This is a genomic window from Comamonas sp. CMM03, from assembly GCF_019218715.1.
Lineage (GTDB): Bacteria > Pseudomonadota > Gammaproteobacteria > Burkholderiales > Burkholderiaceae_C > Comamonas > Comamonas terrigena.
Map to the genome: position 1 here is coordinate 169,808 of NZ_JAHUXB010000005.1, position 55,063 is coordinate 224,870.

Annotated in this window: 54 protein-coding genes and 2 tRNA genes (2 of these 56 cut by a window edge); 28 read left to right on the forward strand and 28 right to left on the reverse strand. The window is 64.8% G+C overall.

From position 1 onward, the window contains the following. On the reverse strand, positions 1-409 hold the start of the coding sequence (locus KW830_RS17560; RefSeq protein WP_218333883.1) for an efflux RND transporter periplasmic adaptor subunit. It extends 1,088 nt beyond the left edge of the window; only the first 409 of its 1,497 coding nucleotides appear in the window; the start codon lies at positions 407-409; its stop codon lies beyond the left edge, outside the window. Positions 410-1,025: 616 nt separating this feature from the next. Here KW830_RS17560 and KW830_RS17565 point away from each other — a divergent pair. Next, positions 1,026-2,057, forward strand: coding sequence for a Bug family tripartite tricarboxylate transporter substrate binding protein (locus tag KW830_RS17565; protein ID WP_370626152.1), 1,032 nt, complete (start codon positions 1,026-1,028; stop codon positions 2,055-2,057). 150 nt (positions 2,058-2,207) lie between these two features. Here the strand turns inward: KW830_RS17565 and bfr are convergent, their stop codons facing one another. The 3 genes from bfr to KW830_RS17580 form a co-directional block, all read right to left on the reverse strand. Then, positions 2,208-2,684 (reverse strand): bacterioferritin, encoded by a 477-nt coding sequence (gene bfr, locus KW830_RS17570; RefSeq protein ID WP_218333884.1) that lies wholly within the window; start codon positions 2,682-2,684, stop codon positions 2,208-2,210. Positions 2,685-2,849: 165 nt separating this feature from the next. Further along, complete coding sequence (locus KW830_RS17575) at positions 2,850-4,094, reverse strand: MFS transporter (protein ID WP_218333885.1); 1,245 nt, start codon at positions 4,092-4,094, stop codon at positions 2,850-2,852. A gap of 101 nt (positions 4,095-4,195) precedes the next feature. Continuing rightward, complete coding sequence (locus tag KW830_RS17580; protein WP_218333886.1) at positions 4,196-5,227, reverse strand: GlxA family transcriptional regulator; 1,032 nt, start codon at positions 5,225-5,227, stop codon at positions 4,196-4,198. Between the two features lie 153 nt (positions 5,228-5,380). Between KW830_RS17580 and lgt the strand changes: the two genes are divergently transcribed. The 4 genes from lgt to KW830_RS17600 all read left to right on the forward strand — a co-directional run bounded on the left by lgt (position 5,381) and on the right by KW830_RS17600 (position 9,702). Next, a complete protein-coding gene (lgt, locus tag KW830_RS17585; protein ID WP_218333887.1) occupies positions 5,381-6,214 on the forward strand; it encodes a prolipoprotein diacylglyceryl transferase in 834 nt (277 codons plus the stop codon). A gap of 221 nt (positions 6,215-6,435) precedes the next feature. Beyond that, positions 6,436-7,869, forward strand: a complete 1,434-nt coding sequence (locus KW830_RS17590) for a malonyl-CoA decarboxylase (RefSeq protein ID WP_218333888.1) — start codon at positions 6,436-6,438, stop codon at positions 7,867-7,869. 15 nt (positions 7,870-7,884) lie between these two features. Then, positions 7,885-8,904 (forward strand): tripartite tricarboxylate transporter substrate binding protein, encoded by a 1,020-nt coding sequence (locus tag KW830_RS17595; protein ID WP_066535488.1) that lies wholly within the window; start codon positions 7,885-7,887, stop codon positions 8,902-8,904. 18 nt (positions 8,905-8,922) lie between these two features. Next, positions 8,923-9,702 (forward strand): enoyl-CoA hydratase/isomerase family protein, encoded by a 780-nt coding sequence (locus tag KW830_RS17600; RefSeq protein WP_218333889.1) that lies wholly within the window; start codon positions 8,923-8,925, stop codon positions 9,700-9,702. Positions 9,703-9,878: 176 nt separating this feature from the next. Here the strand turns inward: KW830_RS17600 and KW830_RS17605 are convergent, their stop codons facing one another. Next, positions 9,879-10,322, reverse strand: a complete 444-nt coding sequence (locus tag KW830_RS17605; protein WP_066535476.1) for a universal stress protein — start codon at positions 10,320-10,322, stop codon at positions 9,879-9,881. Positions 10,323-10,430: 108 nt separating this feature from the next. Here KW830_RS17605 and KW830_RS17610 point away from each other — a divergent pair, with 108 nt between their 5' ends. The 8 genes from KW830_RS17610 to KW830_RS17645 all read left to right on the forward strand — a co-directional run bounded on the left by KW830_RS17610 (position 10,431) and on the right by KW830_RS17645 (position 18,123). Continuing rightward, positions 10,431-12,875 carry a heavy metal translocating P-type ATPase gene (locus KW830_RS17610; RefSeq protein ID WP_370626153.1) on the forward strand — a complete coding sequence of 815 codons (2,445 nt, stop codon included), beginning with the start codon at positions 10,431-10,433 and terminating at the stop codon, positions 12,873-12,875. Continuing rightward, positions 12,875-13,012 carry a cbb3-type cytochrome oxidase assembly protein CcoS gene (gene ccoS / locus KW830_RS17615; protein WP_066535475.1) on the forward strand — a complete coding sequence of 46 codons (138 nt, stop codon included), beginning with the start codon at positions 12,875-12,877 and terminating at the stop codon, positions 13,010-13,012. Before KW830_RS17610 ends, ccoS begins: the two co-directional genes overlap by 1 nt. A 63-nt stretch (positions 13,013-13,075) precedes the next feature. Then, a complete protein-coding gene (ccoN, locus tag KW830_RS17620; protein ID WP_066535472.1) occupies positions 13,076-14,515 on the forward strand; it encodes a cytochrome-c oxidase, cbb3-type subunit I in 1,440 nt (479 codons plus the stop codon). Between the two features lie 15 nt (positions 14,516-14,530). After that, entirely contained in the window at positions 14,531-15,154 is a 624-nt protein-coding gene (ccoO, locus tag KW830_RS17625; protein ID WP_218333890.1) for a cytochrome-c oxidase, cbb3-type subunit II, read from the forward strand. Between the two features lie 12 nt (positions 15,155-15,166). Then, complete coding sequence (locus KW830_RS17630; RefSeq protein WP_066535464.1) at positions 15,167-15,304, forward strand: cbb3-type cytochrome c oxidase subunit 3; 138 nt, start codon at positions 15,167-15,169, stop codon at positions 15,302-15,304. Between the two features lie 26 nt (positions 15,305-15,330). Then, positions 15,331-16,245: a cytochrome-c oxidase, cbb3-type subunit III gene (gene ccoP / locus KW830_RS17635; RefSeq protein ID WP_066535461.1), complete on the forward strand. Its 915-nt coding sequence runs from the start codon at positions 15,331-15,333 to the stop codon at positions 16,243-16,245. Between the two features lie 70 nt (positions 16,246-16,315). Beyond that, complete coding sequence (gene ccoG / locus KW830_RS17640; RefSeq protein ID WP_066535458.1) at positions 16,316-17,746, forward strand: cytochrome c oxidase accessory protein CcoG; 1,431 nt, start codon at positions 16,316-16,318, stop codon at positions 17,744-17,746. Between the two features lie 83 nt (positions 17,747-17,829). Beyond that, entirely contained in the window at positions 17,830-18,123 is a 294-nt protein-coding gene (locus KW830_RS17645) for a FixH family protein (protein ID WP_066535456.1), read from the forward strand. A 236-nt stretch (positions 18,124-18,359) separates the two neighbouring features. Here KW830_RS17645 and KW830_RS17650 read toward each other — a convergent pair whose 3' ends face one another. The 3 genes from KW830_RS17650 to KW830_RS17660 all read right to left on the reverse strand — a co-directional run bounded on the left by KW830_RS17650 (position 18,360) and on the right by KW830_RS17660 (position 21,142). Then, positions 18,360-19,118, reverse strand: a complete 759-nt coding sequence (locus tag KW830_RS17650; RefSeq protein WP_066535453.1) for a 3-hydroxyacyl-CoA dehydrogenase — start codon at positions 19,116-19,118, stop codon at positions 18,360-18,362. Between the two features lie 122 nt (positions 19,119-19,240). Further along, on the reverse strand, positions 19,241-20,290 hold the full coding sequence (locus KW830_RS17655; RefSeq protein WP_066535446.1) for an extracellular solute-binding protein: 1,050 nt from the start codon (positions 20,288-20,290) through the stop codon (positions 19,241-19,243). A gap of 306 nt (positions 20,291-20,596) precedes the next feature. Next, entirely contained in the window at positions 20,597-21,142 is a 546-nt protein-coding gene (locus KW830_RS17660) for a phasin family protein (RefSeq protein WP_066535441.1), read from the reverse strand. 271 nt (positions 21,143-21,413) lie between these two features. Between KW830_RS17660 and KW830_RS17665 the strand changes: the two genes are divergently transcribed. The 7 genes from KW830_RS17665 (at position 21,414) to KW830_RS17695 (ending at position 30,331) form a co-directional block, all read left to right on the forward strand. After that, on the forward strand, positions 21,414-21,932 hold the full coding sequence (locus KW830_RS17665; RefSeq protein ID WP_066536181.1) for a thioesterase family protein: 519 nt from the start codon (positions 21,414-21,416) through the stop codon (positions 21,930-21,932). A 227-nt stretch (positions 21,933-22,159) separates the two neighbouring features. Continuing rightward, entirely contained in the window at positions 22,160-23,368 is a 1,209-nt protein-coding gene (gene pncB, locus KW830_RS17670; RefSeq protein ID WP_218333891.1) for a nicotinate phosphoribosyltransferase, read from the forward strand. 81 nt (positions 23,369-23,449) lie between these two features. Further along, on the forward strand, positions 23,450-24,877 hold the full coding sequence (locus KW830_RS17675; RefSeq protein WP_218333892.1) for a sodium:proton antiporter: 1,428 nt from the start codon (positions 23,450-23,452) through the stop codon (positions 24,875-24,877). Between the two features lie 97 nt (positions 24,878-24,974). Then, positions 24,975-26,339 (forward strand): HD-GYP domain-containing protein, encoded by a 1,365-nt coding sequence (locus tag KW830_RS17680; RefSeq protein ID WP_218333893.1) that lies wholly within the window; start codon positions 24,975-24,977, stop codon positions 26,337-26,339. 57 nt (positions 26,340-26,396) lie between these two features. Next, positions 26,397-27,398, forward strand: coding sequence for a D-glycerate dehydrogenase (locus KW830_RS17685; protein WP_218333894.1), 1,002 nt, complete (start codon positions 26,397-26,399; stop codon positions 27,396-27,398). Between the two features lie 279 nt (positions 27,399-27,677). Further along, positions 27,678-29,129, forward strand: coding sequence for a DNA recombination protein RmuC (locus tag KW830_RS17690; protein ID WP_083520390.1), 1,452 nt, complete (start codon positions 27,678-27,680; stop codon positions 29,127-29,129). Further along, complete coding sequence (locus KW830_RS17695) at positions 29,126-30,331, forward strand: MFS transporter (protein ID WP_218333895.1); 1,206 nt, start codon at positions 29,126-29,128, stop codon at positions 30,329-30,331. The genes KW830_RS17690 and KW830_RS17695 overlap by 4 nt, the downstream gene beginning before the upstream one ends. Positions 30,332-30,414: 83 nt before the next feature. Here KW830_RS17695 and KW830_RS17700 read toward each other — a convergent pair whose 3' ends face one another. The 10 genes from KW830_RS17700 to KW830_RS17745 all read right to left on the reverse strand — a co-directional run bounded on the left by KW830_RS17700 (position 30,415) and on the right by KW830_RS17745 (position 39,720). Next, complete coding sequence (locus KW830_RS17700) at positions 30,415-31,293, reverse strand: TIGR00730 family Rossman fold protein (RefSeq protein ID WP_066535428.1); 879 nt, start codon at positions 31,291-31,293, stop codon at positions 30,415-30,417. Between the two features lie 154 nt (positions 31,294-31,447). Further along, positions 31,448-31,825: a fluoride efflux transporter CrcB gene (crcB, locus tag KW830_RS17705; protein ID WP_066535425.1), complete on the reverse strand. Its 378-nt coding sequence runs from the start codon at positions 31,823-31,825 to the stop codon at positions 31,448-31,450. Positions 31,826-31,859: 34 nt separating this feature from the next. Further along, entirely contained in the window at positions 31,860-32,258 is a 399-nt protein-coding gene (gene mnhG / locus KW830_RS17710; protein WP_066535420.1) for a monovalent cation/H(+) antiporter subunit G, read from the reverse strand. Continuing rightward, positions 32,255-32,533, reverse strand: coding sequence for a K+/H+ antiporter subunit F (locus tag KW830_RS17715; protein ID WP_066535418.1), 279 nt, complete (start codon positions 32,531-32,533; stop codon positions 32,255-32,257). Before KW830_RS17715 ends, mnhG begins: the two co-directional genes overlap by 4 nt. Next, on the reverse strand, positions 32,530-33,018 hold the full coding sequence (locus KW830_RS17720; protein ID WP_066535416.1) for a Na+/H+ antiporter subunit E: 489 nt from the start codon (positions 33,016-33,018) through the stop codon (positions 32,530-32,532). Before KW830_RS17720 ends, KW830_RS17715 begins: the two co-directional genes overlap by 4 nt. Beyond that, complete coding sequence (locus KW830_RS17725) at positions 33,015-34,793, reverse strand: monovalent cation/H+ antiporter subunit D (protein WP_066535411.1); 1,779 nt, start codon at positions 34,791-34,793, stop codon at positions 33,015-33,017. The genes KW830_RS17720 and KW830_RS17725 overlap by 4 nt, the downstream gene beginning before the upstream one ends. Beyond that, positions 34,793-35,158, reverse strand: coding sequence for a Na+/H+ antiporter subunit C (locus KW830_RS17730; protein ID WP_066535409.1), 366 nt, complete (start codon positions 35,156-35,158; stop codon positions 34,793-34,795). The genes KW830_RS17725 and KW830_RS17730 overlap by 1 nt, the downstream gene beginning before the upstream one ends. Then, positions 35,158-38,118: a monovalent cation/H+ antiporter subunit A gene (locus KW830_RS17735; RefSeq protein ID WP_218333896.1), complete on the reverse strand. Its 2,961-nt coding sequence runs from the start codon at positions 38,116-38,118 to the stop codon at positions 35,158-35,160. Before KW830_RS17735 ends, KW830_RS17730 begins: the two co-directional genes overlap by 1 nt. Before the next feature lie 128 nt (positions 38,119-38,246). Continuing rightward, positions 38,247-38,600 carry a helix-hairpin-helix domain-containing protein gene (locus KW830_RS17740; protein ID WP_218333897.1) on the reverse strand — a complete coding sequence of 118 codons (354 nt, stop codon included), beginning with the start codon at positions 38,598-38,600 and terminating at the stop codon, positions 38,247-38,249. A gap of 133 nt (positions 38,601-38,733) precedes the next feature. After that, positions 38,734-39,720, reverse strand: coding sequence for a bile acid:sodium symporter family protein (locus tag KW830_RS17745; RefSeq protein WP_218333898.1), 987 nt, complete (start codon positions 39,718-39,720; stop codon positions 38,734-38,736). 260 nt (positions 39,721-39,980) lie between these two features. On the opposite strand from KW830_RS17745, the gene KW830_RS17750 reads away from it, so the two are divergent. After that, a complete protein-coding gene (locus tag KW830_RS17750; protein WP_066535401.1) occupies positions 39,981-40,247 on the forward strand; it encodes a hypothetical protein in 267 nt (88 codons plus the stop codon). Between the two features lie 105 nt (positions 40,248-40,352). Here the strand turns inward: KW830_RS17750 and asd are convergent, their stop codons facing one another. After that, on the reverse strand, positions 40,353-41,195 hold the full coding sequence (asd, locus tag KW830_RS17755) for an archaetidylserine decarboxylase (RefSeq protein WP_218333899.1): 843 nt from the start codon (positions 41,193-41,195) through the stop codon (positions 40,353-40,355). Between the two features lie 148 nt (positions 41,196-41,343). Between asd and KW830_RS17760 the strand changes: the two genes are divergently transcribed. The 6 genes from KW830_RS17760 (at position 41,344) to KW830_RS17785 (ending at position 46,017) form a co-directional block, all read left to right on the forward strand. Beyond that, positions 41,344-42,576, forward strand: a complete 1,233-nt coding sequence (locus KW830_RS17760; protein ID WP_370626154.1) for an HPP family protein — start codon at positions 41,344-41,346, stop codon at positions 42,574-42,576. A 338-nt stretch (positions 42,577-42,914) separates the two neighbouring features. Next, positions 42,915-43,166, forward strand: coding sequence for a translation initiation factor IF-1 (infA, locus tag KW830_RS17765; RefSeq protein WP_066535392.1), 252 nt, complete (start codon positions 42,915-42,917; stop codon positions 43,164-43,166). 82 nt (positions 43,167-43,248) lie between these two features. Beyond that, positions 43,249-43,325 (forward strand) — tRNA-Pro (locus KW830_RS17770). 714 nt (positions 43,326-44,039) lie between these two features. After that, the gene (locus tag KW830_RS17775; protein ID WP_218333900.1) at positions 44,040-44,336 is read left to right on the forward strand and encodes a hypothetical protein; all 297 of its coding nucleotides are present in this window, start codon (positions 44,040-44,042) and stop codon (positions 44,334-44,336) included. A 56-nt stretch (positions 44,337-44,392) separates the two neighbouring features. After that, positions 44,393-44,469 (forward strand) — tRNA-Pro (locus KW830_RS17780). Between the two features lie 207 nt (positions 44,470-44,676). Next, entirely contained in the window at positions 44,677-46,017 is a 1,341-nt protein-coding gene (locus KW830_RS17785; RefSeq protein ID WP_218333901.1) for a diguanylate cyclase, read from the forward strand. 154 nt (positions 46,018-46,171) lie between these two features. On the opposite strand, the gene KW830_RS17790 is transcribed toward KW830_RS17785, so the two are convergent. The 9 genes from KW830_RS17790 to KW830_RS17830 form a co-directional block, all read right to left on the reverse strand. After that, entirely contained in the window at positions 46,172-47,251 is a 1,080-nt protein-coding gene (locus KW830_RS17790) for an NAD(P)/FAD-dependent oxidoreductase (protein WP_218333902.1), read from the reverse strand. A gap of 13 nt (positions 47,252-47,264) precedes the next feature. Continuing rightward, complete coding sequence (gene fdxA / locus KW830_RS17795) at positions 47,265-47,594, reverse strand: ferredoxin FdxA (RefSeq protein WP_066535367.1); 330 nt, start codon at positions 47,592-47,594, stop codon at positions 47,265-47,267. Between the two features lie 129 nt (positions 47,595-47,723). Further along, on the reverse strand, positions 47,724-49,091 hold the full coding sequence (locus KW830_RS17800) for a sulfate adenylyltransferase subunit 1 (protein WP_218333903.1): 1,368 nt from the start codon (positions 49,089-49,091) through the stop codon (positions 47,724-47,726). A 106-nt stretch (positions 49,092-49,197) separates the two neighbouring features. Then, positions 49,198-50,130 (reverse strand): sulfate adenylyltransferase subunit CysD, encoded by a 933-nt coding sequence (cysD, locus tag KW830_RS17805; protein ID WP_066535362.1) that lies wholly within the window; start codon positions 50,128-50,130, stop codon positions 49,198-49,200. A 65-nt stretch (positions 50,131-50,195) separates the two neighbouring features. Beyond that, positions 50,196-50,831 carry a phosphoadenosine phosphosulfate reductase family protein gene (locus KW830_RS17810; RefSeq protein ID WP_066535355.1) on the reverse strand — a complete coding sequence of 212 codons (636 nt, stop codon included), beginning with the start codon at positions 50,829-50,831 and terminating at the stop codon, positions 50,196-50,198. Continuing rightward, complete coding sequence (locus tag KW830_RS17815) at positions 50,828-51,214, reverse strand: DUF934 domain-containing protein (protein ID WP_218333904.1); 387 nt, start codon at positions 51,212-51,214, stop codon at positions 50,828-50,830. Before KW830_RS17815 ends, KW830_RS17810 begins: the two co-directional genes overlap by 4 nt. 27 nt (positions 51,215-51,241) lie before the next feature. Then, positions 51,242-53,026 carry a nitrite/sulfite reductase gene (locus KW830_RS17820; protein ID WP_218333905.1) on the reverse strand — a complete coding sequence of 595 codons (1,785 nt, stop codon included), beginning with the start codon at positions 53,024-53,026 and terminating at the stop codon, positions 51,242-51,244. Between the two features lie 311 nt (positions 53,027-53,337). Next, a complete protein-coding gene (locus KW830_RS17825) occupies positions 53,338-53,703 on the reverse strand; it encodes a hypothetical protein (protein ID WP_218333906.1) in 366 nt (121 codons plus the stop codon). A 105-nt stretch (positions 53,704-53,808) separates the two neighbouring features. Next, the gene (locus KW830_RS17830) at positions 53,809-54,267 is read right to left on the reverse strand and encodes an Lrp/AsnC family transcriptional regulator (protein WP_218334051.1); all 459 of its coding nucleotides are present in this window, start codon (positions 54,265-54,267) and stop codon (positions 53,809-53,811) included. 150 nt (positions 54,268-54,417) lie between these two features. Between KW830_RS17830 and KW830_RS17835 the strand changes: the two genes are divergently transcribed. Continuing rightward, positions 54,418-55,063, forward strand: partial view of an ornithine cyclodeaminase gene (locus KW830_RS17835; protein ID WP_218333907.1) — the 5' portion only. It continues 488 nt past the right edge of the window; only the first 646 of its 1,134 coding nucleotides appear in the window; it begins with the start codon at positions 54,418-54,420; its stop codon lies off the right edge, out of view.

Below are 55,063 nucleotides of genomic sequence, written 5' to 3' on the forward strand. Positions count from 1 at the left end.
GCGTGGCCTGGAAGCTGCGCGGATCGATATCAGCCAGCAACTGGCCTGCCTTGACTTCGTCGCCTTCCTTGAAGTGCAGCTTTTGCAGCTCGCCCGAGACCTTGGCTCGCACCACGGCGGTGGCCCGGGCATTCAAGGTGCCGATGGCACTGATGAGGACGCGCACATCGCGCCGGTCCACGACGCCGACGGACACGGGCTGGGCAGTGGTTCCCGCACCGTTTCGGTTCGGACCGCCTCGGCCGCCGCTGCGGCCAGGGTCTGCCGGTGCGGAAGCTCCCGTGCCACCAGACCCGGTCTGGCGGTGCCCCTGCCACCACCATGCTGCAGCGACCGCCAACAGGATGGCAGCAGCAAGCGCGAGCCAGGGCAGCAAGCGCCGCGACCGTACGCCAGGGGGGAAACGCATAATTCACTCCAGATGACAAGTGTCGCCATGCTAGCGCTGCTGCGCCGTCTTTTTGCAGGCTTTACGCCAGTTGAAGCGCCCGTCAGTATCTGGCAAGCACGCCGCCTTGCTGCCCTGGAGGGTCTGCAGCTTCCGGGGTCCGTATCGCGCGGCAGGGTGGGCGCGGTTTGCTTGGCATCGGGTGGGGCCGGTAGACCGCCGGCTGCCTGTCCGCACCCGCTCGCACCCCGGTCGGGTCGTCGGTCTGTCGGCCGTCCACTCCTGCGGACCCGCCTGCCTTCCGGTGCCCGAAAGGGGCGGCAACTGCCACCCGGTTTTTCCGTACCGCAATTCAAGGCACCCTTGTCTGTGCATGCTGCCGTCCTCCATCTGGCGGGCGGTGGGCCTGTCGGCCGGCTGTGTACGGCCAGGGGCTCCCGGGTGGTTTGCGCCACGGGGCTGCGCCGCCGATCGTTCGGCCCGAAGGATCGGGGTGCATGGAAGGAAGGTGTGCCGGGTCCGGAAGAGGGCGCATGGCTTTCCATGGGCGGCAGTCCGGGTATGGGCTGTCATGGAAATATGTCACCTGCGGGACATCGATAATGGGCTGCGCGCAGCGTTGCGCCAAGGAGTTGTGGTGAGCAGTGGGTGGAGCAGAAACAGACGCCAGGCCGTGGTGGCCGTGGTGGCCGGGGTGTTGGGCATGGTGGGGTGTGCGGTGCAGGGGGGGGCTTTTGCCCAGACGGCTGCGCAGCCGACCTATCCGCAGCGGCCGGTCAAGCTGGTGGTGCCGTTTGCCCCGGGCGGCTCGACCGACATCGTGGCCCGCCTGGTGGCCGAAGCCATGCATGCGCCGCTGGGGCAGAGCGTGGTGGTGGAAAACAAGGCCGGTGCGGGTGGCATGGTGGGGGCCGAGGCCGTCGCCCGTGCCGCACCAGACGGCTATACCGTGGGCCTGGGCTCCATCAGCACCCTGGCGGTGAACCCGGTGGTGCTGCCGCAGGTGCGGGTCGATCCGCTCAAGGACCTGGCGCCGGTGCTGCCGCTGGCATCGATTGCGTCGGTGTTCTCGGTCCGGCCCGAACTGGGGGTCACGGACTTCGGCAGCTTTGTGCGCATGGCCAAGGCCCAGGGCGACCGTTGGGCGGTGGGCTCATCGGGCGTGGGCTCGGTGGGACATCTGATTCTGGCGGCCTTCAACCGCGATCTGGGCCTGCAGCTGCGCCACATTCCCTACAAAGGCATGGGGCCGGTGGTGCAAAGCGTTCTCAGCGGGGAAACGCAGATGCTGAGCGACCAGTACCCGTCGTCTGCCCCCCATATCCAGAACGGCCTGCTGCAGCCGTTTGCGGTGGCCGCCGAGGCGCGCGTGCCCGCACTGCCGCAGGTGCCGACCTTGGCCGAATTGGGCTATCCCGAGCTCAACAGCCTGGCTATCACCTGGTTCGGTCTGGTGGTGCCGGCAGGCACCCCCCAGCCGGTGGTGGCGCGGCTGAATGCCGCGGCCAATGCGGCACTGCAGCAGCCCGCCTTGCGCGCCCGGCTGGCCCAGCTGGGTGTGCAGCCTCTGGGCGGAACGCCCGCCCAGCTGCAGCAGATGGTGGTGCAGACCACTGCCGTGGTGCGCAAGCTGGTGCAGCAGGAACGGGTGATGGACGCCGCCCAGTAAGCGGTGTTCCGTGGTGCAGCGCCATCTGCGGATGCTGCACCGGCCGCGCTATCCAGAGCGGCTTGAACCGGATCTGCGGCGATAAAAAAAGCTCCCGGATCGGGAGCTTTGTGCAGGGGTGGGGCCCGCAGGCCCGGCAGTGTTCTGGCGTCAGGCCACGTCGCCTATCTGGCTTTGCAGGTAGTTGGGCAGGCCGACACGTTCGATCAGACCCAGCTGCTTTTCCAGCCAGTAGGCGTGGTCCTCTTCCGTGTCCTTGAGCTGGGCCAGCAGCAGATCGCGGGTCTGGTAGTCGGCGTGGCGTTCGCACAGGGCCATGGCAGCACGCAGGTTGTTGCGCACCTGGTATTCGACGGCCAGGTCCTTGCGCAGCATGGCTTCCACGGTGTCACCCGCTTCGAAAGCATGGGGGCGCATGTCGGGCTTGCCACCCAGGAACAGGATGCGGCGCAGGATGGCGTCGGCATGCACAGTCTCTTCTTCCATTTCGTGGCCGATGCGGGCAAACAGGCGCAGGAAGCCCTGGTCTTCGTATTGGCGGGAGTGGATGAAGTACTGGTCGCGTGCTGCCAGCTCGCCGCGCAGCAGTTCTTTCAGGCAGTCAATGACTTCGGGATGGCCTTGCATATTGTTCTTCTGTGAGAGTGGTAATGGACCAAGTATCCTGCGTCTGCAAGGCTTTCCCAAATCAGTGCAGGAGAATTCCCACGCAAATCCGTTCTGTATGCGGGCGCTAAGCACTCGCATTCGCATTGGGGGGCGGAAGGCCTGTGGGGTGGCGGAGGCACGGGATCACGGGGTGCGCATGGCGGTCGGCATGGCCAGCGCGCCAGGGCGCAGCCACCAGGCCATGGCGCACAGCACCGGCAGCATGGCCCAGTTGACCGCCTGCCAGCCCAGGCTCTGCACCAGCACGCCCGATGCCAGCGACATGCTCGCCGCCACCGCGCTGTTGCTCCATTCCATCATCGGCTGGGCCACGCTACGCTCCTCGGGCCGGTAAGCCTGGGTCAGCAGGGTGGTGCCTGCCAGCAGCAGCAGGTTCCAGCCCGCACCCAGCAACAAGGAACTGGCCAGGTACTGCGGCTGCGACTCGCCGCTCAGCGCACAGAGGGCGCTGGCCGCCAGCAGGGCCACGCCCAGGCCTGCCACGCGGCGTGCACCCCAGCGGTCCAGTGCCGCGCCCGCCCACAGCGACGGCACGAACATGCCCAGCACATGCCACTGGATGACGTGGGCGGAGGCCTCCAGTCCATGGCCGTGGCCGTGCATGGCCAGGGGCGTGGCATTCATCACCAGAATCATCAGCCCATGGGCGCACGCCGTCAGCAGCAGGGCCTGGCGGATGGCGGGGCGTTGCCACAGTGCGCGGCGGGTGGTGGGGGTCTGGTGGTCCATGGCGGTGCCAACTGCCGCTGCGGCCGAGGAGGACGCTGGTGGGGCTGATGGGGCTGGGGGGACCGGATCGCGGGATGCCGGAATCCCTTGCAGCACCGCCCAGGCCGTGGCGGCCAGCAAGGCCAGCACCAGGTAGGCGCCTGCCAGCGGCGTGGCCAGCAGGTGGCGGCTGTGCAAGGCCAGCGTGGGGGCCAGCAGGGCTGCCGCAATGCCGCCGGCCACCACCCAGGCGGTTGCACGCCCTTTGTGGGCCGGGTCTACGCCTTCCAGTGCCGCAAAGCGGTAGTAGCCGGCCGATGCCTGGTAGGCCCCCACCAGCAGCACCCCCAGGTTGAGCAGCACAAAACTGTGCCAGTGGATGCTGGCGGTGCAGACCAGACCGCCCGCCACCCCCAGCAGTGCACCGCGCTGCAGACCCTGGCGCGGGCCATGCCGGGCCATCCAGCGGGCCATTGGCCCCACGGTCAACAGGCTGCCGGTCACCAGCAGGGCCAGGGGCAAGGTGGCCAGCAGCGGCCAGGGGGCCAACTGCTGGCCCACCAGACCGGTCAGGGTGATACCGATGATGGAGCAACTCCAGTACAGGGCCTGGGCGGTGCTAAGCACGGCCAGCGTGGGGTAGCGGTGTGGCAGCAACATGGGACAAATCTCCGGAAACAGGGAAAAGCAGGGATGCGGCAGCCCGGCTGTTCAGGAACTGCCGGTACGACAAGGGGGAGGGTTGTGAAAAGAAAGGGGGTTCAGCCCGCACCAAAGCGTTCGGCAAACGCCTGCGGGCTGATGGCCAGGTGGCGCTGAAAGCTGCGGCGCAGCGTCTCCGGGTGGCCAAAGCCGCACAGCCGTGCCACGGTCGCCACGGAGGCCTGGCGCTGGCTGAGCAGGGCGGTGGCGGCTTCCAGCCGCACGCGTTCCACATAGCGGGCGGGGGTGGTGCCCAGCTCGCGCTGGAACACGCGCACCAGCGTGCGTGGCGGCAGGCAGGCCTGGGCGGCCAGCTGCTCCACCTTCAGGTCCTGGGCGATCTGGCTGGGAATCCATTCCAGCAGCTGGGTCAGTCGGGGGGCGTGCTGCGTCTCGGGTGTCAGAAGGGGGCTGAACTGGGCCTGTCCGCCGGGGCGGCGCATGAACATCACCAGGTGGCGTGCCACAGCCAGCGCCAGGGGGCGGCCCAGATCGGCCTCCACCAGGGCCAGCGCCAGATCGATGCCAGCGGTGACGCCGGCCGAGGTGAAACGCCGCGACTGGACCGGATGTGCCGGGTTGTAGGTGTGCAGGCAGTCGCTGTCGATCTGGCTGGCCGGGCTGCACTGGCGCAACTGGGCCATGCGCAGCCAGTGTGTGGTGGCGTGCACGCCGTCCAGCAGGCCGGCATGGGCCAGGACCAGCGCTCCGGAGCAGACCGAGCCCAGGCGCTGCACCTGCGTGGCGGCATTGCAGAGCCAGTCGCGCAGCGCCCGGTCAGCGGCGGCCGCGTCGGCACCATCCCCACCCGGGACCAGCACGGTGGTGGCAGGGTGCAGCGGCACATCGCGCCAGCCGCAGTCGGCGTGCAGCCGCAGCCCGGCCGTGGTGGCCACCGGGCCGGCGGCCTGGGCCGCAAACACCAGCCGGTAGTACGGTGGCAGGCCGTGTCGGGCGCGTTCGTCGTTGGCCGTGGCAAACACCTGCATGGGGCCGGTCACATCCAGGCTCATCACGCCCGGGTAGAGCAGGCACAGCACCTGGTGGCTGTCGGTAGCGGGCAGGGCCGGGGCGTTGGTGTGGGCAGGCATGGCGGCAGTGTGCGGTGCCTGGCCGGTGGCTGCAAGGACATGCTTCCCACTTTTTCTGCCATCTGTGCCCATCGCTGCCTTTTTTCCCATCGGGCCATTGCTGCGGCCGGGCAGTGCGGGGTGTGGCCCGTGGGGTTACAGCGCTGCGGCACAATGGCCGCCATGCTGATGTATCCCCAGATCAATCCCGTGGCCCTGCAACTGGGGCCGCTGGCCATCCACTGGTATGGCCTGACCTACCTGGCTGCCTTCGGGCTGTTTTTGTGGCTGGGCACGCGCCGCCTGCGTCACCCGCCGTTCAACCGCATGCAGGGCGAGACCGCCTGGTCGCGCAAGGATGTGGAAGACATCCTGTTTCTGGGCGTTCTGGGGGTGATCGTGGGCGGGCGTCTGGGCTACTGCCTGTTCTACAAGCCCGGCTTTTACCTGGCCAACCCGCTGCAGGTGTTTGCGGTGTGGGAAGGCGGGATGAGCTTCCACGGCGGTCTGCTGGGGGTGGTGGGGGCCATGCTGTGGTTTGCCCATTCGCGCAAGCGCCACTGGCTGCAGGTGGCCGACTTTGTGGCGCCCTGCGTGCCCACAGGGCTGGCGGCCGGGCGCCTTGGCAATTTCATCAATGGCGAGCTGTGGGGCCGCTTTGCCAGCCCGGATCTGGCCTGGGCCATGGTGTTCCCGCAAAGCGGCTCCATGCAGCCGCGCCACCCTTCGCAGATCTACCAGTTCCTGCTGGAAGGGCTGATGCTGTTCGTGCTGCTGTGGCTGTATGCACGCAAGGAACGCCGCCAGGGGCAGGTGGCTGCGGTGTTCCTGCTGGGCTATGGCGCCTTCCGCTTCATTGCCGAGTACTTCCGCGAACCCGACGATTACCTGGGTCTGCTGTCGCTGGGCATGAGCATGGGCCAGTGGCTGTGCGTGCCGATGATCGTGGCCGGTGTGGCGCTGTGGCTCTGGTCGGAGCGCACCCAACCGCTGCCGCAGAAGCTGTGACCGCTTGGCGACAATTTGTTGCCTAATTTGTTTCTGAGGCGCTCTGTTCCTGCGTAAGATGCTATGGTTGTGGTAGTGATGGCGGCGTAGGTAGTGTTGCGGACTTGCCTCCGAAGTGACCGCTACGCTGCCGATCTGCCACCCATAATGGATACGTGCATTGCCCCGCATGCAAAAGCGGCGGTGGTGCGCTACAGCCAATGCCTCGCAGGATCGCCTCCATGAACGTTGCTTCCGAATGGTTCTCGCGCAGCATGTCCTTGCTGCGCAAATCTCCCCCGGCTACCGAAGCAGGTGCCGACACCGTCCGCCCGCTGGCGCAGCGCCTCAAAGCCACGCTGCGCCGTGGTGCTGAAGCCAATCCTCCCCATGTGTTGCGCAAGTTGCTGGAAGACCTGCGTGCTGCGGCCGATGAGCAGGTCAGCGAGGTCGAAGGTGCGCGCCATGCCAAAGAGGTGATGGCCTGGTACGCACAGGCCACCGCCGCGCAGCGCCAGGACCTGTGGCTGCTGCTGTGTGAACTGTTTGGCCCGGATGCCCAGCGCATCGAAGCGGCCCGCACCCAGTACGAAAAAGCCAAGACCCCCACCGAGCAAGGCCAGGCCGAAATTGCCCTGCGCAAGGCGCTGGTGTCGGCGCGCACGCGGGTGCTGCAGCGCTTTTCCGTGCCCGAAGGCGGCATGCGCTTTCTGGTGGACCTGCGTGCCGAGCTGCTGGCCTTGCCCAAGAGCGACAAGCGCTTTGCCGCCCTGGACGCCGAGCTGGAATACCTGTTCTCCACCTGGTTCGATGTGGCGTTTCTGGAGCTGCGTCGCCTGAGCTGGGATTCGCCCGCTTCGCTGCTGGAAAAGCTGATCCAGTACGAGGCCGTGCACGACATCCGCAGCTGGGCCGATCTGAAGAACCGACTGGACAGCGACCGCCGCTGCTACGGTTTCTTCCATCCGCGCCTGCCCAACGAGCCGCTGATCTTTGTGGAAGTGGCGCTGCTGGACCACATGGCCGCCAGCATCACGCCCCTGCTCGACGAAACGGCCGCGCCGGTGGATCTGGCCAAGGCCACCACGGCCATCTTCTATTCCATCAGCAACACCCAGACCGGTCTGCGTGGGGTGAGCTTCGGCAATTCGCTGATCAAGCATGTGGTCGAGACCTTGCTGGCGGAGTTCCCCAAGCTCAAGCATTTCGCCACGCTCTCGCCCATTCCCGGCCTGCGTGGTTGGTTGTCCAAGCAGGGCGATGCGCTGCTGGTGCAGTGGGACGACAAGCGCCACCAGGAAGTGGCCAAGGCGCTGAAGACGCAGGCCCCCGTCAAGGTGGCCGATCTGATCGCCGCCGCCGACGGTGCGCTGGAGTGGAAGGAAGACACCGTGCTGCGCAAGGCCCTGGCCTGGTGTGCGGCGCAGTACCTGGCCAAGGAGGTCAAGGACAGCCGTCCGCTGGACCCGGTGGCACGCTTTCACCTGGGCAACGGCGCCCGGGTGGAGCGCTTGAACTGGGGCGGCGATCCATCGACCAAGGGCATGAAGCAGGCGTTCGGCTTGATGGTCAACTACCTGTACGACCTCAAGCGCCTGGATAAGCACCGCGCCCTGCTGGCGCAGGGCAAGCTGCCAGTGTCGGCCGAGATGGAATCTCTGTGCAAGGGTAAATGACGATGGGGTGGATGCATGCCTGAGCTAGATCGCCTGCGTCGACAGCTGCTGGGAGCACTGGGCGCCGCAGGCATCGGTACCGTCGCCCCGGCGTGGGCGCAAAAAACCGCGCCGCTGCCGCCTGCTGTGGGCCGCTGGCCGCAGCAGGAGGTGGAGTTGACCGTGCCGTTTCCGGCCGGCGGCAATTCCTCTTTGCTGGGCAAGACCATGGCGCGCCAGTTTGCCCGGGAGACGGGCCAGCCCATGCGTCTGGAATACCGTGGGGGCGGCGGCGGCACCGCCGGTGCCACCTACGTGGCCAAAGCCCCGGCCGATGGTTCGCACCTGCTGATGGGTGGCGTCAGCATGCTGGCCTCCCGCGCCGTGCAGCTGCAGCTGGATGTGGATCTGTACGAGGATTTCGCGCCGCTGGCGCTGGTGGCCCAGATGCCGCTGGTGCTGCTGGTCAGCCCGCGCCGGCTCAATGTGCGTACCTGGCCCGAGCTGCTGGCCGAGCTGCGGCGCAAGCCCCAGCGCTATCGCTATGCGTCGGCCGGCATTGGTACCTCCAACCATGTGGCCGGTGAATGGTTCAAGCTCGAGACCGGCGCCTTGCTCGAGCATGTGCCCTACAAGGGCTCGGGGCCGGCCATGCTGGATGTGGCGCAAGGCAATGTGGAGCTGATGCTGGACGGCCTGGCGTCGGCCCTGCCGCACCTGCAGGCGGACCGGCTGCGGGCGGTGTTTGTCACCGGCCCGCAGCGTTCGCCGCTGCTGCCCGATGTGCCCACGGCCCACGAGCTGGGCCTGGACGATTTCCAGTCCATGCCCTGGTATGGCATTTTTGCCCCCAGAGCCACTCCTGCTTCCGTGCAGGCGCGGGCCATCGAGGTGTTCCGCAGCATGGCGGGGGCGCCCGCAGTGCAGAAGGAGTGGCGGGCCATGGGGGCCACCTGGCCGGGGCTGTACGGCCCGGAATTCAAGCAGTTTCTCCAGGACGAGATGAAGCATTGGGCGCGCATTGTGCGGGAGACCGGCGCAGCGGCGCGGCCCTGAGATACCGAAAGCACCACCATGACAGGACATATCACGCTGCGCCCCTGGAGCGCGCAGCCGCAGCATGCCGGCATCTGGCGTGTAGGCATCGACCACCCCGGCAAGCTCAATGCCATGTCGCGTGCCATGTGGGTGGCGCTGCGCGAGACCCTGCAGGCCGTGAACGCCCGCAGCGATGTGCGCTGCCTGGTGGTGCAAGGGGAGGGCGCGGCTTTTTGCGCTGGCGGCGATATCGCCGAGTACCCGGGCTTTCGCTTTGACGAGGCGCAGCTGACGCATTTCCACGAAAGCGAGGTCTGGGGCGGGTTGCAGGCCTTGCTGGACTGCCCGGTGCCGGTGGTGGCCGCGATCCGCGGCGCCTGCATGGGGGCCGGGGTGGAAATCTCCAGCTGCTGCGATCTGCGCGTGGCGACCGAGGACGCCAAATTCGGCGCACCGATTGCCAGGCTGGGCTTTCCGATGGCACCCCGCGAACTGGAGCTGGTGGGGCGGGAAGTGGGCAGCATGGTGGCGCGCCGCATGCTGCTGGAAGCGGCCGTGTTTTCTGCCGCCGAGATGGCGCAGCACGGTTTTCTGGGACCGGTGGTGGCTGCGGAGCAGCTGGACGCCGTGGTGCAGGACACGGCCGAGAAGGTGGCGGCCTTGTCTCCACTGGCTGCGCGCCTGAACAAGCAGGCGATGCGCAGCCTTGCCCAGGGCGGGGTGCCGGCGGTGGTGCAGCCCTATGCCTATGCCGATGATGCGGAACACCGCGAAGGCATTCACGCCTTTCTAGAAAAACGCAAACCGCAGTTCTGATCGGGTGTGGTGCACGGTGTGCGGTGGGTGTGACGGCATCGCTGCGGCCTGCTGCTGCCGCAAAGCAAGCACCGCACAACCTGCACGAAGCAAGCAACAAACAAGCACCAAAGGGGCCGCATGCGGCCCCTTTGTCACATTAAGGCCGCATTAGCGACCCAGCAGGGGTCTGCGCCTTAGCGCAGCACCAGCACGGGGATCTGCGAGTGCGTGAGAACATGCTGCGTCTCGCTGCCCAGCAGCAGGCGCTTGAGGCCCTTGCGGCCGTGCGAGGCCATCACGATCAGGTCGGCTTTTTGCTTGGTGGCTGCCGACATGATGGCTTCGGCCACGAGGTCGGACTTGGCAATGCTGGTCTTGACCGTCACGCCCACGGCTTTGCCTTCGGCCTTGACCTTGTCCAGCATGGCTTGCGCCTGCTCGGCCCACTGCGCCTCGATGCGCTTGATTTCGGCGTTGTCCACGGTGACACCGCCTTCCAGGTAGCTGCGCGGATAGCGGGGAACCACTTTCAAGGCCACCAGCGAGGCACCGCAGAGCTTGGCCAGCGACAGGGCGTTGGCGACAGCTTTGTCGGAAAGGGGGGAGCCGTCGGTGGCCACCAAAATGCGTTCGTACATGAGTTATCTCCTTAATGGCAAGTGGACAGGTCAAAGCTTAGAGCGATCGCCAAGGGTGGTCTTGATGCACATCAATACGCTTATCATCGCGCCCATTACGCTTGAACCATGTCCCACGAAACCCTGAATCCATCGCAGGCAATGGAGCGGACCGTGCTTGATTCAGGCCGCCTGGAGGTCCCCGGCAACATCGCCCTGCTCGATGATCCGCTGGAGTGGGGCTCGTTCGGGCGCCCTGCAGGTGCGCCCGCTGCGCAGGCCGACGTCGCCGATCCGCTGCAGGTTCCCCTCTGGGAATCGAACGTGGTGCTGGGTGGCATGCACTGCGCCACCTGCGCGCTGACCATCGAGGAAGCCTTGCGCACCGTGCCCGGCGTGCAACGGGCCGATGTCAGCGGCTCCACCCACCGCGCCAAGGTGCAGTGGAACCCCTCTCTGGTACGCCCTTCCCAATGGATGGCCGCCATCCAGAAAGCGGGCTATGGGGTGTTGCCTGCGCGCGACGCCCATGCGCGCGAGCTGCGCCAGGCCGAAAACCGCCGTGCGCTGTGGCGCTGGCTGGTGGCCGGCTTTTGCATGATGCAGGTGATGATGTACGCATGGCCGGCCTATGACGCCAAGCCGGGCGATCTGACCTTGGAGATGGAAACCCTGCTGCGCTGGGCTTCGTGGGTGATCTCGATTCCCGTGGTGCTGTTTGCCTGCGGACCTTTCTTTCGCAGTGCGTGGCGCGATCTGCGCACGCGCAGCATCAGCATGGACCTGCCGGTGGCGCTGGGCATGCTGATCACCTTTGTCGTCAGCTCCATGGGCACGTTCGATCCGGCGGGGCCGTTCGGCAAAGAGGTCTATTACGACTCGCTGACCATGTTCGTGTTCTTCCTGCTGTCCGGCCGCTGGCTGGAGCTGCGCCTGCGCGACAAGACGGCCGGTGCACTGGAGGCGGTGATGAACCGCCTGCCCGACAGCGTGGAGCGCCGCCTGCCCGATGGCGGCTGGGAGCGGGTGACGGTGCGCCGGCTGCAGGCCGGTGATGTGGTGCGGGTGCTGGCGGGAGAGGCTTTCCCGGCCGACGGGCAGCTGGTGCACGGCCAGACCCATGCCGATGAAGCGCTGCTGACCGGTGAGTCCACGGCCGTGCGCAAGGTGGTGGGCGACACGGTGACGGCCGGCAGTTTCAACCTGGGTGGCCCGGTCGAAGTGGCTGTCGACATGGTGGGCGCGCAGACCCGCTTTGCCCAGATCGTGGAGCTGATGGAAAGCGCGGCTTCGCAAAAGCCGCGCCTGGCACAGCTGGCGGACCGTGTGGCCAAGCCCTTCCTGGTGGTGGTGATGCTGGCGGCACTGGCCGCCGGCGTGTATTGGTGGCCCAGCGATCCGGGCCACGCCATGATGGTGGCGGTGGCCATTCTGATCGTGACCTGCCCCTGCGCACTGTCCCTGGCCACGCCGGTGGCCATGCTGTCGGCAGCGGGCAGCCTGGCGCGCCACGGGGTGCTGGTGCGCAATCTGCAGGCCCTGGAAACCCTGGCCGAGGCCGATACCCTGGTCTTCGACAAGACCGGCACCTTGACGCAGGACGGCATGCGCGTGCTGCAGGTCCAACCCGCTGCCGGGCAGGCATCTGCACCTGTGCTGGCGCTGGCGGCCCTGGTGGGCGCGCAGTCGGTGCACCCGGTGTCGCGGGCCGTGGTGCAGGCGGCGCGCGAACAGGCGGTGGATGCGCCGGGCTGGACACTGCTGGAGGCGCAGGAAGTGGCCGGCGCCGGCATGCGTGCGCGGGTGCAGGATCCGCAGCGCGTGGTGCATGCACTGCGTCTGGGGTCCTGGCCGTTTGCGGGCCAGGGCCAGCCCCAGGATGGCCGCCAGTGCGTGTATCTGGCGGCCGAGCAGGGTGATGCGGCCGTGCAGCCCTGGGGTTTTCTGGAGTTGAGTGAAGGCTTGCGCCCTGAAGCGCGGGCCACCGTAGCCGCGCTGGCGCAGTCGGGCATGGAGATCCACCTGCTTTCCGGCGACCGCGATGCGGCCGTGCAGCAGATGGCGCGCGCCGCTGGCATTGCCCATGTGCAAGGCGAGTGCTCGCCGGAAGACAAGCTGGATGCCCTGCGGGCCCTGCAGGCCCAGGGCCGGCATGTGGCCATGGTGGGGGACGGCCTGAACGATGGCCCGGTGCTGGCAGGTGCCCATGTGTCCTTTGCCTTTGGCCGCTCCGTGCCGCTGGCGCAGTCCCGCTCGGATTTTGTGGTGCTGGGCGATGACCTGGGTCTGATTGCCCAGACCACGTTGCTGGCGCGCAAGACGCTGCGCATCGTGCGCCAGAACCTGATCTGGGCCGCCGGCTACAACGCGCTGAGCATTCCCCTGGCGGTGATGGGCTGGATGCCGGCCTGGCTGGCCGGGCTGGGCATGGCGCTGAGCTCGCTGCTGGTGGTACTCAATGCGGCGCGCCTGACCCGGCAATTACCTGTTTTGCATACCTCGGATGCAGCGGCTGAAAGTGCGCAGCGTGCTGTGACTGCGCCGGCTGCGCCCCCGCTTCTTGGAGTCCGTTGATGGACATTCTGTATTTACTCATTCCTCTCTCGGTAGCACTGGTGCTGGCGATTCTGGCGGCCCTGTGGTGGGCGGTGTACCGCGGTCAGTTTGAGAGCGTGGAGCAAGAAGGGGAGCGCATTCTTCGTGACGATTGATGATCGTCAACACACCAAAACGCGAAACGGTGAACACTTCCAGTGCTAATTAAGAGGTACCCGATGGATTCTCTAAAAACTAATGCTGTCCATTACGACGATACAGTTGTTCGGCAGTTTTCAATCATGGCCGTGGTATGGGGGGTGGTTGGTATGGCAGTGGGCGTGCTCGTCGCGTCCCAGCTGGCCTGGCCCGAACTCAACTTCGGTATTCCCTGGCTGAGTTTCGGCCGTTTGCGACCACTGCATACCAATGCAGTGATTTTTGCGTTTGGTGGCTGTGCGCTGTTCGCGACCAGCTACTACGTGGTGCAGCGAACCTGCCACACGAAGCTGTTTCTGCCCAAACTGGCGGCCTTCACCTTCTGGGGTTGGCAGCTGGTGATCCTGCTGGCCGCCATCACGCTGCCGCTGGGCTACACCTCCGGCAAGGAATATGCCGAGCTGGAGTGGCCCATCGACATCCTGATCGCAGTGGTGTGGGTGGCATACGCCGTGGTGTTCTTTGGCACCATCGGCATCCGCAAGGTCAAGCACATCTATGTGGCCAACTGGTTCTTCGGCGCCTTCATCATCGCCGTGGCCCTGCTGCACATCGTGAACAGCGCCGCCATCCCGGCCGGTCTGCTCAAGAGCTACTCGGCTTACGCCGGTGTGCAAGATGCCATGGTGCAATGGTGGTACGGCCACAATGCCGTGGGCTTCTTCCTGACCGCAGGCTTCCTGGGCATGATGTACTACTTCGTGCCCAAGCAGGCCGGTCGTCCCGTGTACTCGTATCGCCTGTCGATCGTGCACTTCTGGGCCCTGATCTTCACCTACATGTGGGCGGGTCCTCACCATCTGCACTACACCGCGCTGCCTGACTGGACCCAGTCCGTGGGCATGCTGTTCTCGCTGATCCTGCTGGCTCCCAGCTGGGGCGGCATGATCAACGGTGTGATGACCCTGTCGGGCGCCTGGCACAAGCTGCGTGACGACCCCATCCTGCGCTTCCTGATCGTGTCCCTGTCGTTCTACGGCATGTCCACCTTCGAAGGCCCGATGATGGCCATCAAGACCGTGAATGCCCTGTCGCATTACACCGACTGGACCGTGGGCCACGTGCACTCCGGTGCCCTGGGCTGGGTGGGGCTGATCACCATGGGCTCGCTGTACTACCTGGTGCCGCGCCTGTTCGGCCGCGAAAAGATGCACTCCGTGCCTGCCATCGAGCTGCACTTCTGGATGGCCACCATCGGCATCGTGCTGTACATCGCTGCGATGTGGATTGCCGGTGTGATGCAAGGTCTGATGTGGCGCGCTGTCAATCCCGACGGCACCCTGACCTACACCTTCGTGGAAAGCGTGAAGGCGACCTATCCCTTCTACGTGATCCGTGTGGTGGGTGGTCTGCTGTACCTGGCCGGCATGCTGGTGATGGCATGGAACGTCTGGATGACTGCGATCTCGGGCCGCGCCGTCAAGGTGCCCGTGGTGGCCGTGAACCCCGCACACGCCTGATCTTGAGGAGCCAATATGTCTGCATCTAATAACAAGGGCTTTTCCCACGAGAAGGTGGAAACCAGCAACTTCCTCATGATCGTCCTGATCCTGTTGGTGGTGGCGGTGGGTGGCCTGGTGGAAATCGTGCCGCTGTTCTTCCAGAAGTCCACGACGGAAGCCGTGCAAGGCGTCAAGCCTTATGCGCCGCTGCAGCTGATGGGCCGCGACGTCTATCTGCGCGAAGGTTGCTACAACTGCCACTCGCAGATGATCCGCCCCTTCCGCGCTGAAACCATGCGCTACGGCCACTACTCGGTGGCAGGCGAGTTCGTGTACGACCACCCCTTCCAGTGGGGCTCCAAGCGTACCGGTCCCGACCTGCACCGCGTGGGCGGCAAGTACAGCGATGAATGGCATCGCATCCACTTGAACAACCCGCGTGACGTGGTGCCCGAGTCCAACATGCCTGCGTACTCGTGGCTGGCCACCAGCGCGGTGGACCACACCGTGGTGGCACAGCGCATGAGCGCACTGCGCACGGTGGGCGTGCCTTACACCGACGAGGAAATCGCTGGTGCCGAGGAACAAGTCAAGGGCAAGACCGAGATGGAGGCCGTGATCGCCTACCTGCAAGGTCTGGGCACCGCACTGAAGTAAGGGGAGAGGGTCATGGATATCACCACCATGCGCATCGTGGCCACGCTGGCGTCGCTGGCGTGTTTCGTGGGCATCTGGTGGTGGGCTTATGCCCGCCGCAACCAGACCCGATTCGAAGAGGCGGCCATGCTGCCATTTGATCAAGACTGATTTCTCCACCAGAACGAGAACATCCCATGAGCGATTTCGTAAACAATTTCTGGTCGGTATATGTCTCAGGCATCACCATGGTGGGCATCTTGGCCTGCCTGATCCTGCTGTTTGTCACGGCCCGTAAGAAGGTGGTGTCGGACGAAGACAACACCACCGGCCACGTCTGGGACGAGGACCTGCGTGAGCTGAACAACCCCATGCCCCGTTGGTGGATGTGGCTGTTCATCATCACCGTGGTCTTCAGCCTGATGTACCTGGCGATGTACCCCGGCCTGGGTTCGTACACCGGCAAGCTGCAATGGAGCCAGACCGGCGCCTATGACAAGGAAGTCGAGAAGGCCAAGGCCGACCTGGAGCCGCTGTATGCACGCTTCACGGCCATGTCGACCGAGGACATTGCCAAGGACAGCCAGGCCATGGCCATCGGCGAGCGCCTGTTCATGAACAACTGCGCACAGTGCCACGGCTCTGACGCCCGCGGCGGCAAGTCCTTCCCCAACCTCACCGATGGCGACTGGCTGCACGGCGGTACCCCCGACCGCATCCACGAGACCATTGCCAAGGGCCGTATCGGCATGATGCCGCCCCAGGCCGAGGCTGTGGGTTCACCGGAAGACGTGCGCAACCTGGCTCACTATGTGCTGAGCCTGTCGGGCAGCCCTCACGATTCCGTGAAGGCTTCGCTGGGCAAGTCCAAGTTCACCACCTGCGCAGCCTGCCACGGCATGGACGGCAAGGGCAACACCATGCTGGGTGCGCCCAACCTGACCGACGATGTCTGGCTGCATGGCTGGGGTGAACAAGCCATTGTGGACATGGTCACCAACGGCAAGATGAACCAGATGCCTGCCCAGGAAGGCAAGCTGACACCGGCCCAGATCAATGTGTTGACCGCCTATGTGTGGAATTTCTCGCACAAACAGGGATCGGCAAACTGATCCTCGATGAACGAGGCGGCACGCGAGTGCCGCCTTTTTTCATTGGCGAGTTGAGAATGAGAGTTGCCCCATGACTTCGATCAAAGAGGATAAGGCCCCCAAGAAGGTCATCCCCATCCAGGCTGCCGACCAGCCACGCAGCTTCTATGAAGCGCACAAACGTGTCTACCCACGCTCCATCAGCGGCCTCTTCATGCGCTGGCGCTGGGCTTTGGTGTTTCTCACGCAAATCATCTTCTACGGCCTGCCATGGCTGGAGTGGGGACAGCGCCAGATGGTGCTGTTCGATCTGGGGGCACGGCGCTTCTATCTGTTCGGCCTGGTGCTGTACCCGCAGGATTTCATCTACCTGGCGGGTCTGCTGATCATCTGCGCCCTGGCGCTGTTCCTGTTCACGGCCGTTGCAGGGCGACTGTGGTGTGGCTTCAGCTGCCCGCAAACCGTGTACACCGAAATCTTCATGTGGATCGAGCAGAAGGTCGAAGGCGAACGCAGCGCGCGCATCCGCCTGGACCAGGGGGGCTGGACGTTCGAGAAGATCTGGAAGAAATCCACCAAGCAGCTGCTGTGGATCGTCCTGTCCGTGTGGACGGGCTTCACCTTTGTGGGCTACTTCGTGCCCATCCGCGAGCTGGGCGTGGAATTGCTGGCGCTGCAAGGCGGCTGGCAGATCTTCTGGGTGCTGTTTTATGGCTTTGCCACCTATGGCAATGCCGGGTATATGCGTGAGCAGGTGTGCAAGTACATGTGCCCCTATGCGCGTTTCCAGAGCGCCATGTTCGACAAGGACACGCTGATCGTCAGCTACGACCCGGTGCGCGGCGAGAACCGCGGCCCGCGCAAGAAGAATGTGGACTACAAGGCCCAGGGCCTGGGCGACTGCATCGACTGCAAGCTCTGCGTGCAGGTGTGCCCGGTGGGGATCGACATCCGTGACGGCCTGCAGTACGAATGCATAGGCTGCGGCCTGTGCATCGATGCGTGCAACAGCATCATGGACAACATGCACTACCCGCGCGGTCTGATCCGCCTGACCACGCAAAATGGCGTGGCCCAGGGCTGGAAGCATGCGCAGATCCTGCGCCGTGTGCTGCGTCCGCGTGTGCTGATCTACTCCGGCATCCTGCTGGCGCTGGCCGCGGCCATGGTGGTCAGCCTGTCGCTGCGCGAGCCCTTGAAGGTGGACGTGATCCGCGACCGCGCCTCGCTGGCGCGCATTGCCGCCGGCGGCAAGCTGGAGAACGTGTTCCGCCTGCAGGTGATGAACGCGACCGAGACCGAGCAGACCTACCGGGTACGCGCCCATGGCCTGGAAGGTATCGCGGTAGCATCGGAAACCGAGGTGGTGGTGCTGCCCGCCGAAACGCGTGGCGTGGCGGTGCGGGTGCAGATTCCGTATGGCTCGGCGCCTGCGGGTTCGCATCCGGTGTATTTCGATATCGATGCCGTCAGCGGCCAGGGCAAGGTGAGCGAGAAATCGGTGTTCATCGTGCCCCGCTGAACCGTGCAGGTGCCTGCGGCCAAGGGCCCGGGCACCGCAGAGAAGTTTGACCCAGGCGTTCCATGGCGCCAGAAAGACGTTCTATGACGACAACAACGCAACAAGCAGTCAGCCCTGAAAAATCCGCCGCGCCGTGGTGGAAGTTTGGCCATGTGTGGCTGGTGCTGGCTGGGCCGATCATCGTGGTGATTGCCGGCCTGACCACGTTCTGGATTGCGGTGCACAGTCCCGATCCGGTGATCGAGGAGGACTACTACCGCAAGGGCATCGAGATCAACCAGACGCTGCGGAACCCGGAAAAGAGTTTTGCCCCGGCGCTCCAGAGCCGCAACCACGCCGCCACGCCGGAAGAGGCGCAGCCCAGCATGAAGCCGTGAGGCGCTTGGTAAGCACGCTGCAAAAAAGCCAACCGGTCGGTTGGCTTTTTTGTGCCTGTCAGGTCGGCAGGCGGCCCAGGGCTACACGGTGCGCAACCGCGGGCAACGGTGGGCGGCGATGCTGGCGGTGCTTTCGCAGTGTCAGGCCGAGCGCCTCCGGTCGCCGCCCACAGGGTCGGCCGGTGGGCTGGGCGCTTCGCAGGCGCAAAGCGGCTAGCCGTGCCGGCCGGCGAGCATCAGCGCGGAGCCAGGCGGATCGCGCCGTCCAGGCGGATCACTTCGCCGTTGAGCATGTCGTTTTCCAGGATGTGGCAGGCCAGCTTGGCGTAGTCCTGGGGTGTGCCCAGGCGGCTTGGGAAGGGCACGCCGGCAGCCAGCGCATCCTGCACTTCTTGGGGCATGCCGAACAGCATGGGTGTGCCAAAGATGCCGGGGGCAATCGTCATATTGCGTATGCCGTTGCGTGCGAGATCACGGGCAATGGGCAGTGTCATGCCGACCACGCCGCCCTTGGACGCGGCATAGGCTGCCTGGCCGATCTGGCCGTCGTAGGCCGCCACGCTGGCGGTGGAGATCAGCACGCCGCGCTCGCCGGTGCTTTCCGGCTCGTTCTTGCTCATGGCATCGGCGGCCAGGCGGATCATGTTGAAGCTGCCGATCAGGTTCACCGTGATCACCTTCTGGTACAGCGCCAGACTGTGGGGCCCGTTCTTGCCCACGGTCTTTTCGGCCGGGGCAATGCCCGCGCAGTTGACCAGGCCCATCAGCTTGCCCAGCGACACGGCCTTGGCCACCACGGCCTGGCCGTCGGCTTCGTTGCTGACATCGCAGCGCACAAAGGCGCCGCCAATATCTGCTGCCACGGCTTCGCCTTTTTCCTGCTGCATGTCGGCGATGACAACGGTGCCGCCCTTGGCGGCCAGCATGCGGGCCGTGCCTTCACCCAGGCCTGAAGCGCCGCCGGTGACGATGAAAACCTTGCCTTGAATGTCCATGGTGTCTCCTGTTGGTATGTGACGTATACGTCAATTATGCGGGGTGATGGGGTGCGGCCCTGTCCCGTGAATGCAACAAAAAACCCGGCCAGGGCCGGGTGGATTGCACAGGGAGGGGCGGTTTACTGGAAGCCGACGCGGTCCAGCATCTGCTGCACCTTGACCATGTTGGCGCCCACGGCCGAGATCGGGATGGTTTCGCTCTTGAAGGGCTTGCCCTGGGTCATGGCCTTGAGTGCGGGGTTGTCCACGGTCACGCCCTTGGCGGTGGGCCATTCGTTGTTGCCGTTGGCAAAGTAGTTCTGGGCGGCCGGGCTGGCCAGGTATTCCAGGAACTTGACGGCGTTGTCCTTGTGCTTGGCGTGCTTGGCCACCGCACCGCCGGCAATGTTCATGTGGGTACCGTAGCTGTCCTGGTTAGGGAACACCACACCGACCTTTTCGGTGACCTGCACATCGGCCGGGTTGGCCGAGCGCATCAGGCGTGCCAGGTAGTAGCTGTTGGTCACGGCGATATCGCATTCACCAGCGGCCACGGCCTTGATCTGGTCGGTGTCACCACCCTTGGGGGCGCGGGCCAGGTTGTCCTTGATGCCCTTGAGCCAGGCTTCGGCCTTGGCCTCGCCCATGTGCTCGGTCACGGCGCCGAACATGCTCAGGTTGTAGGGGTGGGAGCCGGAGCGGATGCAGATCTTGCCCTTGTTCTTGGGGTCGGACAGCGCTTCGTAGGTGGCCACATCGGCAGGCTGCACCTTGGCCTTGTTGTAGACCACCACCCGGGCGCGGGTGGAGAAGCCGAACCAGCTGATGCCGCCATCGGCTTCGGGCTTGCTGCGCAGGTTGGCGGGGATGGCGTTGTTCAGCGCTGCCGAGTGGATGGGCTGGAACAGGCCGTCCTTCTCGCCACGGTACAGGCGCGCGGCGTCGACCATCAGGATCACGTCGGCGGGGGAGGCAGCGCCTTCGGCCTTCAGGCGCGCAATGATGCCTGCATCGTCGGAATCCACGCGGTTGACCTTGATGCCCGTGGCCTTGGTGAAGCCGGTGTACAGCTCTTCGTCGGTGTTGTAGTGGCGGGCCGAATACAGGTTCACCACCTGCTCCTGGGCCAGCGCATGGCCGGCAACGACCAGGGCACAAGCGGAAACAAGGGCTTTCAAAGCGTGCTGCATGGATGGACTTTCAGTGCAAAACAAAAGAAGGAAATGAGGGCGCATGATAGTCTGAACGCGAATCTTTCTTAACCACAAGCCCGCAGTTGTTGTGGGCGATCAAGCACTGCGACCGGCAAGCCCTGGCCGAGGCAAAAAAAAACCCGGTCAAAGACCGGGTTTGAAAGGATCCAAGAAACGGGGGTTTCGAGAGGATCCAAGGAGACAACTGGTGCCATGAAGCATGGTGGTGCTCCAGGCGATGGCTTGATTATAGGGTAATCCCTAGATAATTGTCAAATGCCATCGCGTCGGCATGTCCAGGGCTTAGCGCTTGCGGCTGGCGGCCGTAGCGGCTTGCGTGGCGGTGGAGGCCACTGCATTGATGTTGGCTTCGGTCATGTCGGAAGCTTGCTTCACGGCCTTTTGCATGCTTTCGAAGGCATTGGTAGCGGCCGACACGGCGCTCTTCATCACGGCCACGGCGGTTTCGGAGCCGGCGGGAGCGTTCTTGGCGGTGCTGTCCACCAGGCTGGAGAAGCTCTTTTGCAGCTCGGCAGCCTTTTCTTCAAAGGTCTTGGAGAATTCGCCGCTGGTGGCCGAAGCGATGTTGTACAGGTGGCGGTTGTAGGCGGCGGTCTTTTCGGCCAGGGGTTGGAACAGGTTGGCTTGCAACTGCAGCAGCTCTTGCGCGTCCTTCACGCTCAGCAGGGATTGGGTGTGGCTGGCGGCCTCGTTCAGGGCGGCGCGGGTGGCCGTCACATTCAGCTCCACCAGCTTTTCCACGCCTTCGAAGGCTTTGGAAGTCAGGCCAAACAGGGTTTCCAGGTTGGCTTTTTGTGCGCTCAGGATTTGGTCAGCGGTCAGGGACATTGTGGTTCTCCAGGTTGGGTGGCCATACGCTGGCCAGTTGCGTCACAACTGCGGGCTTCAAGAATTTATGTTGCGCTGCAGCATGACTGAATTTTATGCAGTGTCGGATTTCGCGCAAGTGTTTTTGCTGCGCTGCATCAAATATTTACCCAAATGCGGTTTTCTATACACAGAAAGCCGGATGGGCGGCCGGTGCCCGCGGTGTTGCGCCACCACAAAACCACGTTTTGCCCGATAGGCGGCTTGCGAGTGGGGCCACACAATGTTCGCCATGACCGACAAGCCTGTTTCCTCTTCTCAACCTTCTGCCGCTTCTTCTGCGGCCGCTGCTGCTACCGCACGGCCCAGTGCCCAGCCGCGCTCCAGCTACCCGGTGTTTCTGCCCATCACCACGCGCTGGTCGGACAACGATGTCTACGGCCATGTGAACAACGTCGTCTATTACAGCTGGTTCGACACGGCGGTGAACGCCCACCTGATTGAACAGGGCGTGCTGGACTTCCACGGTGGCGACACCATCGGCCTGGTGGTGGAGACGCAGTGCAACTACTTTGCCTCCCTGGCCTATCCGCAGAAGGTGGAGGCCGGCATCCGCGTGGCCCGGCTGGGAGGCAGCAGCGTGCGCTATGAGGTGGGCATTTTTGCCGCGGGCAGCGAGGAATCGGCGGCGGCCGGCCACTTTGTGCATGTGTATGTGGACGCCGCCACGCGCCGTCCCAAGCCGCTGCCGGAGGCGCTGCGGCGGGTGCTGCAGGCCTTGCAGCCGGCCACGGCAGCGGCCGCAGTCTGACGCGCCAGGGCAGATCTGGTGCATGCCTGGTGCATGTTTTAGACATGCCGGGGCTGTGCCCAGCGCGCAGCTGCAATGAATTTGATAGCTGCCCAGGATCACCATGGTTGCATCAGCGGTGATTTGGATGTCCATGCGTGCGCCGCGCGGTTTTGCCCGGGCCCGTGCCCGCTTGGCCTACACTGTGCCCTCTGTTTCGATCGCGCCGCCATGCGGGCGCACTTTCCATGATCATCCACAGTCTGCTCGACACCGACCTGTACAAGTTCACCATGATGCAGGTGGTGTTGCACCAGTTCCCCGGTGCTGCCGTGGAGTACAAGTTCAAGTGCCGCAATCCGGGCGTGCAGCTGGCCCCTCTGGTGCAGGAGATTCGGGACGAGATCCGCCAGTTGTGCAGCCTCAGCTTCACCACCGATGAGCTGGACTACCTGCGTTCGCTGCGCTTCATCAAGAGTGATTTTGTGGATTTTCTGGGGCTGTTCCGCCTCAATGAAAAGTACATCCAGGTCACGCCGCTGCCCACGGGCGAGATCGACATCACCATCCAGGGGCCCTGGCTGCACACCATCCTGTTTGAAATCCCGGTGCTGGCCATCGTCAACGAGGTGTATTTCCGCAATACCCAGCCCCGCCCGGACTGGGACGAAGGCCGCGCACGGCTGCAGGCCAAGATTGCCCAGATGCGCGGCGAAGGGCTGGAACACCTGAAGATTGCGGATTACGGTACGCGCCGGCGCTTTGCGCGCAGCTGGCACGAAGAGGTGCTGCGCACGCTGTGCCGCGATCTGGGTGCGGGCGAACAGCGTCCCGCACCGGGCCATGGACCGGGGCAGTTTGCCGGCACCAGCAATGTGCTGTTTGCCAAGGAACTGGGCATCTTGCCGCTGGGCACCATGGCGCATGAATACCTGCAGGCCTGCCAGGCGCTGGGCCCGCGCCTGCGTGACAGCCAGATCTACGGCTTTGAATCCTGGGCGCGGGAGTACCGTGGGGATCTGGGCATTGCGCTGTCCGATGTGTATGGCATGAACGCCTTTCTGCGCGACTTCGATCTGTATTTCTGCAAGCTGTTCGATGGCGCGCGCCATGACAGCGGCGATCCGTTTGCCTGGGGGGAGCGTCTGCTGGCGCATTACCGCGACAACCGGGTCGATCCGCTGACCAAGACTCTGATCTTCAGTGATGCGCTGACCATACCGCGCACCATCGAGCTGTACCGGCGATTCCATGGCCGCTGTCTGCTCGCCTTTGGCATCGGCACCAATCTGACCAACGACCTGGGCTATGAGCCGCTGCAGATCGTCATCAAGATGACGCGCTGCAACGGACAGCCGGTGGCCAAGCTGTCGGACACGCCGGGGAAAAGCATGTGCGACGACCAGAAGTACCTGGCGTATCTGCGTCAGGTATTTGACATCGCTCCCACGGCATGATCGGGTGCGCAGGACGGCCCCGCGCACAGAGGGCACGCCTGCGGTCCACAACTACAAAGAGACAGAAGAAGGAGTACCCCTATGAAGTATCTGCGCAGCGCGGGCCTGGGCCTGCTGGGACTGGCGGGCCTGTTGCCCGGCGCCGCCATGGCGGCGGAAATCGATGGCGCTGCGCTGTCCGTGCTCTGGGGCGTGCCTTTTGCCGGCGTGCTGCTGTCGATTGCGCTGATGCCGTTGCTGGCGCCTACGGTGTGGCACCACCATTTCGGCAAGATCACCGCCGCCTGGGCGCTGGCCTTTTTGCTGCCGTTTGCGCTGGCGTTTGGAGTCGGTGCGGCCGGCGTGCATCTGGTGCATGCGCTGGTGGCGGAGTATGTGCCGTTCGTGATCCTGCTGACGGCGCTGTACACGGTGGCGGGCGGCATCTACATCCGCGGCAATCTGCGCGGCACGCCGCTGCTGAACACCGGCATCCTGGCCATCGGTGCGGTGCTGGCCAGCTTCATGGGGACGACGGGCGCGTCCATGCTGCTGATCCGCCCGCTGATCCGCGCCAACGACAACCGCAAGCATGTGGCCCATGTGGTGGTGTTCTTCATCTTCATCGTCTCCAATGCGGGCGGCTCGCTCACCCCGCTGGGCGATCCGCCGCTGTTCCTGGGCTTTCTGAAGGGCGTGGATTTCAGCTGGACGCTGCGCCAGATCTTCCCCGAAACGCTGTTTCTGGTCGGTGTGTTGCTGGTGATCTTCTATCTGCTGGACAGCTGGTATGCCAGCCGCAATGGCGAGCGCAAGGCAGTTGACCCCACGCCGGACAACGCCACGCCCACCCAGCTGGGTTTTGATGGCAAGTTCAACTTCGTGCTGCTGGGTGTTGTCGTGTTTCTGGTGCTGATGAGCGGGCTGTGGAAGTCGGCCGTGGTGTTCGATGTGATGGGCACCGAGGTGGGCTTGCCCGGTCTGGTGCGCGATGTGGGCCTGATCGGGGTGGCGCTGCTGTCTCTGTGGATAACGCCGGCCGTGGTGCACGAGCGCAACCAGTTCGGCTGGGGGCCGATGCAGGAAGTGGCCAAGCTGTTTGCCGGCATCTTTCTGACCATCATCCCGGTGATCGCCATGCTCAAGGCTGGGGTGGACGGCCCGTTCGGCGCCATTGTGCGCGCCGTCACCAACCCGGACGGCACGCCCAACCCGGCCATGTACTTCTGGGCCACGGGCGCGCTGTCGTCCTTTCTGGACAATGCGCCCACCTACCTGGTGTTCTTCAATACCGCCGGCGGCGACGCGCAGGTGCTGATGACCAGCATGGCGGCCACGCTGTCGGCCATCTCGGCCGGTGCCGTGTTCATGGGGGCCAACACCTACATCGGCAATGCGCCCAACATGATGGTCAAGGCCATCGCCGAAGACCGGGGCGTGCGCATGCCCAGCTTCTTCGGCTACATGGCCTGGTCGTTCGGCATTCTGGTGCCGTTGTTTGTGGTGATGACCTTCATCTGGTACCGCTGATGGCGGCGCGCGGGGCGGTGGATGGGGCGCGGACCTGATCCGGCCATGGCCTCTTTTCCACTACCATCGTTTCTATGATCCAGCCGGAGAGCTTTTCATGAGCAGCGCACGTGACGACGCCACCTTGGCCACCGCCATTGCGGCGCTGCACAACAACGTCCACTATCTGGGCGCCATTGCCCAGATGGCAGGCCAGCGGCAGGTGGTGGTGACGCAGACCGTGGTGTCGGACAGCGGAGCGCCCTTGCTGGAAAAGGGCACGGTGCTCGGGGGGGATCTGCTGGCGCTGCTGGCCGGACACCGCTTGCCGGCACCGCTGGATGCGCAGCTGGAAGTGAGCGAGCCGGTCGACATCGGCCTGCTGCATGTGGAGATGACGCGCCTGCTGTCCGAGCACCCGCTGGGCCGTCTGCTGGCGGCCGACCTGGGGGCCGAAGGGGCCATACTGGGCCGCGCGCTGCGGCTGATGCCCTGGCCGCACGCCGCGCGCTTCAAGATGACGGTGGTGCAGGTCCAGCTGCCCCTGCTGTTCGAGCACAGTGTGCTGATGGCCATGGTGTCGGTGTTCCTGGCCATCCGTGCGGGCTGGGACGAGGCCCAGTGCGCCAGGCTGGCGGCTGCGGCCCTGCTGCACGATGTGGGCATGCTCTATATGTCCACCGCCTGGGCCGACGCCGGGTACCGGCTTTCCGAGCGCGAGCGTGTCCAGCTGGCCGCGCACTCCATCACCGGCTCCATGGTCGTGCAGAGCATGGGCGCCTACCCCTTCAGCGTGGAAGACGCGGTGCTGGAACACCATGAATGCATGGATGGCAGCGGCTACCCGCGCCACCTGATGGGCGAGGCGATCTCGCCCATGGGGCGCATCCTGGTGGTGGCCGAAGTGGTGTCGGCTTTCTTTGGCAAATACAAGGCCATGGCCGGCGAGCGCCTGTCACTGGCATTGCGCCTGAATTCCCGGCGCTATCCGGCGGAGCAGGTGGCGCCGGTGCTGGCGCTGCTGCAGCGGGATGCCGCCGCCGCCGCGCCGCTGGCCGTGGAGGTGGTGCTGCGGGATTGCCTGGCCGTGGCCACGGTGTTCCAGTACTGGGCCTCCTGCAAGCGCGTGCTGCCCGAGCAGTGGCAGGCGCAGTCCGGCAGCCGGGCGCTGATGTGGGTGGATGCCCGCATGCGCGCCATCGAACTGTCCCTGACCGAATCCGGTGCCCACCCGCGTTCGCAGGACGACTGGCGCGCCATCTTTGCGCAGATGCCCGAGAGCGTGGCCGAGCTGGGCCTGATCCACCGTGAAGTGCTGTGGCAGATGGACAGCTGCATGGACACCTGCCAGCGCCGCTGGCCGCCCACGCAGCCCGCACAGTCCACCGCGGAGCGCGCCTTGTGGACCTGGATCCACAGCAGCCGCAAAGTCCTGGGCCAGGGCACTGGGGCCACGGAACCCGATGCGCCGCAGCCACAGTGACTGTGTGCTGCGGATGTGATTTTTCAACAGAGAACCGACCTGGAGACTCCCCTCGCCATGCCCCGACAAAGCATTCTGATCGCCCGTGCCATCTCGCCCGAAGTGGTGGATTTCTTGCGCCAGCACTTTGATGTGCACACCAACCAGGACGATGTGGTCTGGAGCCCCGAAGAGCTGGCCCAGCAGCTGCAGGGCAAGGATGGCGTGCTGACCACGGGCTCGCAGAGCATCAATGCGGCCCTGCTGGCCGCTTGCCCGCAGCTCAAGGTGGTGTCCAACATGGCCGTGGGCTACAACAACTTTGACGTGCCGGCCATGACCGCTGCCGGCGTGCAGGGCACCAATGCTCCGGATGTGCTGACCGAAACCACGGCGGACTTCGGCTTTGCATTGCTGATGGCAACGGCCCGCCGCGTGACCGAGAGCGAGCACTACCTGCGTGCCGGTCTGTGGAAGGAATGGCGCTACGACCTGTTTGCCGGCAGCGAGGTGCATGGCAGCACGCTGGGCATCATCGGTATGGGCCGCATCGGCCAGGGCATTGCCAAGCGTGGTGCACATGGCTTTGGCATGAAGGTGGTCTACCACAACCGTTCGCGCCTGACGCCGGAGCTGGAAGCCGAATGCAAGGCCAGCTACGTCAGCAAGGAAGAGCTGCTGAAGACCGCCGACCATGTGGTGCTGGTGCTGCCTTTCACCCCCGAGAACCGCCACACCATCGGTGCGGCCGAGCTGGCGCAGATGAAGTCCACGGCCACGCTGATCAATATTGCGCGTGGCGGTATCGTGGACGACGCGGCCCTGGCCCAGGCGCTGCGTGCCAAGACCATTGCGGCCGCCGGCCTGGATGTGTTTGAAGGCGAGCCTGCCGTGCACCCCGATCTGCTGACGGTGCCGAATGTGGTGCTGACCCCGCACATCGCCAGTGCCACCATGACCACCCGCCGTGCCATGGCGCAGCTGGCTGCGGACAACCTGGTGGCCGTGCTGGGCGGCCAGGCACCGCGTACGCCGGTGAACCAGCCGGACGCCGCGGCGCGTGCGCTGCGTTGGGCATGACATCCCACCGCTCTGAGCGGTTGCCCGGCTGAACGCTTTTCTCGCTCCGGCTGTGCCGGAGCAGGATGGCAGGCGCACGGTGGGGAACCCATGTGCAGCGTCCTGGTGTGACGGGCATGCGTTCCTGGCGGTGTGCCGCAGCAGGCCTCTTGAAAAAGTGGGCTTCGAGCCCCGCTTTGGAGCTGCTTTTGGCGCGGTGCCATGCCGAAATTGACGACAATCTTGCGCGGAAAGTTGGCAATTCTTTAGAGCAAGGAGCAGGCAGTGGTGCACGCGTGGATGGTCTGGCTGGTACTGGGGTTGCTCCTGGCCGTGTTGTTGTTGCAGCTGTGGCTGGCATTGCGCCCGCGCGCCGGCGGCGATGCGGCACTGGCCCCACAGCTGCTGGCGTTGCAGCAGGCGGCGCAGCAGACGCAGCTGGCACTGGCCAGGAACGACGGCGCCATGGAGCACATGGCCCAGCAGTTGCTGGGTTTGAGCCACCAGCTGAGCCAGCACCAGCAAGCGGCCAGCGACAGCCTGCGCAAGCTGGTGGACGGTCGCATGGCGCAGAGCCTGGCCGAGGCGCGTGCCAGCCGCCAGGAACTGCAGCAGCATTTCCAGCAACTGCAGGAAGCCATGGCCCAGCAGCTGCATCGGCTGCAACAAGGCACGCTGCACAATGCCGAGCAACTGCGGACCACGCTCAACGAGCGGCTGTCCGCCATCCAGACCGACAATGCCGACAAGCTGGAGGCCATGCGCCGCACGGTCGACGAAAAGCTGCACGAAACACTGGAGCAGCGCCTGGGCGAATCGTTCAAGCTGGTCAGCGACCGGCTGGAGCAGGTGCACAAGGGCCTGGGCGAGATGCAGTCGCTGGCCGGCAGCGTGGGCGATCTGAAGCGCGTGATGACCAATGTGAAAACGCGGGGCACCTGGGGCGAGGTGCAGCTGGGCGCCATCATCGACAACGTGCTCACCCCGGCGCAGTACGCCAGGAACGTCAAGACCGTGCCGGGCAGCGATGAGCTGGTGGAGTTCGCCATCCGCCTGCCGGGGCAGGGCGGGATGGACGATGTGCCGGTGTGGCTGCCCATCGACGCCAAATACCCGGTGGAGCATTACCAGCGTCTGCAGGATGCGCTGGATGCGGCCGAGCGCGGGGCAATCATGGCTGCGGGCAATGCGTTCGAAACCTCCATCCGCGCCGAGGCCAGGAAGATTGCCGCCAAATACCTGGCACCGCCCCACACCACGGACTTTGCCGTGATGTACCTGCCCACCGAAAGCCTGTTTGCCGAAGTGCTGCGGCGGCCGGGCCTGGTGGAGAGCCTGCAAAACGACAGCCGTGTGGTGGTGACCGGGCCGGCCAATCTGGCGGCCATGCTCAACAGCCTGCAGATGGGGTTCAAGACGCTGGCCATCGAGCAGCGCTCTTCCGAAGTCTGGGCCGTGCTGGGCCAGGTCAAGACCGAGTTCGCCAAGTTTGGCGAGGTGGTGGAGGCCACGCGCAAATCCATTGACGCTGCGGCGCGCCGCTTCGAACAGGTGGACGTGCGCACCCGGGCCATCCAGCGCCGCCTGCGCGGCGTGCAGGAACTGCCCAGTCCCGCATCCTCCGATTCCATCGATGCCGCCGACTTGTTGGGGTCCGCAGCTTCCATGGCCTCCGCACCAGGACTTGCTTCCACCAGCGCTGCCGCTGCGCCTGGGAAGGCTGCGCAGGGCCCCGAGGACGACGCTGAGTGAGTGCGGCGTTGCTGCGCCTGATCCTGGCGCAAATCTCCATCCATGCCTGCATGACGGGCATGCGCATGGCCACCCCCTTGCTGGCCTTGCGTGAAGGTTTTTCGGCGGCATCGGTCGGTTTTCTGCTGGCGCTGTTTGCGCTGACCCAGGTGTTTCTGTCGCTGCCAGCCGGCCGCTACGCGGACCGCCATGGCCTGCGCCGCCCGTTGGCGCTGAGCGTGGCCATTGCCGTGCTGGGGGCCGGCGCCGCTGCAGCGTTTCCGGTCTATCCGGTGCTGTGTCTGGCGGCACTGCTCACCGGAGGCGCTTCCGGCACCGCCATCATCGCCCTGCAGCGCCATGTGGGGCGCAGTGCGCACGACAAGGCACAGTTGCGCAAGGTGTTCAGCTGGCTGGCCATTGGCCCGGCCATCTCCAATTTCCTCGGTCCGTTCTGTGCCGGTCTGCTGATTGACTATGCCGGGGGGGAGGCCGCCAGCACCACCGGGTTTCGCGCCGCGTTCCTGCTGCTGGCGCTGCTGCCGCTGAGTGCCTGGTTTCTGTCGCGCAGCGTGCAGGAGCTGCCGCCGGTGGAAGCTCCTGCCGCTGCAGCCAGGCCGGCGACGGCCTGGGACCTGTTCCAGAACCAGGGCTTTCGCCGTCTGCTGCTGATGAACTGGGCGCTGTCGTCCTGCTGGGATGTGCACACCTTTGTGGTGCCCATCCTGGGGCATGAGCGCGGGCTGTCGGCCTCGGTGATCGGGACCATTCTGGGATCGTTCGCCATGGCCGCCGCGGCCATCCGCCTGCTGGTGCCGTTGCTGCCCGAACGCATCAGCGAATGGCAGGTGGTGTTCACGGCCATGGTGCTGGCATCGGTGCTGTTTCTGCTTTACCCGCTGATGCCCGGCGCCTGGAGCATGGGGGCATGCTCCATCTTGCTGGGGCTGGTGCTGGGATCGGTGCAGCCCATGGTGATGAGCATGATCCACCAGATCACCCCGCCGCACCGCCATGGCGAAGCACTGGGCCTGCGCATGATGGCCATCAACGGCTCCAGCGTGCTCATGCCCCTGATCTTCGGTTCGCTGGGCGCGGTGGTCGGGGTGTCGGCCCTGTTCTGGGCCGTGGGCGCGCTGGTGGGCAGCTGCGCACGCCTGCCGTGGTTGATCGGGCGGGATGATCTGCCCGGCCACCCCACGCAGCTGCCGCCACCGCGCTGAGTGGTCTGCTAGCTGCCCATCGGGGGCATGTAAAAAGCCCGTGGCGCTTTGCAGCGCACGGGCTTTTGCCGGGGATGGCGAGCTCAGTCCTGCAGGTTGTAGAACTTCTTGATGATGCTCCAGGCACTGGCAGGATCGTCCACGTAGTGGAACAGCTCCAGATCCTTGGCGGAGATCATGCCTTCTTCCACCAGCATGTCGAAGTTGTAGAGCTTCTTCCAGAAGGCCGAGTCGAACAGGATGATGGGCACGGGCTTGACCTTGGTGGTCTGCACCAGCGTCAGCACTTCGAACAGTTCGTCCATGGTGCCAAAGCCGCCCGGGAAGGCCAGCAGGGCCTTGGCGCGCATCATGAAGTGCATCTTGCGCAGCGCGAAGTAATGGAACTTGAAGCTCAGGCCCGGTGTGATGTAGCGGTTGCCCGACTGTTCGTGCGGCAGCAGGATGTTCAGGCCCACATTGGGTGCACCCGCTTCGTAGGCGCCGCGGTTGGCGGCCTCCATGATGCCGGGGCCACCCCCGGTGCAGATGTAGATGCGCTGGTCCTTGGGCTGGCGCAGGCTGTGCTCCGCCACCAGGCGCGCAAATTCACGGGCCTGGTCATAGCGGCGGGCATTGCGCACGCCTTGTTCGGCCGCCTTGATGCGCTGGGCATCGCCGCTGGATTTGGCCTCCAGCAGGCGCTGGGCCGCCACATCCGGGGCCACGAAGCGGGCGCTGCCATACACCACAACGGTGTGGTCAATCCCGAACTCGGCCTGGCCGATATCGGGCTTGAGCATTTCCAGCTGAAAGCGGATGCCCCGGGTTTCACGGCGGGCCATGAATTCCGGATCGGCAAATGCCAGGCGATAGGAGTCAGGCTGGGTCAGGTCAATTTGCTCTGCGGCCTGGGTGGATGCTTCCAGATCCACCAGCGATTCGGCGAGCGAGCGGTCGTGCAGGGAAAGCGTTGCGTCCATAGGGCTCCAGAAAACTCCGTGTATCGAGGAATCCATCTTCGCAGAAGCCAGGGCCCTGCGCAGGCTTCTGCGCGGATTTCTTTGACTGGACGGCATGGACATCTGCCGTGCACAAGCGCACAAAGCACAATGGCGTGCGGTGCCGTGCCGCAGTTCAGGCAGGGCGCAGACCGGAGAGGGTGGCGATGCCCGCCATGGTCAGCAGCAGCGACGCCAGCAGGTGCGATGCCGCCCAGGCCGTGGCCATGCCCCAGCGGCCTTGCTGCAGCAGCTCCACCACCTCGGCGGAGAAGCTGGAAAACGTGGTGAGGGCACCAAGAAAACCCGTGACCAGTGCCAGGCGCCAGACGGGATCCAGACCGGGGTGGCCCTGGAAAAAAGCCACGCACAGACCGATCAGATAGCCGCCCATGGCGTTGGCCGCCAAAGTGCCCCAGGGCAGAGATCCCGGGCTGCTGAGCCACTGGCCCAGCTTCCAGCGGGCCAGGGCGCCCAGGCAGGCGCCCGCACAAATTGCCAAAGCGTGTTGCATGGCCGCAGTGTATGCGTCTGCGCGGCTGCCGGGCTCAGCCCTTGCTGTCTTGGGCCGCTTCTTCTTCGGTCAGTGGTTCGTTGAGCACGATGCCGCTGACGCTGGGAGGCACATTGCGTCCCGCGCGGCGCGCGCGGAACAGTGCGGCACGCATCAGGAAAATGGTGGTGATGGGGACGGTGACGGCAATGAACACGGCAATCAGCAGCGGGTGCGCGGCAAAGCCATGGCCGGAAACCGAAAAGAAGATCACCAGGGCCCACATGATGAGCCAGCAGCCCAGGGTGGCAATGATGGAGGGGGCGTGCACCCGCTCGAAATAGGACTTCAGTCGCATCAGGCCCAGCGAGCCCAGCAGGGCAATCAAGGACCCGGCCAGCACCAGCACGGCAATGGCCACTTCGGCCCACAGCGGCAGCATGATTTCGTTCATTCGATCACCTCGCCGCGCAGCAGGAATTTGGCCATGGCGGTGGAGCTGACGCAGCCGAACAGGGCAATCAGCAGAGCCGCCTCGAAGTACATGCTGGAGCTGTAGGTGATGCCCAGCACTAGCATCAGCAGCATGCCGTTGATGTACATGCAGTCCAGCGCCAGGACCCGGTCCTGGGCCGTGGGGCCCTTGAGCAGGCGCACCAGGCAGCAGGCCATGGCGGCCGTCAGCAGGAACAGGGCCAGGGTCAGGGTGTAGGTGAACCACAGGCTCATTCGAAAATCTCCATCAGAGGGCGCTCGTAGCTACGCTTGATGTGGGCCACGATGGCATCGGCATCGCCAACTTCCAACACGTGCAGCAGCAGCATGGAACGGTCGCGCGACAGCTCGGCCCAGGCCGTGCCGGGGGTGATGCAGACGATCATGGCCAGCACCGCCAGCGCGTTGGGGTCGCGCACTTCCAGCGGGATGTACACAAAAGCCGATGGATGCCTGCGCAGGCTTGGGAACAGCAGAAAGCGCAGCACGGCCAGGTTGGAAGCGGTGGTGTCCTTGACCACGGTGGCCGCCAGAGTGATGGCCGTCCATGGGTGTCGAATGCGCACCGGCAGCGGACGCAGGCCGCGCAGCAGGATGGGAATCAGCAGTCCCAAAATGGCGCCCAGCACCATGTGGCCTGCGCTCAGGGAATGGTTCAGCAGCAGCCACGCGCCAAACAGGAAGATGGACAGCAACGGGGCAGGCAGGATGTGCTTCATGGTGCTGCTTTCTCCGTGGTAGGCAAGGGCGCAGCCAGCGGTTCGAGGACTGCGGCAGGTGCTGCCGTCTGGGCCGGTACCGCCGTGTCGGGTTTGGGCTCCTTTGGTGGATTGGGCACCGGATCCTGCTGCATCACGGCCAGGATGTAGGTCGATGGCGTATGCAATGCGTTGGCCGCGTTCTGTGTGAACTCCATCACCGCATGGGCATGCATGGTCAAGGCCACGCACAGCGCCATCAGGCCTGCAATCGGCGCACCTTCCAGCACGCGCAGCTCGGGCTTGGTACGGTCGTGCGTGGCCCAGAAATGGCGGATGCCGGCGCGTGTCAGTGCAATCAGCGCAAACAGACCGGTGGTGATCAGCAGGGCGACCAGTACCCAGCCCAGGTTGCCAGCCTGATAGCCTGCGGACTGGCCCAGACCCACCGGATTGACCAAGTTGGTGAGCATGGCAAATTTGCCGATGAAGCCCGACAGCGGCGGCAGCCCGGTGACCACCAGGGTGCACATGATGAAGACAATGCCCAGGAACGCGGCAGCAGCAGGGATCACGCGGCCGATCAGGACTTCTTCGTGTTCGTCCAGGTTCAGCGACTTGGTGGGTACCAGCTCGGGGTTGAGGAAGGGGGCGTCTTCATCGCCGAAATCATTGGCGCTGGAGCCATCGTTGCGCCAGCGGTCCATGATGTCGGCCAGCATGAACAGAATTGCCACGGCCAGCGTGGAGCTGGGCAGGTAGTACAGCAGGCCGGCGGTCAGCATGTTCTGACCAAAACCGGTGGCCGCCAGCAGCGTGCCGGAGGACAGAATGGCCGCATAGCCTGCCAGATAGGTCAGGCGCTGTGCGCCCAGCATGCCGAAGGCGCCATAGGCCATGGTCACCATGCCCATCACGGTGAGCCACTGGCCACCGAACAGGGCCGAGTCGCCGGCTTCGCTGGAGAACAGCAGGGTCCACAGCCGCAGGATGGTGTAGACGCCCACCTTGGTCATCAGCGCGAACAGGGCGCCAACGGGGGCGCTGGCCGCGCTGTAGGCCGGCACCAGCCAGAAGTTCAGCGGCCAGATGGCCGCCTTGATCAGAAAGGCGATGGCCAGGATGGCGGCGGCCGTGTGCAGCAGGCCCCGGTCGGCGGGGCTGACATGGGGAATGGCCTGGGCCAGATCCGCCATATTGAGCGTGCCGGTGATGCCATACAGCATGGACACGCCGACCAGAAACAGCGAGGACGCGGCCAGGTTGATGGCGATGTAATGCAGACCGGACTGCACGCGCAGGCGCCCGGAACCATGCAGCAGCAGCCCATAGGAGGCGGCCAGCATGATTTCGAAGAACACGAACAGATTGAACAGGTCGGCCGTCAGAAAGGCGCCCGACAGGCCCATCAGCTGGAACTGAAACAGCGGGTGGAAGTGCACCCCTGCCTTGTGCCAGCGGGCAATGGAGAACATGCCGGCGGCCAGGGCCACGCAGTAGGTCAGCACCAGCATCATGGCCGACAGCCGGTCCAGTGCGAGCACGATGCCGAACGGCGCTTTCCAGTTGGCAGCCAGGTACACGCCCATGGCGCTGGGTCCGGCTTGTTCGTCGCTCCACTGCAGCAGCGCCACCGCAATGCACAGGCCTATGGTAGTGGACGCAATGTTCAACACCACCTTGAGGCGCAGGTGCTCTTCCCGCAACAGCAGCATCACGGCGGCCGTGAACATGGGCAGCAGGATGGGCGCCAGAATCAGGTGCGGCATCAGAGAAGTAGTCAGCCAGTCCAGCATCACGGCATCTCCTGCTCGTCACGCGAATGGCTGCCATCCACATGGTCGGTGCCGGACATGCCGCGCGAGGCCAGCAGCACCACCAGGAACAGCGCCGTCATGGCAAAGCCGATCACGATGGCGGTCAGCACCAGGGCCTGGGGCATGGGGTCGGCGTAGTTGGCCAGGGTCTCGGCCAGACCGGCCTGCATCACCGGCTCCTTGTCGATGGCCAGGCCCTCGCGGCTCATGCTGAAGATGAACAGATTGACGGCATACGACAGCAGGGACAGGCCGATGATGACCTGGAAGGTCCGGGGCCGCAGCAGCAGCCACACGCCAGATCCGGTGAGCACGCCAATGGTGATGGCAAGCACGATTTCCATCAGCGGACCCCTTCCTGCAAAGCGGCGATCGTGGCCTCGGTTTCTGCCTGTTCTTTTTCTTCCATCAAGCGTGCGTGGTAACGGTGGCCGCGCACCGATTGGTGGGCAATGGCCGTGAGGATGAGCAAGACGGAGCCTACGACCAGGGCAAAGACACCGACGTCAAAGAAGGTGGCGCTGGCCAGGTGCATCTCGCCCACCAGAGGGAGGGTGAAGTGGAAGGTGTGGCTGGTCAGGAAGGGGTAGCCGGCATACACCGCACCCAGGCCGGTGCCCAGGGCACACAGCAGGCCCACGGCAATCCAGCGGCGCGGGAACAGCGGCATGTGCGCTTCCACCCACTGCGTGCCCGAGATGATGTATTGCAGCAGCAGGGCCACCGAGAACACCAGGCCGGCCACAAAGCCGCCGCCGGGCTCGTTGTGGCCGCGCACAAAGATATATACCGCCACCAGCGTGGCGAAAGGCAGCAGCAGGCGCACCAGCACAGCGGGCACCATCAGATAGCCCACGGCGGTATCGCTGGCATTGCGCGGGTTCAGCAGATCGGTCTGCAGGTCCCCCGGCAGGAAGCGCTGTTGCTCCGGCAGGTCCATGGTTTCGCGCGCCGGGCGGAAGCGCCGCAGCAGCGCATACACGGTCAGCGCCACCACGCCCAGCACCACGATTTCGCCAAAGGTGTCGAAGCCGCGGAAGTCCACCAGCATCACGTTGACCACATTGCTGCCGCCGCCTTCCGGAACGGCCCGCTCCAGGAAGAAGGTGGAGGTGCTCTGCGAGAACGGGCGGCTCATCATGGCAAACGCCAGCCAAGCCATGCCGCCGCCAGCGGCCAGGGCCAGCAGCAGATCGCGCAGGCGCCGGCTGCGTGCCAGCAATTCGGTGGACAGGGCGGGGATGCGCAGGTTCTTGTCGCGCTTGGGCAGCCAGCGCAGGCCCAGCAGGATCAGGATGGTGGTCACCACCTCCACCACCAGCTGGGTCAGTGCCAGATCGGGGGCGGAGAACCACAGGAAGGTCAGCACCACACACAGGCCCGCGCCGCCGAGCATGATCAGCGATGCCATCCGGTGGTACTTGGCCTTCCAGGCCGCGCCCAGTGCGCACAGACAGCCGATCACCCACAACACCAGGAAGGCGGGCGACAGCGGCAGGGGCGGGCGATTGCCCAGGTCCAGGCCGCGGATCCACAGCGGCATGAAGCCGCTCAGCAAGGCAATGGAGACCAGCCAAAGCATCTGCCACTGCAGGCGGTGGGTGGTCAGTGCGCGGCGCAGATGCTTGGCCAGCAGGCTGATGCGGGCCAGCACGTTGTCGAAGATGCGCTTGCCGTTGATGTGCTGCAGCACGGGAACGGCGTCGTCGATGCTGCCGTTGTTGCGCAACAGTCGCAGTGCCGTGTACAGCGCAATGCCGCCCACCAGCGCCACGAAGCTCATGATGAGCGGCGTATTCACGCCATGCCACACGGCCAGGCTGAATTCGGGCAGGGTGCCGCCCACCACGGGAGTCGCGGCTGCATTCAGGAACGGGCCCACCGACCAGGCTGGCAGCACGCCCACCACCAGACAAGCCAGGACCAGCAGCTCCACCGGCACGCGCATCCAGTGCGGTGGCTCGTGGGGCTTGTGGGGCAGGTCGGTGGCCTTGGGGCCGAAGAAGACATCGACGGTGAAGCGCAGCGAATAGGCCACGCTGAAGATGCCGGCCAAGGTGGCGACCACGGGCAGCACGATCCGCACCCAGTGGGCGGCGTCAACGAACACGGTTTCTGCAAAGAACATTTCCTTGGACAGAAAACCGTTGAGCAGCGGCACCCCGGCCATGGCCGCACTGGCCACGCAGGCCAGTGTGGCGGTGATGGGCATCATCTTGCGCAGGCCGGACAGGCGACGGATGTCGCGCGTGCCGCTTTCATGGTCCACAATGCCGGCCGCCATGAACAGCGAGGCCTTGAAGGTGGCGTGGTTCATGATGTGGAAGACGGCGGCCACGGCGGCCAGCGGGCTGTTCATGCCCAGCAGCAGGGTGATCAGGCCCAGGTGCGAAATGGTGGAGTAGGCCAGCAGTCCCTTGAGGTCGTGCTGGAACATGGCCAGATAGCCGCCCAGCAGCAAGGTGGCAGCACCCGCGCCGCCAACAATCCAGAACCATTCGTCCGTGCCGCTGAGCACCGGCCACAGCCGCGCCAGCAAGAACACGCCGGCTTTCACCATGGTGGCCGAGTGCAGATAGGCCGACACCGGGGTGGGGGCCGCCATGGCATGGGGCAGCCAGAAGTGGAACGGGAACTGCGCGCTCTTGGTGAAGGCGCCCAGCAGGATCAGCAGCAGCGTCGGCACATAGAGCGCATGGTCGCGCACCTGCTGGGCCGCCGCCAGGATGTTGTCCAGGTCGTAGCTGCCGACGATGTGCCCCAGCAGGATCATGCCCGCCAGCATGCACAGGCCGCCGGTGCCCGTGACGGTGAGTGCCATCCGCGCACCGCGGCGGGCATCCTGGCGGTGGTGCCAGTAGCCGATCAGCAGGAAGGAGAACAGGCTGGTCAGCTCCCAGAAAAACACCAGCTGGATCACATTGCCCGACAGCACGACGCCGGTCATGGCGCCCATGAAGGCCAGGAAGAACGAGAAGAAGCGCGGCACCGGATCGGCGGGCGACATGTAGTAGCGCGCGTACAGCACTACCAGGGCGCCGATGCCCAGCACCAGCATGCAGAACATCCAGGCAAAGCCGTCCATGCGCACCACGATGTTCAGTCCCAGCGCAGGCAGCCACGGAATCTCCTGGCGCAGCACGCCGCCGTGGGCTATTTCGGGAAAGAACAAAGCGGCCTGTACCAGACAGACCAGGGCGATCAGACCAGCCAGCGTGGATTCGGTGTTGCGTGCGTTGGCAGGCAGCACCGCGGCCATCAGGCTGCCGATGAAGGGCAGGAGGATGAGTGCGATCAGGGGCATGGGCTTTTTTATTCTACGGGCAAGCGTGGAGGAGGCCGCTATGAAAACCTGAGCGTGTTGAGGCCATTGGTCATGCATTAGGCATGAAAAACCCGCCAAAGGCGGGTGCAGGGCAGGGGCGTGGTGTATCAGGCCGCCGGCTTGGGGGTCTTGGCCGCTGGTGCCGGGGGCGTGTTGGCGGGCTTGGCGGTGGTGGCTGGCGTGGCCGTCTTGGCTTTGTAGCTCTGGCCGTTGATGGTCAGGCCTTCGCCGGACATCTTGGCGGCATTGCCCGGGCCTATGCCCTGGACGCGCCCGATGAAGTCTTCCCAGTTCTTGAATGGGGCAGTTTTGCGCTGCTCCACAATGCGGGCGGCAGTGGCGGGGCCTATGCCCTTGATCTGGTCCAGCTCGGCCGGGGTGGCCTTGTTGGCGTCGACGGTAGCAGCGTGTGCCAGGCCGAATACGCACAGGGCGGCGGCGGCGATCCATTGCTTGAGCATGCGGTCTCTCCACAAAAGAAAAGGGACGACGGCAAGAGCGCCGCCTTGCACATGCTGCAGGGGGAATGGCCCCCGTGGGGGCGGGTTAACCCCAAAGCCCTGTGCCGGTGGGCGGCGCAGGGCGATGAGCCGATCAGCGGCGGTCTGTGTCTGTTGCGCCCGGTCGGCGCGCATAGCGGCCGGCAATCACCGCCGACACCATCAACTGCATGGGGTGGAACAGCATCAGCGGCAGCACGATGCTGCCGACCATGCTGGCCGGGAACAGCACCTTGGCCATGGGAACGCCGCTGACCAGGCTTTTTTGTGCGCCACAGAACAGGATGGCGATTTCGTCTTCGGTGCTGAAGCCCAGGCGGCGGCTGGCGAACACGCACAGGGTCATGGAGCAGGCCAGCAGCAGTGCGCACAGCACAAACAGGCCTGCCATGGCGGGCAGCGGCATTTGCGACCACAGGCCGGCCACCACGGCGCCGCTGAAAGCCGAATACACCACCAGCAGGATGGAGCCCTGGTCCACCACCTTGATGGATGTGCCCATCCACTGGACGATGGGGGCCACCCAGGGGCGCATCAGGTGGCCGACGACGAACGGCACCAACAGCTGCAGCGCAATCGTGCCGATGGCGGCCAGCGGATCGGACGACGAGGCGCTGACATGCAGCAGCATACCCACCAGCAGCGGGGTGAACAGAATGCCCAGCAAGGTGGAGCCCGATGCACTGCAGATGGCCGCAGGCATGTTGCCGCGTGCCAGTGCCGTCAGTGCAATGGCGGACTGCACGGTGGCGGGCACGGTGCACAGGAACAGAATGCCCAGGTACAGGTCGGGTGTGACCAGGGGCTCCAGCAGCGGGCGCAGCGACCAGCCCAGAATGGGGAAGGCCACAAAGGTGATGGCCGTGATCACCAGGTGCAGGCGCCAGTGGCCGATGCCGGCCAGAATGGCCGGGCGTGACAGCTTGGCGCCATGCAGAAAGAACAGCAGCACGATCACCACGGTGGTGGCAGTGTTCAGCCACTGTGCGGGAACGCCCGAGGCGGGGAACAAGCTGGCGAGGGCCACCGTGGCCATCAGCATCAGGGTGAAGTTGTCAGGAAGAAAGCGCGGGCGGGACATGGACAGGCGGTAGAGACAGAGGGCGGACTGCGGATTGTCGGGGAATAATCCGCAGGTCGCAGTCTGCAGCCGGTTGTGGGCGGCCATGGCCCGCCGTGGCATGACCGCATTGCGGCATAGGGTGTAGAGTTGTCCCGCGGCGCACTTGGGAGTGCAGCGTGGAGGCGGCCAACGCCAGCGCACCAAAAAAATGGATACAGCCCTAAACTTTGCTGCAAAGTTGTCGATGAGGACACATCACAGCTGAAAAAAGGAATGCCATGTTGGTCATCAATCCAGGTCAAGCCGAAGGCCAGCAGGCCCCCTATACCCGTGGTCACACCTTCCAGATGCCGGTGTTCAAGCCGGGTGTGCGTGTCATGCACGCAGGCCGCTCCGAGACCGTGAGCCATGTGGTGCTGCGCCGTCGCGAAATGATGGTGCATCTGGTGGGGCGCGACGAACCGGTCAAGCCCGAGCGCCTCACGCTGACGCCCACGATGTTCACCACCGAGCGCCGTCCCGAAGTGCTGAGCTGGTTTCTGTAAGCCCGTCTCTGGCGCCAGTGGCGCACCAAACACAACAGGCTGCCTATGGCAGCCTGTTGTGTTTGGCGAAGGGCCTGAGAAGGGCAGGCGCGCGCCTGCAAGGCTTTAGTCGGCCATGGGTTCGCCCAGGCGCACCGCCGTGGCAGCATCCCAGCCTGCGTTGAAGGCATTCAAGGTGCCTGCCGGCATCAGCATGACCACGGTGGAGCCCAGCAGAAAGCGCCCCATCTCCTCGCCTTGTTGCAGTGTGATCTGCTGGTCCTCGTAGCGCCAGTCGCGGATGTCGCGGGTGCGCGGCGGGTTGACCACGCCGTGCCAGACGGTGGACATGCTGCCCACGATGGTGGCACCCACCAACACCAGGGCAAACGGGCCTTGCGCGCCTTCAAAGATGCACACCACCCGCTCGTTGCGGGCAAACAGGCCGGGCACACCACGTGCCGTGGTGGGGTTGACCGAGAACAGATCGCCCGGCACATAGATCATGCGCAGCAGCCGTCCGGTCTGCGGCATGTGGATGCGGTGGTAGTCGCGCGGGCTCAGGTAGATGGTGGCGAAATGCCCGTTGTCGAACTGGCTCGCCAGCGCCGCATCGCCGCCCAGCAGTGCCTGGCTGGAATAGTGGTGGCCCTTGGCCTGGAAGATCTGGTCGCCGGCAATGGGGCCGATCTGGCTGACTGCGCCGTCCACCGGGCAGATCCAGCGACTGTCGCTCAGCGGGCGCGCACCTTCGCGCAGCGGGCGCGTGAAGAATTCATTGAAGGTGGCGTAGGCCGCGGGGTCCGGGTTGGCCGCTTCCTGCATATTGACCTGGTAGCGCTGAATGAACCAGCAGATCACCGATGTGGTGAGCGAGCCCGCCTGCTTGCCGGCCAGGTGGCCCATGAGCATGGTGAGGGCCTGTTTGGGGATCAGGTATTGCGGGAGTACGGCAAGGCGGTCGGACACAGGCAGAGGGCTCCGGAAGAGGGCAGTTGGCAACAAGTGGCGTAAGTGTGGGCGCGATTCTATCGGTGCTGTGCGCAGGGCTAACCCGTGGTTGCTATGATTTTGAGCATGTTTCCAGTGAAAAAAACTGCGGAGAGCGGAGCATCCCATGTCTGAAACCGACCAGCGGCCGCGTGCTGCGGCCCCCGGCTCCGGGCCGAGCCCGGCGGCGCCAGTGGTCCCGGAGTCCGCGCAGATGCCCACGCCGCTGGGCTCCCAGCATGCCCAGCTGACGCGTTGGGCGCTGTGGCTGCGCAATTTCTGGCCCGGCCCGGTGCGCATTGATCTGCAGGAGCTGCTGCGCATGGCCTTCGGCGTGGCACTGGGGCTGCTGGTGACAGGCATGTTGTCGCGCTGGTGGACGGATGTGCCGACCAGCACCTGGATGGTGTCGTCGCTGGGGGCCAGTGCGGTGCTGCTCTTCGGTATGCCGGCCAGCCCGCTGGCGCAGCCCTGGCCGGTGCTGGGGGGGACCGTGGTGTCCGCCCTGGTGGGCGCGCTCTGCCAGCGCCTGGTGCCGGATCTGGCGGTGGCGGCCGCCCTGTCGGTGGGGTTGAGCATTTTGCTGATGGTGCCGCTGCGCTGCATGCACCCGCCAGGGGCCGGTTTTGCCGCCTTCGTGGTGCTGGAGCATGCCGATGGCGTGGCGCTGGTGGCCTTCCCCATTCTGTTCAATGTGGCGGTGCTGGTGCTGTGCGCCGTGGTCTACAACACCTTGACCGGCAAGCGTTATCCGCATCCGCAGCACAGCTACAAGGGCGCCGGGTCGGCGCGCTTTGTCTCGGCCGACCTGGATGCCGCACTGTCCCATTACAACCAGGTGCTGGACATCAGCCGGGCCGATCTGGAAGGCTTGCTGCACATGGCGGGCAAAGCGGCTTTTCAGCGCACCCTGGGCGATCTGCGCTGTGCAGACATCATGTCCCGGCCGGTGTTTGCGGTGGAGCCACAGGTGGCACTGAAAGAGGCCTGGGCGCTGATGCGGCAGGAGCAGGTCAAGGCGCTGCCCGTGGTGGATGCGCAACACCAGGTGCTGGGCATTGTGTCGGTGACCGACTTCATGCGGCTGGCCCAGCTCGATGTGCGCGACGGCCTGGGTCAGCGGCTCAAGCACCTGGTGTCCTGGCGCAGCAACAGCCAGGGAACGGTGGGCGACATCATGTCCCAGGATGTACAGGTGGCCGGTGACGACGGTCTGGTGACGACGCTGATCCCCTTGTTTTCGGAAGCCGGTCACCACCACCATATTCCCATCGTGGATGCGCAGCGCCGGCTGGTGGGCATCGTCACCCAGACCGATCTGGTCCGCACTCTCAGCAAAACCATCGGCTCGGGTGACTGAGCGGCGCCGACACGCAGCAGCGGTCGTGCCATATTTTTGCCATCGTGCGGGCGTTTCCTGGCGTGGACGCGAAAAAAGGCAGCGGTCAAAAAAAGACAGTGCCTGTTGCAGCAGGTACAATTGAAGGATTTTCCTCGAGCAGTGCCAAGCCTTGCCCGGGAAGCGTGTGGAAGGCCGAATGCACGGCCTGGAGCGCCTTTCCGTCTGATCTGCGCCGTGGCTGGCGCAGTGCACCCGCTGTCTGTCTGAAGGAAAGGGCCGTCGCTTGTGGCCCGGCAGGTGGTTGTGGCCCACCTTGCGCTGGCACCGCTGACACAGATTGAACTGAAAGAATTGAAATGGCTAAAGAAGAACTGATTGAAATGCAAGGCTCGGTCACCGAAGTGCTGCCCGACTCGCGTTTCCGCGTGACCCTGGAAAACGGTCACCAGCTGATTGCCTACACTGGCGGCAAGATGCGCAAGCACCACATCCGCATTCTGGCCGGCGACAAGGTGTCGCTGGAAATGTCGCCCTACGATCTGACCAAGGGTCGCATCACTTTCCGTCACCTGGCAGGTCGCGGTCCAGGCCCCAACTCTTCGCGCTAAAGCGTTGGCGCCGCACAAAATGTGCATTTCGCGCCAACCAAGCCAAAAACCGTGTTGTGAGCACGTATAATCACATCTTTGTCGGAGCGTAGCGCAGCCTGGTAGCGCATCTGCTTTGGGAGCAGAGGGTCGCGAGTTCGAATCCCGCCGCTCCGACCATTGATTCAAGGGGTTAGCTCAATTGAGCTAACCCCTTTTGTCTTTTCTGGCCTGCGCTACAGGGTGCGTGCCTGCAGTCCCCTCCTGTCCCTTTGTTCCAGCTCCGGTGCCATCTTTGTGTGGCCTGGCGGCTTTTGGGGTGCGGTTTTCGCTGCTTCCTGGCTTCGGTCGGAGATGGCTTTGTTACGATCCATTCCAGCAATAGGAGAGGGTATGTTCATAGCCATTGTCTGGGTGGCGCTGGCGTTCGCGTGCGGATGGCTGGCAGCAAAGCGGGGGCGATCGGGAGTGGGCTGGTGCGTGGCCGCCTTGCTGGCGAGTCCTTTCATTGCAGGCATGCTGGTGCTGCTGCTCCCTGTGCAGGCCAGTGTCGAAATGCGCCGCCAGCAAAAGCGCTGCAAACAGTGTGACCCCAGGGGGCGGCGCAGCGCTGGAGAGTGCACGCAGTGCCTGGCGTCGGCGCCTTTCAATCTCTGAAGCCCGGCAGGCCTTCCAGGGCCTTGCGCACGCAGTACATCACCCGAAGCCCGCTCGCGGTTTTTTTGCGCCGGGACCTGCCCAGGGTGGTGCACAGCGGCTGTCGGCTGGGGACCGGTGTCTGACAGAATTTCACAAAGCGTGCGATCTGCCGCACATCTCTACCAAAATGATGCGGATTCGCTTCTATAGAAATTTCTGAATCGATAGCATTTCTCTGAAATACGGAAGGCTATCGTGATCGAGCAGTTGTGGGATGAGGTCTTTGAAGCGGCGCTGAAGCTTCACAAGCGCCTGGATGTGGAACAGTTGGATGGCATCCCTGCAGAATTTTTGCAGCAACTGAACGCGGCACAAAGCCAATGCTGTGCGTTTGCCGAAGAGCTGATGCAGCAGGCGCCCGGCCGCTTGGTCGCGATGGCTGCCGATCCGGAGGTGAACCACCGCGGGCTCCAGCTTGCGCATGCCTATGCCAGCCTGGTGCTGGAGGCTGCCCGGTTGCGTCGCACCCTGCCGCAAGCAGGGCGCGACTGAAACAGTGCATCCATCGGGCCGATGGGCGGCGTAAATCGGGTATACTTCTCGCTGTCCGGAGCGTAGCGCAGCCTGGTAGCGCATCTGCTTTGGGAGCAGAGGGTCGCGAGTTCGAATCCCGCCGCTCCGACCAAGATCAACCCCATCGAGTGAAAGCTCGGTGGGGTTTTTTCATGCTCATTTAATCCTGGTCAGTCCGCAAACCGGCAGAAAGCTGACAGTGGTGTCAGTTTGTACTGGCGATTTGTACTGCTATGGTCATAATTGGATTCATATATAAATTCAATGTGACCGCGGTGTTAGCTTGTCGCGCACCGCAGCAGACCCCTCACTGATACCCATGCCCATTCCACATGCGCGATACGCCCGCCAATGGGCTGGCCTGTTGGACGCCGTCACCCCTGCCGTGCGCGAGGCCGTGCGCACCGTGGCGCAGGCCCATGCCGAGGAGCTGGCGCGGCGTTTTTACCAGGACATGTCGCAGGAAGAAGGGGCTGTGCTCTTTCTGTCGAACATACCTTTGCGCCAGCGGCTGGAACAGTCGCTGCAGCGCTGGATGCGCAGCGTGTTTGACGGCTCCAGCCTGCTGCTGGAGCAGAAGGTGGCGCAGCAGGTGCATGTGGGCGAGGTGCATGCCCGCATTGACGTGCCGGTGCACCTGGTGCTGCAGGGGGCGCGCGGGCTGAAGGTGCATCTGCACCGGTTGCTGTTGCAGGCAGACGGCGCAGCCCAGCATGCGGCCGTGCTGGTGGATCTGTGTATGGAGATCATGAGCCAGGCCTATGCCCGTTCGATGGAGCGCACGGCCCGAACCAAGGATGCCTACCGCCTGCACGCGATCACCCACAACCTGGGCACCGAGCGCGAACGCCAGCGTGCGGCGCTGCTGGAATGGGAGAACCAGTTGCTGTGCGAGCTGGCCATGGAGCGCTCCGGTGCACAGCTGCCGCGCATGGCCGTGTCCGACTTTGGCCTGTGGTTTCACCACAAGGGCGAGTTCGTGTTCCGCGGGGCGCAGGAGACGCGCCGCATCGAATCGGCGATGCAGGACGTGGATGCGGTCTGGCTGCCCGCGTTGGAAGCGCTGGAGCCGGGGGCTCCGCGCATGCAGCAGCTGCGTCAGCTGCGGGACGAGGTGCGCCGCATCAACTACCACCTGGCCGCACTGTTCGAGCAGCACCAGGAGCTGGATGCCGGGCGCGATGTGCTCACCCGGCTGCTGAACCGCAAGTTTCTGCCTGTGGTGCTGGGCAAGGAAATGGGGCATGCCCAGCAGCACAGCGAATCCTTTGCCGTGCTGGTGGTGGATGTGGACCATTTCAAGCAGATCAACGACCAGCATGGCCACGATGGCGGTGACCGTGTGCTGCAGCAGGTAGCGGATGTGCTGCAGTCTGCCTGCCGTGGTGGCGACTATGTGTTCCGCCTCGGCGGTGAGGAATTTCTGCTGCTGCTGGTGGATGTGGGCCAGGCCCAGGCGGTGGCGCTGGCCGAGCGCTTGCGCCAGCGCATGCAGCATGAGCCCATGCGCCTGCCGCAGGATCGCAGCACCCAGGTGACGGTGAGCATTGGCGTGGCCCTGTATAACGGCCACCCGGACTACCAGCGCATGCTCCAGCGTGCCGATGCGGCGCTGTACCAGGCCAAGGAGAAGGGGCGCAACCGGGTGGAGTTGGCGTAGCAGGCTGCCGCCCCAGCCTGGGCTTGGCGCTGCGGGTGATCAGGCGATTATGGGAAAGGCGGGTGACCTGCTGCCAGTGCTTGGTGCGCACCAGACGGGGTGGTCCGGTCAGTGCTGCGCAGGCCAGGCGCACTCTGGCGCTAGGAGGTTGTGCTCAGTCTGCGCTGTGCACGCCCAGCAGGGCATGCAGATGGCTGCTGCTGGTGGTGTATTGCAGCAGCGGGGCCTGGCCGCTGAGCTGCTCGGCCACGGCAAAGGCGGCCAGCGTGGCTTCGTGGAAGCCGCACAGAATCAGCTTGCGTTTGCCGGGATAGGTGTTGATATCGCCCACGGCATAGATGCCGGGCTCGGCCGTGGCAAAACGGGCCGTGTCCACGGGCAGCTGCTTGCGTTCCAGCTCCAGCCCCCATTCGGCGATCGGGCCCAGCTTGGGTGAAATGCCCAGGTAGGCCAGCAGCAGATCGGCGTGCAATGCCTGGGTGCTGCCGTCGGGCAGCGCCACTTCCAGCGCTTGCAGGCGGCCATCGGCGGCCTGCTGTAGTGCTGCGGGCTGGCCTGCCACCACCTGGATACGGCCCTGGGCGCGCAGGTCGGCCAGTTGGGCCAGCAAGGCATCGGGGCCGGTGAACACATCGCGGCGGTGCAGCAGCGTGGTGCTGGCGGCGTCCTGTGCGGTGGCGCAGGCCACGGCAGCGGCCACGGCAGTTTCGTCGCCACCCAGTACCACCACGTGGCGGCTGCGGGCATGGCCCAGCTGGTGCGGGTGGTAGAAGAGCTGGCTGCCCACCAGGGCATCCGCCCCCTCTACCTTGAGTGCACGCGGCACAAAAGCGCCCACACCAGCGGCCAGGATCAGGCTGCGGGTGGCAAAGCAGGTGCCGGTGTGGGTGGTCAGCAGCAGGCGGTCATCGGCCAGACGCTGCAGCTGTTCCACCTGCTGGCCCAGGTGGTAGACCGGGGAGAAAGGTGCGGCCTGCTGCTGCAGGCGCTCCGACAGCTCCCGGCCGGTGCAGGCGCGGATGCCGGGAATGTCGTAAATCGGTTTGTCGGGATAGAGCTCGGCGCATTGGCCGCCGGCATGGGGCAGGGCGTCCACCACATGGGCCCGCAGGCCCAACAGCCCCAGCTCGAATACCTGGAACAGCCCCACCGGGCCGGCACCTACGACCACTACGTCGGTGGTGATCGGTGCGGCAGTGTCGGCGGGCTGCGCCGCAGCGGCTTGCAGGGGCATGGCGGCGTGGCGCTCAGCGGATCAGGTCGTTGATCTTGCCGGGCGTGCCGTTGAAGCTGTCGGCGTCAGGCAGCGAAGCCTTGCGCTTGGTGATGCTCTTCCAGCCCTTGGCCAGCGACAGCTCGGCATTCAGCTTGATGAAGGCCAGTTGGTCGGCAGGCACATCTTCTTCGGCAAAGATGGCGTTGGCCGGGCATTCGGGAATGCACACGGCGCAGTCGATGCACTCATCGGGATCGATGACCAGGAAGTTCGGGCCTTCGCGGAAGCAATCCACAGGGCACACATCCACGCAATCGGTGTATTTGCACTTGATGCAGTTTTCGGTGACGACGTGAGTCATGGTTGTTCTTATGGGGTTCGGTGAAACCCCAGGATTTTAGGTGTTTTCCCAAGTCCCTCCAGCAGGCGGGGCGGAACAAGGGTTAAAGAGACCCGCCAGACCGGTGCCTGGCAGGGTCCGGGCTGTTGCTCAACGCACCAGTGCCGCGCCGGCGGTGGCATTGCTGGCAGTGTCCACCAGAATCAGCGAACCCAGCTGGCGTGCACGGGTGAAGGGGGCTGCAGGAATGGCTTCCTGCAGTTGCAGTTCGACCTGACCGATGGCGTTGGCTTCCAGCTGCTGGGCCTCTTCCTGGTCCAGGGTGTTGATGTTCAGTCGGTAGGCCACGCGGCGCGCCTTGGCCTTGACCCAGCGGTGGCCATGCAGCGCCCAGTACACGCGGCCGGGCACCAGTGGCTCGTTGTCCATCCAGGCCACGGTGGCGGTGATGTCGCGGCTGGCCGGCCAGGGGCTGACGGCTGCGGGGGTGTCAAAGTCGTCCTCGGCAACGGTGGACTGCACGGGGGCGGCCACGATCCAGTCGCCGCGCGAGACATCGACCTCGCGGTCCAGCGTGATGCCGGCGGACAGGCCAGCTTCCACGCCCTTGGGTGCGCGGGCATGGTCGATCACCTGGGCGATGGTGGCCAACTGGCCGCTGGGCAGAATCTGCACCTGTGCCCCGACCTGGGCGCTGCCTGCAGCCACACGGCCCCAGAACACGCGGCGGCCCTGGGTGGTGACGGCGCTGTCGTGGAATTTTTCCACCCACTGCACCGGGAAAGCCAGCGGCAGCTGTACATCGGCTGGGGTGTTGGGCAGCTCTTCCAGCAGCTGCAGCAGGCTGGGGCCTTGGTAACCGGCCCAGCCAGCTTCGCGGTTCACCACGTTGAAGCCCTTGAGGGCCGAGACGGGAATGGTGGCGGCCACGGCAATGCCGGCGTCCTGGGCAAATTGCGCCAGTGCGCCGCGGATGTGGGCAAAGGCCAGTGCCGGGTCGGCCACGGCGTCAAGCTTGTTGACGGCAAACACCAGCGAATGCACGCGCAGCAGATGGGCCAGCAGGCTGTGGCGGCGGGTCTGGGGCAGCAACTGCAGGCTGGGGTTCTGCCAGTCGAGCTTGGTGGCGTCCACCAGCACCACGGCGGCATCGGCGCTGGAGGCTGCGGTGACCATGTTGCGGGTGTATTGCTCGTGGCCGGGGGCGTCGCCGATGATGAACTTGCGACTTTCGGTGGCGAAGTAGCGGTAGGCCACATCGATGGTAATGCCCTGTTCGCGCTCGGCAGACAGGCCGTCGGTCAGCAGTGCCAGGTCGGTTTCACCGCTCTTGGTCACGCCGGCCAGTTGGTCCTGCAGCACGGCGCGGGTGTCCACCAGCAGGCGGCCGATCAGCGTGGATTTGCCGTCGTCCACCGAGCCGCAGGTGATGAAGCGCAGCGCGGATACATGGTCATTCAGTGCTGCTGTGCCATCGGCACCGGCCTGGGCCGCTGTGGAGTTGATCGTTTCAGTCATCGCATTCTTTCAGTGTTCAAACACGTCCCGCCGCACTGGCGGTGTCGCCCTTCCGGCAGTACGCCCTGCCGGGGAAGGGGCAGGCGCGCAGCGCCTCAGGGCTGTGTCAGAAGTACCCATCCTTTTTGCGCTTTTCCATTGAAGCCTCGCTGGTCTTGTCGTCCATGCGGGTGGCACCGCGCTCGCTCACATCGGCGGCCAGGGTTTCGACCACGATGTCGGCGGCCGTGGCGGCCGTGCTCTCCACGGGGCAGGTGCAGGTGATGTCACCCACGGTGCGAAAGCGCACATCGCGCTGCACCACCTGCTCGCCGTCCTTGGGCGGCGTCAGCGGCGTGACGGGCACCAGCAGACCCTTGCGTTCCACCACATCGCGCTGGTGCGTGTAGTAGAGGCTGGGCAGAGCGATCTGTTCGCGGTCGATGTACTGCCACACATCCAGCTCGGTCCAGTTGCTGATGGGGAAGACGCGGAAATGCTCTCCCTGTGCAATGCGGGTGTTGAACAGCGTCCACAGCTCGGGGCGCTGGGCCTTGGGCTGCCATTGGCCAAAGCTGTCGCGGTGGCTGAAGATGCGTTCCTTGGCGCGGGCTTTTTCCTCGTCACGGCGGGCACCGCCAATCAGCGCGTCAAAGCGGAATTCCTCGATCGCTTCGAGCAGGGTGACCGACTGGTGCACGTTGCGCGATTCGCCGGGGTGGGCCAGGCGCACCGTGCCGCGGGCCATGGAGTCTTCCACACTGCGCACGATCAGCTCGGCGCCCAGTTCCTGGGCACGGAAATCGCGGAAATCGGTCACTTCCGGGAAGTTGTGGCCGGTGTCGATCATCAGCAGCGGATAGGGGATGCGGCCGGCACCAAAGGCTTTTTCCGCGCAGCGCAGCATGACCAGCGAATCCTTGCCGCCCGAAAACAGCAGGGCGGGGCGTTCAAAAGCGGCGGCCACTTCACGCAGGATGAAGATGGTTTCCTCTTCCAGCGCATCCAGGTGGCGGTTGCTGAGGTGGCTCAGCACGGAAGTATCCACACGGGCGTTCATAAATACACTTTCAAGCGAAACAGGTCTCTGGCGCTGACGCGGCAAGCGCCAGAAGCCAATGTTTTTCAGTGGGCGATGTGCAGACCGCACTCGCGGTTGTCTTCGCCCTTGGTGGGGTCCACGTAGTCGAAGTTGTTGGGCAGGCCATGCTGTTCGCAGTATTCGTACAGATCCTTGGACGACCAGTGCAGCAGCGGCGCCACCTTGATCAACCCGTCGGGGTTGATGCTCACGGGATCCATCTGGGCCCGCACGGCGGTGTCGGTGGCGCGCAGCGCGGTGAACCAGACCTTGGGCGCGGTCTCGCGCAGGGCGCGGGCAAAGGGCTCCAGCTTCACTTCTTCGGTGAAGGCTGCATGGCGGGGATCATCCAGCGCCGGCGTGGCGCCTTCCACGGCTTCGCGGTGGGCGCGGGAGCGGCGCGGCAGGTAGATCTTCAGATTCAGATTCAGCTGCTTGGTGACCGCATCGGCGAACTGGTAGGTGGCTTCGGTGTTGTAGCCGTTGTCCATCCACACCACGGGGACGCCGGGCTGGGCCTGGGCGACCAGGTGCAGGATCACGGCCTCGAACGGGCGGAAGTTGGTGGTGACGATGGTGGGCTGGTTCAAACCCACGGCCCAGCGCACCAGGGCCTGGGCGTCACGGCCCAGCTCGGTGTTGATGCGGGCCAGATCCAGAGCGGGGGCGAGCTGGCTCATGCGTGCTCCTCGGCGAAATGGGGCTTGGTGTGCACGGCATCGGCCTGGTAGTAGCCGCCAAAGCGCTCGAACTGGCGCTGGGCATCGGCCGCATCCACGTCTGCACGCAGCACGGCAGAGCTGAAGCCGGTGCGCTCCATCTGCACCAGCTGGTCGATCAGTACATCGCCGGTGGCGCGGATGTCGCCGGAAAAGCCACGGCGGCGGCGCAGCAGATAGGCCTGGCTGAAGGCGCGGCCATCGGTGAAGTTGGGGAAATGCAGGTCAACCTGGGTGATGCCGTCCAGATTGGCTTCCAGGGCATTCGCATCATTGGCCAGCACCAGCACGCTGGTGTCGCCTTCGGCGGGGCCGGCGTAGGCGGAGTGGGTCAGGATTTGCATAGGGGTTCCTTGTTCTTGTTCTGGCGCTCAGGCTGCCGCTTCTTCCTCTTCGGCGGCCGGGTGGCGCGCGGCCTTGCCGGCTTCCTTGAACGGGTCCAGGCCAATGCGGCGCACGGCATCGATGAAATGCTCGCCGGGCTGGCGCAGGTTGCGGTAGGTGGTCAGCACGGCCTCCAGCACGTCAGGCACTTCGGCGGCACTGAACGAGGGGCCGATCACCTTGCCGGCCACGGCTTCGCCCGACAGGCTGGAGCCGTCCGAGCCACCCAGCGTGACCTGGTACCACTCCTTGCCATCCTTGTCGACGCCCAGAATGCCGATGTGGCCGCTGTGGTGGTGGCCGCAGCTGTTGATGCAGCCGCTGATGTGCAGGTCGATCTCGCCGATGTCGTCCAGCTCGTCCAGGTCCTGGTAGCGCTGTGTGATGGCTTCGGCAATCGGCAGGCTGCGGGCATTGGCCAGAGCGCAGAAGTCGCCGCCGGGGCAGGCGATCATGTCGGTCAGCAGCGCCACGTTGGTGCTGGCCAGACCCAGGGAGCGGGCCGCCTGCCACAGCGCGTGCAGCTGGCTGACCTGCACCCAGGGCAGCATCACGTTCTGGTCGTGGGTCACACGGGCTTCGCCGGCAGAGAAGCGGTCCACCAGCTCGGCCAAGGCATCGAGCTGGTCGCCGGTAGCGTCGCCCGGGGCCTGACCAGCGCGCTTGAAGGACAGCGTCACGGCGCGCAGGCCGGCCAGCTTGTGGGCGTGGACGTTGCGGCTGATCCAGCGCGCAAAAGCGGGCTCCTGCGCGGCCTGGGCAATCAGGGTCTGTTCATCGGCTGCCGCGTCGGCCACGGCGGGCAGTGCGGGCGTGGTGAACATGGCAGCCACGCGGTCGAATTCGGCCTGGGGCACGGTGTGGGGGCCACCGTCTACTTCCACGATCTGGCGGAATTCCTCTTCCACCGCATCGATATAAGCCTGGCCTTCGGCCTTGACCAGAATCTTGATGCGGGCCTTGTACTTGTTGTCACGGCGTCCCAGCTCGTTGTAGACGCGGACGATGGCCTCAATGTAGTTCATGATCTGGTTCCAGGGCAGGAACTCACGGATCACCGTGCCGATCACCGGCGTGCGGCCCATGCCGCCACCCACAAAGACCCGGAAGCCCACTTCGCCGGCTGCGTTCTTGAGCACATGCAGGCCCACATCGTGCCAGCCGGTGGCAGCACGGTCTTCGGCGGCTCCGGTGATGGCGATCTTGAACTTGCGCGGCAGGAAGGCGAATTCCGGATGCAGCGTGGTCCACTGGCGCAGAATTTCTGCGTAGGGGCGGGGGTCGACCGCCTCGTCGGGCGCAATGCCGGCCAGCGCGTCGGTGGTGGTGTTGCGGATGCAGTTGCCGCTGGTCTGGATGCCGTGCAGGTTCACGGAAGCCAGCAGGTCCATCACATCGGCGGCCTTGGACAGCGGAATCCAGTTGAACTGCACATTGGTGCGCGTGGTGAAGTGGGCGCAGTGCGTGGGCAGGAAGGTCGTGCCCAGCTTGCCCTGGCCTTCCATGGCGGCCTTGAACACGGCGGCTTCGGGTTCGTCGTACTCGCGGGCGACGCGGGCCAGCACGCGGATCTGGTCGGAATTGATTTCCCCATAGGGCACGGCCACACGCAGCATGGGGGCGTAGCGCTGCACGTACCAGCCGTTTTGCAGGCGCAGCGGGCGGAAGTCATCTTCCGGGAGCTTACCGCTTTGCCAGCGCTCCAGCTGGTCTCGGAACTGGTCAGCGCGCTGCTGGACGAAGGCTTTGTCGAAGTCGGTGTATTGGTACATGGCTACGGTGCTTGCGTGGGGGGCACGGGCCGTGCATGCGATGCCGGCCTGGCTCTATGGGGCCGCACTGTAGAGAAAGCTTATATGGAAACAAACTATTGTTTTCTCCTTCATGTATATCTGTTTGTGTATATAGAACTGTCGTGCACGCTGACTAGCGCTGACAAGCGGTGCAAAAAAGCCCGCGCAAGGCGGGCTGGATGGGCCAAGTAGGGCTTCAGGCGGCCTGCATGTGCCAGCCAACTGGATACGGACGGTCAAGACGACCGGACAAAGCGCGAAGGCGCTGGTGGCACAGGGGGGCCCGGCGCTCAGAACGGCTTGGCGCCCATGATGGCGGCCGTGGCCAGCAGGAACACCAGTTGCAGCACCAGCACCAGGCGGCGGGTGCTGGGGTTGGGTGCAGTCAGCAGCCGCTTGGCAATGCCGCAGCACACGCCGTGCACCACGTACAGGATCAGGCCGATGTAGGGATACATCATCTGCTGCCAGGGGCCGACAAAGGTGACGGCCAGGCCGGTGAGCGCAGCCAGGCCGCCAAAGACCCGGGTGAAGACATAGCAGAGCGTGGCCTTGCGTGCGGGCAGTGGCTTCCAGGCCAGTGCAGTGAACAGCAGGGCGCACAGCAGGGTCAGCACGGCCAGCAGCATGTGGGAATGTTTGAGAGCGATGTACATGGGGTGATACGGTGTGGAAGTTCTTATGAAAACAGGAGCTTGCTGTGCACTGTTGGTATGGTTCTGCAGACTATTTTGCGTGGAAAAAATGCTTGCAGCTGCCAGTCAGCTATCTGTGGGCGGTGCTGCGGCGGCGCTGGCCGTGGTGCGCAGCGTCTCCAGGTGGATGCTGGTTTCGGAGTGGCTGATGCCCTTGATCAGGCGGATGCGCTCCAGCGCCCGCGCCAGTTCGGGCAGGGTGGTCACCTGCAGCTCGGCCAGCAGGTCCCACTGGCCGTTGGTGGCGTGCAGGGCCTGCACGGCGGGTTCGCCCAGCAAGGTGGCGGTCACCCTGCGTGCGTCATTGCCTTCGATGGCAATGCTCATCCAGGCCTGCAGTCCGCCGGTCTCGGCTTCGGGTTTGAGGCGCAGCGTATAGCCCACGATCACGCCTTCGTCTTCCAGGCGGCGCAAACGGTTGGTCACGGTGCCGCGCGACACCTGCAGCCGCGCGGCCAAGGTGGCCACGCTTTCACGGGCGTTGTGGCGCAGCAGGGCAATCAGGCGCTGGTCGATCTGATCCAGATTGGACATAGTGGCAACGATGGCTATCGATATGGCAGATTTTTGCCGATTTTGAACAGTTTTTGGCGATATGAATTGCCGCTGGCCTGTGTCACGCTCATGCCATCTCTTCCGCGCACCCTGGGTGCTGCTTTGCCGGAGGCAATTTTCATGACTGCACTGACCGCTGTACACCGCCTGCCGAGCGCCCAGGTACACACCGACTTCCTGAGCGCCACCGATGCCGCGCGCCTAGTGGCGCGTGTCGGCGTGGTCGAATGCGTGCGCTGCATCACCCAGGCGCTGGAGGCCGACTTCGGCCGCTGGAACGACTTTGACAAGACCGCACGCATGGCAGCCCATTCCGCGCAGGGTGTGATCGAACTCATGCCCGTGGCCGATGCGCACGATTACGCCTTCAAATACGTCAACGGCCACCCCGTCAACACCCAGCACGGCTTGCCCACGGTGATGGCTTTTGGCGCGCTGGCCGATGTGGCCACCGGCATGCCGCGCTTTGTCAGCGAACTGACGCTGACCACGGCCTTGCGCACCGCCGCCACCTCGGTCATGGTAGCGCGCACGCTGGCCCGGCCTGGCAGCCACCGCATGGCATTGATCGGCAACGGCGCCCAAAGCGAATTCCAGGCCTTGGCGTTTATCGATCAATTGGGGGTGCGTGAACTGCGGCTGTTCGATGTGGACCGTGCCGCCAGCGCCAAGCTGCAGCGCAACCTGGCACCGTTTGCGGCCCTGTATGGGGTTGAGGTGCAGATGGTGGACAGCGTGCATGCGGCGGTGCAGGGCGCCGATGTGG

Excerpts from the sequence above, each read along its gene's own strand:
- ccoO (WP_218333890.1), top strand. The coding sequence starts at position 14,531 with ATGTCTGCATCTAATAACAAGGGCTTTTCCCACGAGAAGGTGGAAACC.
- infA (WP_066535392.1), top strand. The coding sequence starts at position 42,915 with ATGGCTAAAGAAGAACTGATTGAAATGCAAGGCTCGGTCACCGAAGTG.
- KW830_RS17610 (WP_370626153.1), top strand. The coding sequence starts at position 10,431 with ATGTCCCACGAAACCCTGAATCCATCGCAGGCAATGGAGCGGACCGTG.
- ccoN (WP_066535472.1), top strand. The coding sequence starts at position 13,076 with ATGGATTCTCTAAAAACTAATGCTGTCCATTACGACGATACAGTTGTT.
- KW830_RS17590 (WP_218333888.1), top strand. The coding sequence starts at position 6,436 with ATGAACGTTGCTTCCGAATGGTTCTCGCGCAGCATGTCCTTGCTGCGC.
- crcB (WP_066535425.1), bottom strand. The coding sequence starts at position 31,825 with ATGCAACACGCTTTGGCAATTTGTGCGGGCGCCTGCCTGGGCGCCCTG.
- KW830_RS17725 (WP_066535411.1), bottom strand. The coding sequence starts at position 34,793 with ATGCTGGACTGGCTGACTACTTCTCTGATGCCGCACCTGATTCTGGCG.
- KW830_RS17575 (WP_218333885.1), bottom strand. The coding sequence starts at position 4,094 with ATGTTGCTGCCACACCGCTACCCCACGCTGGCCGTGCTTAGCACCGCC.
- KW830_RS17595 (WP_066535488.1), top strand. The coding sequence starts at position 7,885 with ATGCCTGAGCTAGATCGCCTGCGTCGACAGCTGCTGGGAGCACTGGGC.
- KW830_RS17740 (WP_218333897.1), bottom strand. The coding sequence starts at position 38,600 with ATGCTCAAGCAATGGATCGCCGCCGCCGCCCTGTGCGTATTCGGCCTG.
- KW830_RS17790 (WP_218333902.1), bottom strand. The coding sequence starts at position 47,251 with ATGCCCCTGCAAGCCGCTGCGGCGCAGCCCGCCGACACTGCCGCACCG.
- KW830_RS17820 (WP_218333905.1), bottom strand. The coding sequence starts at position 53,026 with ATGTACCAATACACCGACTTCGACAAAGCCTTCGTCCAGCAGCGCGCT.
- KW830_RS17730 (WP_066535409.1), bottom strand. The coding sequence starts at position 35,158 with ATGGAAATCGTGCTTGCCATCACCATTGGCGTGCTCACCGGATCTGGC.
- KW830_RS17760 (WP_370626154.1), top strand. The coding sequence starts at position 41,344 with ATGTCTGAAACCGACCAGCGGCCGCGTGCTGCGGCCCCCGGCTCCGGG.
- KW830_RS17645 (WP_066535456.1), top strand. The coding sequence starts at position 17,830 with ATGACGACAACAACGCAACAAGCAGTCAGCCCTGAAAAATCCGCCGCG.
- KW830_RS17800 (WP_218333903.1), bottom strand. The coding sequence starts at position 49,091 with ATGACTGAAACGATCAACTCCACAGCGGCCCAGGCCGGTGCCGATGGC.
- KW830_RS17700 (WP_066535428.1), bottom strand. The coding sequence starts at position 31,293 with ATGGACGCAACGCTTTCCCTGCACGACCGCTCGCTCGCCGAATCGCTG.
- KW830_RS17810 (WP_066535355.1), bottom strand. The coding sequence starts at position 50,831 with ATGAGCCAGCTCGCCCCCGCTCTGGATCTGGCCCGCATCAACACCGAG.
- KW830_RS17735 (WP_218333896.1), bottom strand. The coding sequence starts at position 38,118 with ATGCCCCTGATCGCACTCATCCTCCTGCCCTTCATCGGCAGCCTGATG.
- pncB (WP_218333891.1), top strand. The coding sequence starts at position 22,160 with ATGATCATCCACAGTCTGCTCGACACCGACCTGTACAAGTTCACCATG.
- KW830_RS17655 (WP_066535446.1), bottom strand. The coding sequence starts at position 20,290 with ATGCAGCACGCTTTGAAAGCCCTTGTTTCCGCTTGTGCCCTGGTCGTT.
- KW830_RS17665 (WP_066536181.1), top strand. The coding sequence starts at position 21,414 with ATGACCGACAAGCCTGTTTCCTCTTCTCAACCTTCTGCCGCTTCTTCT.
- ccoS (WP_066535475.1), top strand. The coding sequence starts at position 12,875 with ATGGACATTCTGTATTTACTCATTCCTCTCTCGGTAGCACTGGTGCTG.
- ccoG (WP_066535458.1), top strand. The coding sequence starts at position 16,316 with ATGACTTCGATCAAAGAGGATAAGGCCCCCAAGAAGGTCATCCCCATC.
- ccoP (WP_066535461.1), top strand. The coding sequence starts at position 15,331 with ATGAGCGATTTCGTAAACAATTTCTGGTCGGTATATGTCTCAGGCATC.
- KW830_RS17785 (WP_218333901.1), top strand. The coding sequence starts at position 44,677 with ATGCCCATTCCACATGCGCGATACGCCCGCCAATGGGCTGGCCTGTTG.
- KW830_RS17685 (WP_218333894.1), top strand. The coding sequence starts at position 26,397 with ATGCCCCGACAAAGCATTCTGATCGCCCGTGCCATCTCGCCCGAAGTG.
- fdxA (WP_066535367.1), bottom strand. The coding sequence starts at position 47,594 with ATGACTCACGTCGTCACCGAAAACTGCATCAAGTGCAAATACACCGAT.
- KW830_RS17650 (WP_066535453.1), bottom strand. The coding sequence starts at position 19,118 with ATGGACATTCAAGGCAAGGTTTTCATCGTCACCGGCGGCGCTTCAGGC.
- KW830_RS17715 (WP_066535418.1), bottom strand. The coding sequence starts at position 32,533 with ATGAGCCTGTGGTTCACCTACACCCTGACCCTGGCCCTGTTCCTGCTG.
- KW830_RS17605 (WP_066535476.1), bottom strand. The coding sequence starts at position 10,322 with ATGTACGAACGCATTTTGGTGGCCACCGACGGCTCCCCCCTTTCCGAC.
- KW830_RS17815 (WP_218333904.1), bottom strand. The coding sequence starts at position 51,214 with ATGCAAATCCTGACCCACTCCGCCTACGCCGGCCCCGCCGAAGGCGAC.
- KW830_RS17580 (WP_218333886.1), bottom strand. The coding sequence starts at position 5,227 with ATGCCTGCCCACACCAACGCCCCGGCCCTGCCCGCTACCGACAGCCAC.
- KW830_RS17680 (WP_218333893.1), top strand. The coding sequence starts at position 24,975 with ATGAGCAGCGCACGTGACGACGCCACCTTGGCCACCGCCATTGCGGCG.
- KW830_RS17600 (WP_218333889.1), top strand. The coding sequence starts at position 8,923 with ATGACAGGACATATCACGCTGCGCCCCTGGAGCGCGCAGCCGCAGCAT.
- lgt (WP_218333887.1), top strand. The coding sequence starts at position 5,381 with ATGGCCGCCATGCTGATGTATCCCCAGATCAATCCCGTGGCCCTGCAA.
- mnhG (WP_066535420.1), bottom strand. The coding sequence starts at position 32,258 with ATGAACGAAATCATGCTGCCGCTGTGGGCCGAAGTGGCCATTGCCGTG.
- bfr (WP_218333884.1), bottom strand. The coding sequence starts at position 2,684 with ATGCAAGGCCATCCCGAAGTCATTGACTGCCTGAAAGAACTGCTGCGC.
- KW830_RS17630 (WP_066535464.1), top strand. The coding sequence starts at position 15,167 with ATGGATATCACCACCATGCGCATCGTGGCCACGCTGGCGTCGCTGGCG.
- KW830_RS17690 (WP_083520390.1), top strand. The coding sequence starts at position 27,678 with ATGGTCTGGCTGGTACTGGGGTTGCTCCTGGCCGTGTTGTTGTTGCAG.
- KW830_RS17675 (WP_218333892.1), top strand. The coding sequence starts at position 23,450 with ATGAAGTATCTGCGCAGCGCGGGCCTGGGCCTGCTGGGACTGGCGGGC.
- cysD (WP_066535362.1), bottom strand. The coding sequence starts at position 50,130 with ATGAACGCCCGTGTGGATACTTCCGTGCTGAGCCACCTCAGCAACCGC.
- KW830_RS17750 (WP_066535401.1), top strand. The coding sequence starts at position 39,981 with ATGTTGGTCATCAATCCAGGTCAAGCCGAAGGCCAGCAGGCCCCCTAT.
- KW830_RS17745 (WP_218333898.1), bottom strand. The coding sequence starts at position 39,720 with ATGTCCCGCCCGCGCTTTCTTCCTGACAACTTCACCCTGATGCTGATG.
- KW830_RS17825 (WP_218333906.1), bottom strand. The coding sequence starts at position 53,703 with ATGTACATCGCTCTCAAACATTCCCACATGCTGCTGGCCGTGCTGACC.
- KW830_RS17720 (WP_066535416.1), bottom strand. The coding sequence starts at position 33,018 with ATGAAGCACATCCTGCCTGCCCCGTTGCTGTCCATCTTCCTGTTTGGC.
- KW830_RS17660 (WP_066535441.1), bottom strand. The coding sequence starts at position 21,142 with ATGTCCCTGACCGCTGACCAAATCCTGAGCGCACAAAAAGCCAACCTG.